Genomic DNA, 56,785 nt, shown 5'->3' on the forward strand with positions numbered 1-56,785 from the left:
CAAGGGTGAAACCGTTCGTCTGCGCTTTGTGAACGGTTCGGGCAATACGTTCTACGACGTTCGCATCCCGGGCGTGAAGCTCAAGGTGGTCCAGGTGGATGGGATCAATTGCGAGCCAGTCAGCGTGGACGAGTTTCGCTTTGGGCCAGGGGAGACGTATGACGTCCTCGTGGTACCGAGCGACGATGCGCACACGATCTTCGCGCAAGCGATGGAACGTACAGGCTATGCCCGCGCAACGCTGGCTGTTCGTGCAGGACTGGAAGCGCCGGTGCCTGCCTTGGACAAGATCCAGTGGCTGTCCATGAAGGACATGATGGGTGGCATGGACCATGCGGCCATGGGTGGCATGGGTGGTACGGCAGGTATGAGTGGTATGGCAGGTATGGATCACTCGGCCATGAGTCACGGAGCGTCTGCCAAGGACTCGCTCGCAACCCCAAGCACGAAGGCTCGCCATGCTCGAACCGAGTACGGACCCAGTACCGACATGCGGGTCGATATGGCTCGAACAAATCTGGACGACCCAGGCATTGGATTGCGTGACACCGGCCGGCGCGCGCTCACCCTTGCCGATATCCATACGATCGGCGGCGCGATGGATGCACGCGGCCCAGGACGCGAGATCGAACTCCATCTGACCGGCAACATGGAGCGGTACTCCTGGTCATTTGACGGCGTGGAGTATGGCAAGTCCACACCTGTGCGTTTCAAGCATGGCGAGCGGGTGCGGGTGATCCTGCACAACGACACCATGATGACCCACCCGATGCACCTCCACGGCCTTTGGAGCGAACTGGAAACGCCCGAAGGAGCTTTCCAGGCACGCCGTCACACCATTCCGGTTCAGCCTGCGCAACGCATCAGCTTCCTCGTCACAGCCGATGCGCTTGGACGCTGGGCTTGGCACTGCCACCTCATGCTGCACATGGATGCGGGCATGTTCCGTGAAGCCATCGTGGCATGAGCGCCGAGCAACCAGGAATGAACATGAAAAAAAATGCAGTCTCGATTCTCGTTGGCCTCATCACTGCGGGTAGCGCGGTGCCTGCTTTAGCCCAACCGCACAGTGGTCACGCCATCGCCAAACCGCCAGTAGTAAACGCAGCTCCGGCCAGCAAGATGCAATGCATGGCTCAAGGCGACATGCAACAGTGCATGGCTCATTGCAAAGCGCAGGGCATGGATTCGAGCAAGATGAAATGCATGGCACCCGGCACGAAGCCGGGCATGGGCCACGGTGACATGAAGGGCATGGACCACAGCAAGATGCCAGGCATGGGTCAGGGTGACATGAAGGGCATGGATCACAGCAAGATGCCAGGCATGGGTCAAGGCGACATGAAGGGCATGGACCACAGCAAGATGCAGGGCATGTGTCAGGGCGACATGAAGGGCATGGACCACAGCAAGATGCAAGGCATGTGTCAGGGCGACATGAAAGGCATGGACCACAGCAAGATGCCGGGCATGGGTCAGGGCGACATGAAGGGCATGGACCACAGCAAGATGCCGGGCATGGGTCAGGGCGACATGAAGGGCATGGACCACAGCAAGATGCCGAGCATGGGCCAAGGCGGCGTGCAAGGCATGGATCATGGCGCAGGCGGCATGAAAATGCAGGGTGGTTCAGCACCGCCAGATGCACGTGATCCTGACGCCTACGCAGACGGTTTTGAAATCGGTCGCGGCCTTTATGCCATAGGCCCAAACCGCAGCCTCCACATGGCTGATGAACACCGCTTTGCATCGGTACTGGTTGATCGACTGGAACTCGTCGACACAAATTCGGGTCGCTCTACCTCCTACGAAGCGCAGGCCTGGTTTGGTAACTCTTACAACAAACTGGTGATCAAGACCGAAGGCGAAGTGGAAAAAGGCCGGGTCCACGAGGCCAGAAATGAACTTCTCTGGAGTCGTGCCGTATCCACGTATTTCGACACTCAGCTTGGTGTTCGAAACGATGCGGGTAGTGGCCGACCTGCACGCAATTGGCTTGCGTTTGGTATTCAAGGTCTGTCTCCCTACTGGTTTGAAGTAGAGGCAACAGGCTACGTTTCAGAAAATGGGCGAGTCGCTGCTCGATTTGCTGCTGAATACGAACTGCTTCTGACACAGCGGTTGATTTTGCAACCTCGGGTCGAAGCAAACATCTATTCAAAAAACGATCCCGATATGGGAATTGGCAGTGGCCTTGCCAATGCCTCTGCGGGCCTGAGGCTTCGTTACGAGTTCAGTCGCCAGTTTGCTCCTTATATCGGGATTGAAAAGTATTCAACTTTTGGACGAACAGCTGATTTGGTACGTGCTTCGGGAGGCCGGGCGAGCGAAACGCGTGTCGTTGCCGGTGTTCGGATGTGGTTCTAATCAAATGGAATTTCTCAAAATGATTCAGAAACGTACGGTTGTACGCGCTGCAAGCGCGTTCCTAATGGTTGTTGCAAGTGCAGCAGCTCTCGCACATCCTAAGTTGTTGTCTTCCAATCCAGCCGATGGCGCGACTGGAGAGGCTCCCCAAAAAATCGAGCTGGAATTCTCTGAGAACTTAGTCAAACAATTCTCAGGCGCTACGGTGACGATGACTGCGATGCCCGGCATGGACGGTTCCATGAAAACACCTGCTTCCGTCTCAGCCGCAGCGGATCCCAAGGTCATGGTTATCACTCCCGCGCAACCTCTGACGACTGGAACTTATCGAGTCGATTGGCGTGCAGTGTCGAGCGATACACACCCAATCACTGGCAACTTTAGCTTCAAAGTCAAGTAAATCATGGATCTGGACTGGGGGAGTGTTTATCATCGATTCGGGCTGTATGCTGATTTGATGGTTCTATTTGGAATGCCATTGTTCAGTCTTTATGCTTTGAAAAATGAAGAGCGTTCAACCTTCCCAGGTCGCATTCTGCCAATAATCATCTTCGGAAGTATTCTATTGGGATTGGTGTTATCGGTTGCAAGCTTGGTTGTCATGGTTAAAAACATGACGGGTGCTACTGATTATCGAACGATCGAGAGTCACGCGTTTGGCATGATTCTCAGCGAGACCTATTTCGGCACCGCCTGGATTTCTCGCATGATGGCGTTGGTTGTATCCCTGACAGGTGTGCTGAGATTCCTTAAAAAACCGGCGCAAGGTTGCATCATTATTTCCGTGGGCGGTGCAATCGCGCTGGGTTCATTGGCATGGGGTGGTCATGGCGCGATGGATGAAGGAGTGCGAGGATTTCTGCACTTCACGGCCGACATTCTTCATCTGCTGGCAGCTGGCGCTTGGGTTGGCGCGTTAGCCTCATTCCTTGCTTTGGCAAAGCAAGGCTCAAGTGAAAAGCATTTCGGTGTTCTTGCTAGAACCTCCGTGGGTTTCGCTACGGTAGGAACCATCATTGTCGCTACACTGGTTGTGACTGGGGTCGTTAATTTATATTTGATTGCAGGCAACAACCTAAGTTTGCTTTTTCTTAGCACTTACGGAATATTACTGCTGCTCAAATTAGCATTGTTTGCAGGCATGCTCATGATGGCTGCTCTCAATCGTCACCGCCTCGCTCCACGCATTGAAGCAGCTGTGCGTTCCGGCAATACGCATGCGGCCTGCGTAGCTCTCAAGCGCAGCCTTAACATAGAATTTTTATTGGCTGTTGTCATACTTTTTCTGGTGGCGGTTTTTGGCTTGCTTTCGCCTGCAATTCAATAAACGATAAATTTTTCTGATTCAACTGGTACATTCCAATTATGCAAACAGAAATCAACCATATACGCCGCAACTTCATCTTAGCAGGCGCTTTCTCTGCTTTTGCGCTACCCGCGCTAGCAGCTACAAATTTGAAAAATCCACTCATTGAGGTGTGGAAAACGCCAACCTGCGGATGCTGCAAAGAATGGGTTTCGCATTTGGAGAGCGCCGGCTTCAAAACAGTCGTGCACGATATTGAAGACACGTCCACGATTCGAGCCAAAAAAGGCATCCCGCTCTCGTTAGCATCGTGTCATACCGGTGAAGTGGCTGGCTATGCCCTGGAAGGGCATGTGCCTGCCTCAGAAATCAAGCGGCTGCTGTCCGAACGTCCCAATGCGGTGGGACTGGCTGTCGCCGGTATGCCCATGGGATCGCCAGGTATGGAGGGCCCTCCAGGTGCCGCTCAACCGCAACCCCGTTTCGATGTCTTGTTAATTTCAAAACAGGGTACGTCAACGGTTTACCGAGCCTACCGCTAGGCTTAGATAGCCAACTTTCAGCCGCAGCAGCAACCACCCTTCTTTGGCGCAGATGTGACCGTTGCCAGACTTGCGACTGACGGGCTGTATCCAGCGTCTTGGATGCTTTGGCTCAAGGCTTGGACGTTGGCCGTGCTTGACTCGATCTCCACCCGATGGGTTGCCAGATCGATGCGAACGGCTGCTTGCGGATCGACTCCCGCTACCGCCTGGGTAATGGTGGCGATGCAATGCTTGCAGGTCATGTCGTTGACTTCGAATGTGATCATGGTTTCTTTCGACAGAAGGGTTTGAAGAGGTCAAGCTTCATGCTTGCCTCAATGGGAAGGTCAATAAAAAGCTGCCTTGTCCCTTATGCCGGAATGTCTGCGCGAACAAAGTTTTGACCTTCCCATTGTGTGAAGCCTCAGCATGCGTTGTGGAAGGGCAGGTTGCCGTGTTCCATCGGCCACCTTCCCTTCATTCATTGGCCTGCAAAGCTGCTCTCGACGTCGACAACAGCCCTCGTCGCCAAGCATCATTTCCAAGGGATAACATTCATGGGTCCGTTGAACATTGGTGAGACAGCCAAGGCCTGCGGCCTGTCGGCCAAGATGATTCGTCACTACGAAAAGGTTGGCCTTTTTCCCGAAGCATCTCGCACCGAGGCTGGCTATCGCCAGTACACGGACAAGGAGGTCAGCACGCTGCGGTTCATACGCCAATCGCGCGATCTGGGCTTCTCGATCGATCAGATTCGCGAGCTGCTGGGCCTGTGGCAAAACCAGCGGCGTCCCAGCCGTCAGGTCAAGGCCTTGGCGCAGGCGCACCTCTTGGAACTCGACGACAAGCTACAGGAGCTTCAGGCCATGAAAGCCGCGCTGGCGCATCTGGTGGACCACTGCCATGGCGACGACCGACCCGACTGTCCCATCGTTGAAAACCTAGCGGACGAGCAGCGTCCGGTTCCTGATACAGCGCCACATCGCTTTCGTGGCAGTGGCCTGCTGCCAGGCCGGCACTGATCGCGGCATTTTCAAAATTCTTACCGTTTGGATAAAACCCCATGGATTCCACGCTCGCACCTTCCCATGGGTCTCCTGACGGAACTCACGGGTCGCATCTCCCAGTCTCAGACAAGGCAGCATCTGCACTCAGCCCGGAAAATCCTTTGAATGACCCGGTGTGCGGCATGAACGTCACCGTTCAATCGCCCCATGTCCTGCAGCACGAGAAACAGCCGGTCTACTTCTGCAGCGCAGGTTGCAAGGCCAAGTTCCAAGCCGATCCTGCCAAGTACATGAAGTCTTCGCAGGCCTTGACTGCGACCGTCGATGGTCAACCTCCTCATCCTGCGCAGGTCGTACCCCCGGATGCCGTAGGTGCCATCTACACCTGTCCCATGCACCCGGAGATCCGCCAGGACCATCCGGGCAACTGTCCCAAATGCGGCATGACGCTGGAGCCGGAGATGCCGAAGCTCGAGGAAGGTGAGGACCCGGAGCTGCGCGACTTCAAGCACCGGTTCTTCTGGACCTTGCCGCTGACGATCGTCGTTACCGTACTGGCGATGGCCGGCCACCGCCTGCAGTGGTTCGAAATGGGCACCCAGAGTTGGATCGAACTGGTCCTCACGGTGCCGATCGTGCTTTGGGCGGGCTGGCCGTTTTTCGTGCGTGCCGTGCAGTCAGTGGCGAACCGCAGTCCCAACATGTGGACGCTGATCGGCCTGGGCACCGCCGCGGCCTTTGTCTACAGCGTCGTGGCGACGGTGGCACCGGGCGTGTTTCCCGCGTCGTTCGTGTCCATGGGCAGGGTCTCGGTCTACTTCGAGGCGGCGGCTGTGATCATCTCGCTCACGTTGCTCGGCCAGATCCTGGAGCTCAAGGCCCGCTCGCAGACCTCAGCTGCCATCAAGTCGCTGCTTGGGTTGGCACCCAAGACGGCCCGCCGGATCAAGGCCGATGGCGCCGAAGAAGATGTGCCGATCACGCACGTCCACGTGGGCGACCGCTTGCGCGTGCGGCCCGGAGAAAAGGTGCCGGTGGACGGGGTGGTGCTTGAAGGAGGCAGCGCGGTCGACGAATCCATGCTGACAGGCGAGCCGCTGCCCGTGACCAAGCGGGTGGGCGACCCGCTGATCGGCGCGACGCTGAACACCAACGGCGCGCTGGTGATGCGATCGGAGAAGGTCGGATCGCAGACTGTGCTGGCAAGCATCGTGCAGATGGTGGTGCAGGCCCAGCGCTCGAAGGCGCCTATGCAGCGCATGGCAGACCATGTGGCCGGCTACTTCGTCGTGACCGTCATTGGCGTGGCTGTCTTGGCGCTGCTGGCCTGGGGATTCTTCGGGCCCGAACCGAGTTGGGTCTACGGACTGATCAATGCGGTGGCCGTGCTCATCATCGCTTGCCCGTGTGCCCTCGGCTTGGCCACGCCCATGTCGATCATGGTGGCGACCGGCAAGGCCGCCACCCAGGGCGTGCTGTTTCGAGACGCAGCCGCCATTGAGAACTTCCGCAAGGTCGATGCACTGATCATCGACAAGACAGGAACGCTGACAGAGGGCCGACCCGTGTTCGAACGGGCTGTGGCTGTGTCGGGTTTTACCGAAGACGAGGTTTTGCGCCTGGCTGCCAGTCTGGACCAGGGCAGCGAACATCCTCTGGCCGACGCCATCGTCCGGGCGGCGCGCGAACGCAAACTGACCTTGACGACGCCCGAGGGGTTCGAGTCCAGCAGCGGCATCGGCGTCAGCGGCAGTGTGGACGGCAGAAAGCTCGCCTTGGGTAACACCGTACTGATGGAGCAGCTGCATGTACCAGTTGATGACTTGAAGTCACAGGCCGAGGCGATGCGTACGCAAGGCGCTAGCGTGATGTTCCTGGCGGTCGATGGTCGGCCTGCAGGCTTGGTGGCGGTTTCAGATCCCATCAAAGCCACAACCATGGATGCGCTGGCCGGCTTGAAAGCTTCGGGCCTGCGCGTGATCATGGCCACCGGCGATGGGCTGACCACGGCCAAGGCCGTCGCCGCGCTCCTGGGCATCGACGAGGTGCATGGTGAAGTCAAGCCCGCCGACAAGCTGGCCTTGGTGACCCGGCTCCAGCAGGAAGGCCGCGTTGTCGCCATGGCGGGCGACGGTATTAACGACGCCCCCGCACTGGCCAAAGCCGATGTGGGCATCGCCATGGGAACGGGGACCGATGTGGCCATGAACAGCGCTCAAGTGACGTTGGTCAAGGGAGACCTGCGTGGCATTGCGCAGGCCCGTCTGATCTCCGACCAAACTGTCGCCAACATGAAGCAGAACTTGATGTTTGCGTTCCTCTACAACGCGCTGGGCATCCCACTGGCGGCGGGGGTGCTGTACCCGTTCACCGGCTGGCTGCTCTCACCCATGATCGCAGCGCTGGCGATGAGCCTGAGTTCAGCCTCCGTCATCACCAATGCTTTGCGGCTGAGGTCCAGCCGAATCAAAGAATCTGCACTGACAACGTAATGAGGGTAGACGTTAGCCTCGCGATTCGTACTCAATTTGCCATAGGATTCTTAGCCTAATCTTAGGGCTATGCCCTTGCAAAACGTGCAAGACGATGATTTCCGTGAGGTGCTGCAGATGAACGGCACACTGGTGTTTGTTGCTGCACACACCCTGTGTCGCTCGATCAGAGCAAAAGTGCGACCTTGCGAAGTCGCTCAGCCATTCCGACCAACCCGTTGCGTTCGAAGATTCGGGCAAATTCTTCAGCGTCGTAGGGCGGCTTCTTTGAACGTCCCCGCATGTCTCTGAGCGCCGCGATCGCTTTGACATGATCCAGATCGAACTGGGCCATCAGAAAATCATCAGGGTGAACCGCGGTCACGCCATGAATCTCCAGCACAGAGGCTGGAAAATCGACCAGGTTGGCCGTAACGATGCAGTCGGCATGGCCGGCGATGGCCGCGGCAAGAACGTGCACATCGTCGGGATCGGGGAGCTTCAGCGCAGGCATTAATGCACGCCAGGCCGGCTCGGGACGGTCTGCTTCCAGATTCCTGATCCACTCGTCCTCGATCAGCGTTGTCCACTTCGCGGCATAGAGGTCAGCCTCGGCAAAACTCATCAGGGCATCAGCTACGCTCACCGGGTAGAGCACGCACGCATCCAGAATGGCCGTGTAGCGAGCGTGCCCCGCCATCAATACTCCAGACCCAATTCGCCTGCGTCGTCGGCCAGCCGCTGCAGCGCATCCTTTCGTTCGCCGCGCATGCGCTCCTTGTAAGCATGCAGTTCGTCGAACGGAATGCGTCGATGGGTGCCCACCATGCGGTGCGGCAGACGGCCGGCCTGGATTTCTCGCGTCACGAACGGGCGAGACACATTCAGGTAGTTCGCCGCCTCAATGGTCGACATCTCACGGTTGGCCAAGACGACGGTCACGGACTGTCGCTCGCTCAATGCGCCCAGTACCTCGCCGATCAGTCGCAAGGCCTGGGTCGGCAACTCCACGGGTGGCAACTCACCGTCGTCGCTGACCAGTTTGATGCTGGCCGCTCGAGACCTGTCCAGCGCTTCACCAATGCAGCGTTGGGCGATGCGTGCCATCTCTGCCTCTTCGGGCGTCATGTCGGCCACTGGAAGACGACGAGCTTTCTTCAATAGGGTCATGACCGTTCTCCTGAATGTGTTTGCCGCCGAGCTTCACGGTCGTGCTCAGTGGGTCCACCTTCGGTGGACCCAGTCATTCTAACGAAACAAGTGAACTATGTGAACCAAGTGAACGGTTTTGCCTAAGTATAAGAAATGTCCATATCAATTTCAGTAGCGTATGCTTCGAGAAATGTGGATTCTGTTTGTCACGACCTTACCTACGCAGCCCAACGCGGTCCGGCTGCGGATCTGGCGGGCGCTCAAGACCCTGGGCTGCGTCGCACTGCGCGACGGCGCCTATGTCTTGCCAGAGCGCGAGATTGAAAAGTTCGAGACGCTGGCCGATGAAGTTCGCCAGCACGGCGGTATGGCCTCAGTGCTGAACCTCATGCCGCGGGATGCATCGCAGGAAGCAGAAATGCTGGCCCAGTTCGATCGCACGGAGGCCTATATGCAGTGGCGCGACAGCGCGGCATCACTGGGCGCTGGACTGCAGGACATGGGTGAAACCGACGCCCGTCGCAAGCTGCGCGGCATCGAGGAGGACTTGCGCAGCTTGCAGCGGATCGACTACTACTCCGGCGCTGCTGCGCTCCAGGCCCAATCGGCCATGACGGCGCTGCGTCGCACGGTGGACATCACGTACGCCAAGGACGAACCCCGCCAAAATTTGCAAGGTGACATCGAGCGTGTCGACCCGGCCCAGTTCCAGGCAAAGCAATGGGCGACACGAACCCGACCCTGGGTCGACCGGCTGGCCAGTGCGTGGCTGATCCGGCGCTTTATCGATCGCCAAGCCGAGTTCGTTTGGCTGCCAGATGTTGCAGGGGGTCTGCAAGCGCCGCATGACGCCATCGGCTTCGACTACGACGGCGCCCGCTTCTCGCACATCGGCGATCGGGTGACCTTCGAAGCACTGATCGAGAGCTTCGCGCTCGAGAACGATCGGCAGCTGCAGCGGATCGCGGCCACCGTGCACTACCTGAACATCGGTGGCATTCCTTCGGCGGAAGCCGCCGGGCTGGAAGCCATCCTGAGCGGGCTGCGAGCAGTGCATGCGGACGATGACGCTCTGCTGGCTGCTGCATCGGCCGTTTTCGATGCCCTCTACGCCACACCGGGAAGTCATCCATGAATCCACCGACGATGCAGACCCTCGAAGACACCCGAACCGCGCCATCCCCGGTGTCCTTCATGGAAGCCCTGCGGTTCTGGCTCAAGCTGGGCTTCATCAGTTTCGGTGGGCCCGCCGGGCAGATCGCCATCATGCACACCGAGCTGGTGGAGCGCCGGCGCTGGATCAGCGAGAAGCGGTTTCTCCATGCGTTGAATTACTGCATGCTGCTGCCCGGTCCCGAAGCACAGCAGCTGGCCACCTACATCGGCTGGCTCATGCATCGCACTTGGGGTGGCATAGCCGCAGGCGTGCTCTTCGTGTTGCCCTCGCTGTTCATACTTATCGGGCTGTCCTGGATCTACCTGCGTTTTGGCGATGTGCCGGTGGTCGCGGGCATCTTCTACGGAATCAAGCCTGCCGTGACGGCGCTGGTCGTCCATGCGGCCCACCGCATCGGTACTCGGGCGCTGCGCAATCGGTGGATGTGGGGAATCGCCGCGGCTGCCTTTGTGGCGATCTTCGCGTTCGACACGCCGTTTCCAGTCATCGTCTTGGCTGCGGCGTTGATCGGGCACTTTGGCGCACGCAAGGCGCCGGGGGTGTTTGCACTTGGTGGTGGTCATGCCAAGGCAGGTGAGGGCTACGGTCCTGCCCTCATCGACGACAACACACCGACGCCAGCGCACGCCCGGTTCTCGCGCGGTCATTTGGTCAAGCTGCTGGCGATTGGACTGGGCCTGTGGGCACTGGTCATGGCGATCCTCGTGGGAACCTCAGGCGTGCAGGGCACATTGGCACAGATGGGCTGGTTCTTTACCAAGGCAGCGCTGATGACCTTCGGTGGCGCCTACGCCGTGCTGCCCTATGTGTACCAGGGCGCGGTCGAGCAGCATCACTGGCTCTCGGGCACGCAGATGATCGACGGTCTCGCGCTGGGCGAGACGACCCCCGGCCCGCTGATCATGGTGGTCGCCTTCGTCGGTTTCGTCGGCGGCTGGCTCAAACAGATTCTTGGCTCAGACGCGGTGTTCCTCAGCGGCGCTCTGGCGGCGACGGTGGTGACGTTTTTCACCTTCCTGCCCTCGTTCATCTTCATCCTGGCCGGTGGCCCGCTGGTCGAGGCCACGCATGGCAAGCTGGGCTTTACCGCTCCGCTCTCGGCCATTACGGCGGCCGTGGTGGGTGTCATCTTGAATCTGGCACTCTTTTTCGCGTATCACGTGCTGTGGCCCGAAGGGTTTGGAGGGCGCTTCGATGCAGTGTCCGCGCTGATCACCATGGCAGCGGCGGTGGCCCTGTTCCGCTTCAAGGTCGGTGTGCTGCCACTACTGGCGGCCTGTGCGGGAGTTGGGCTCGTGACAAGCCTGTTGCTGGCGCGTTGACGGATAAGTCAGATTGTCGGAACGATCGGTTTGCACTTCAGTGCTCGTGCCGATGGTGCGCATCGGGCACGTGTGCATGTGCATGGACCAACGGCTCGTGCGTGTGGCCATGCCGGTCCTCACCGAGTAGGGAGGCTACTCGGCGATGAAAAATGAGCTTCTCGCTAAAAACAATGAGTTCCTAGCCAAGCCATTTACCATCGATGTCGTGGCCGCATTGACCAACTGCTTGGGCACGACTGGCAACCCGCCCGCTGAGCGCATTGGACTGGTCGTCAAGGTGGGTAGACTGACCACATACCTTGCCGTTGCCAATTTCGCTATGCACCATCATTTCAAGCGTAAGCTTGTACCCTGCCGTGGAATGAGGTTGTTTACAGCGACGCACAGAATCTGCTTTCCTTGACTTTCCATCGGGGTAAAGACGTTGTATCGAAAAACGCATGTTATCTTCCGAGTTAGCGCACTATGCTTACGCGATTAAAAGAAGATTCTGTCCCTGAACAACGTTCGAAAAGTATTTATAGTTCATAAATTGACATTTAAACCTAACTTGTGTCTCAGTGGACAGTTATCAATTTATCCGTGCGGGCCGAAAGCGCCTGAAAATGAGCGAGCAGCAGTTTGCTATTGCCGTTGGGGTGAGTCGTGGCGCCGTTCAGCAATGGGAGCGTCCCAATGGCACGGCACCCCGGCGCGCCAACTGGCAGCACGTGGCCGACGTTTTGGGCGTGTCGATGACTGAGTTGCTATCGGGGTTACGAGCGGAGCGAGCGCTGGAAGTACGTTTGGAAGTACCACTGTTGTCGGAAATCGAGGCCGGAAATTACACCGTTGTCGATAACTTCCGCCCCTGTAACAATTTCGACATGATCTCAACGCGCGTTGAGGTGAAGCAGCATACTTATGCGTTGCGTGTTCACGGGGACAGCATGGTGAATGACACTGGCGACTCATTTCCGTGCGGTGCCACTTTGATCGTGGAGCCGGAAATGGAGCCGCAGCCAGGGGATTATGTGATCGCACTAAATACTCAAAATGAAACAACGTTCAAACAATTGATAAAGGATAACGGCGAACTTTATCTTAAACCGCTCAATCGCCGCTTTCCCATTAAACCACTGGGCAATGCCAAAATAATTGGCGTTGTACGGGAGTTTACCAAAAGATTCAGGTGATTTAAATAGTTGTCAATTCGACATTCCTGATGGCACTCGCTGTCATGCAATAGGCAAACTCGAAAGCGCAGATTGTCGTGATTCGGACTTTGGCAGCACATCGCGCTGCCGTGCTTGGTATCAAGGGGTGTATATTGCCTTTTAAGGTTTTTGATATTGAGCATAATCTCAGGGCATTAGCTGGCTAAGGGCACTAAGATGCAGATTGTTGTATGCCGAGAGATCGCGCTTTGCGCCATGCTGCGCAACTGCAGTGCAACTGCAGTGCAACTGCAGCGCAACTGCAGCGCGCGCTGTTTTCCTTCAAGGGTTTGCTTCTACCCAAAATGCGGGCACAAGGCTGTGGACAAATGTGATGAACTCTCGGCAAAGTCGCGCCCAGCTTGACTTGAAGTACTGTGCTCATTAATTAAGCACGTTGGGGTATATTGTGAAGACCAGTTCGGGTTGCTTTGACTATCATCGCTGGCTACAACAATGATCCTCAGAATGTGAATTGTTAATCGCTTGCGAGCTATAGGTCGCAGGTGCCGTGCAAAAAGGTGATCAGCAGCTGTTTTGTCCAACGCGCTAGGCTGACTCCGCCCTAAATCGTTGCTCATGACGCAATCGTACGCCGCGCCGCAACTTTGACATTTGGAAGATATGGAGCTTGCCCGTCTGGCTGCGGAGTGGAGCACGCCTACGCTGCGCGGTGACCGGGAAGCCTTCGGTGTCACCCATGCATTGGAGGTCGAACTGCGCCGCCGGTTGCGGCCTATCCAGATGGCCGAGCTTCAACCTGTGGAAAGAAAGCGTAGCCCTTGGTGGCGGTTCTGGTCGACGAGGTCAGAAAATGTTAGCCAGCCGATCGCGCGAACGTGAGGCTCTGGCCGCAATGCCAAGGCAAGCGCGCGGTGGACGAATTGCATTCATTCTGATGCTTAGCCTAGGCTGCTAGTCCTAGTGCTAGGCAACGGGCCTGCACAGTAGACGTTTCTAACGGAGACGGCGATGTTGCCTCCTCGGTGTCGGTACCTGGCCATGAGGGAAACCCCGCAGGTCGTGTGCACAGCATAAGGCACCTAGTGCCCGCTGCCGTGATGGCAGGCGATCAGGCCCCAGAGTCGGCCGTGAATCACGATCGATAGGCACATGGAAGCATAGACGTGGATGTCACGCAGGTATTCAATATAGATGGGCGAAACGCTTCGTAGCACGGAACAGGTCAAGTCGAGCAAGTAATGAACCAGCGTACTTATCGATCGCAAGCAAGAGGACCAAATACCTAGCGCTTGCGCAGTACTCTGGAATCGATCAACCCATGCAAACACATGGCACGCTATTGGCTACATGGCATCATTTCTTGGTTTTGGATTTGATGAGTTCCTCAACGCATGCGGAGAACTCATCGACCATCCAAGTCGAACGCGTCCGCACAACCCGATCTTCCACCATGCGCGTGTTTTCAACATGCAAGTCCAATGTCAAAACAACATCCTGCTGATTGACGGCCCGGTTAAAACCGACAACTAGCTTTCCTTCATCAACGATCTCTGCCAACGTCTGATCGAACGAGTTGTCTAACGGCCCAAAAAAGAGGGCAAAGCCGGGCGTTTCTGCCAATAGACGAGAAGCAGTGGCAGGAGAACGCCCACGCAGTGACCGAACAAACGCATTGTTCGGTGGTGAGGGGTTGGTCCAAGTAAGACCGTCATAAATTCCAAGCTTAAGAGAATAACCGAGCCCTACCACGGGAAAGGTTCGAAGATAGTAGCTGCCAATAATTTTGACTGGAGCGCCGCGCTTGGTGCTGCGGTCTGGCGTCAAGGCGGAAAACTCAAGGCCACAGGCAAGCAACTGGCCATCGGCAGATTCTCTAAGCGGTAAAACCGCGAAAGTACCCGCGAGATCTTTCTGAATTTTCTCATGCAAATTCTGTGGCTGGGCAAAAGCCATGCTACACAAGGCATTTAAGACAACGAATCCTAATTGGTTCATCATATAAAGCCTTTATTAAAGGGTCATAACAATAGATGCGTTGTCGTGAACATAATCTACATTGCAAATGATCACATGCAGTTCGACGATTTTCCTAATCCATTTAGTCGTTTTTAGCGGCTAGGTTAAAAATGATGAAATGTATATAGGCAGGCCTACAGAAACAGCCGTATGTACAACCAAAATAATCTTCTCTCCGAATTACAAGCGTCCGTAGACTAAATATATACTATGGACAAATCTTAATTACTCAGATGCAAAACGGAAAAGACAGTCTGTCAACAACGAGAGAAGTAGAAAGTGCAGATCGCTCTATCTTAGTCATCCCGATCCTCCCACCGACGTTCGTGGCGACGACCATGACGCCAACGATCGTCATTCTCATAATAAACAGGTGCCGGCGGCGCGTAATAGGTGGGGGCTGGTCGATAGTAAACAGGCGGTGGCGGCGGTCGATAGTAAACGGGCGGCGGAGGGGTGTAGTAGACCTGCGGTGCAGGCTGGTAGTACGCAGGAGGCGCGGGACCATAAAGCGGTGCAGGCGCGTAGTAAGCGGGTGATGGCTCGCTCACAACAACCCCTGGCACACTTAAGCCTATCGGCCAATTTCCGCCTGCGTTTGCCGAGGGAACACACAAAAGTGCATTCGCTACGATGGCGCCTGTGGCGACCAACTTCAAATACACAAATAGTTTAAAATTCATTACATTCTCCACACTGTAAGTGATCACTGCACAGTTAGTTAAACGCGCGAGCTCAGAATCGGTGGACAAAGTAAACATCTGACCGTTTTAAATGCTTGCTAGTCAAGGTTGATGCCTGCTCTGTGACCCATTTGCTCAAAATTTCGTAGCCTCGATACGCTGCACGACGCTATGAATGAATGAATAAATAGCGTCAAATTTTTTGAATTTTTTCCTTAGTGTGGAATGCCCGTCAGTCCGTTCGGTTTGGCAGCTGCACACGCACTCGAAATTAGTTACGATTTTGAAGTCGTAGATGTGCGAAGGTGGCAAAAACACTCACGATCATTCAGTCCTGCGCAAAATCTTAAGATTAGGACAGATTGATAGGTTAATACTTTTGGGTTACCTTGCAAGTATCGTTTGTAGGCGTAGGCATGATTTTGGAGACCGTATGAGATTGCTCGATGTCGAAGGGATCAGAAAGATCCTACCGGCAGGCACACTTGGCACCGATCCGCTTTGGACGAAGACCAGCGATGCGCTGAAGGGCGTTGACATTCGACTGTTCTACGCTCGCGCAGGACTAAACGGGCAACGCGACCTCGCCATCGCATTGATTGACCTGGCGCAGGGCATCGTGGTCATGTCACTGTTCGAAGGCACGTTGCCCAAGGGCACATTTGCAGCGCTTGTACTGCACGAAGCGCCTTCCAAACTGGATTTGGCCGATGAGTTTGTTGAGGGTCTGGTGCGCTTGAGAGCGTCTCGTCGCGGGGCCTGCATCTTCTTGCTGGAGAACCGCATGAGCTCGAAGTCAGTGGCCGAGCTACTGTGGATGGGCTTGGACATGCGGGAGAAGTCTCCGCTTTCGTTCGACGCTATTGGAGCGGCATGTCTTCTTCGGCATATCAAGCTGCCCTACGTATTCTGGGAATGGATAACGCCAACCCGCGCCGGTCCGCTTATTGGCTTGGATGACTCGATCGAGAAGGCGTTTAACTGCGATCTCGCGTCGCTGCAACAGCGCTACTCTCGCTTGGTGTTGGTCGACGCTCAAGAGGGCGCCGCAAGGCTGCGAAGCTTGATACATCAACGGAGAAGCTGAGTTTGCAACGGTCGAGCCATTCAATTTGCTACAGCTTGGGTGAAGAAAATGTTTCGTTTAGATAGTCTAAACTGACAAACTCGGGCACAAGGGCATGATGAATAAGAGCTGAGCATGCAGCAGGCTTGTGCTTAATATTAGCAAGCGGTGCTTGGTCTGCAAGAACTATAAGCTAAATAAAATTAAGTAAGAAGTGTTGCGCAAGCAGACTAATATGTTTGTTCGTATGTAATGCGCGTGATCGAAAAGTTCACGTTTGATTCCGTAAAGCTGGTTGTACTTAAGGAACAAGACTCGCTTTGCTTGGGCAAAGTGCGTCACTTGCGTTGCTGGATACATCACGAGGTAATGTCCTACAACCAGAATGTGGACACGAGCGTTGTTTAGAGGCCGGATCTACGGCTCAAAGGAATGACTAACATGAAGAAACTTACTTTCATCGCCGGCATGCTGGCGATTGCTTCCGCTGCTACGTTAGCTCACGCACAAACACCACCCGTCGCTAACCCGACAAAATCCTCGATGGCGGCAGGCAAAGCCGATGCATAAGCCATGAAGGTGCGAGCTGATGCAGATTACAAGACAGCTAAGGCTGAATGCAAGCCGATGAAGAGGGCCGAGAAAAAGGCATGTGAGAAGGATGCTAGAGCCAAACATGAAAAGGCAGAGGCCGATGCGAAAGGCGTGCACGAAATGGCGGAAGCGAAGACTGGCAAGGAAGGGTCGGAGGTCAGTATGAAGACCGCCAAGGAAAAGGCCGAGATTGACAAGAAGGCAGTAAAATAAAGCGCTGGGTTCAGTGCAGTGGACGAGTAATAGCAGGCAGATGTTAGTAATCGGGACTTACTAACGATGCTCCTTGGCTTCACTTCATGGACGTTTCCAAAGCCGGCATTAAGCCGGCCTTTTACTGCGCGTTATAGATGCAATTTTAGTTCACTGAGTGGATGACGTAGGTGAAACAGCCATGCTGCATCGAAATGCACTGCATTGCCATTAATATTTAAAAGTAAGCCTAATTGTAATTTCGGCGCAATATTTTCAATTTGTTGGTGCGTTACTCCGATTCATCCGCAGGACCTAATTGAAAGTGAAATACTCAGTAAGAAGCTTAAGGCCACCTACGTCTCAATGCTAAAGAATAAAAGCAACTAGATCCCTCCAAAATGACGGGCCAGCGACAGGCGCAACATATTCTGTGCGGTGAAGTTCACTTTGGGGTCCCAAGCTGCACGGACCGACCATACTGGCCAGTCGTACCCCAGGGAAAGCCCGGTCCTGCGGATAAATTGGCCGTCGACAGTACCTTGTTTGGCGAGCAGGTCGACGACGAACTGACGTCCGTCGGAAAGGTTCTGCCACCATACCCGGTGCACGTGCTGCTGGTCTGGATTCTCACGTTTGTCGCGCACAAGTTGCAGCGACAGCGAACTCGCGTCGGTCCAGCGGTAGCCGCCGTAGACGGTGTACGAGTCGTTTGGATCAAAGTTCAAATTAATGTAAGGACGAAGATTGGTTCGACCCAACCCGGCGCCAGCGAACCAGCGTTTGCCAGTCTCGATCGCCAGTGCGCCGCCCACGAAGCCGCCCGAGGCGGTCTGCAGCGAGGGCAGTATTCGCACGTCGCCCCACGTGACGACATCGTCCCATCCACTGCGCAACTCCGAAAACCCTAACGCCGGCGAACGGAACCAACCTAGCCAGACGTTGCTTTGGCCGTAGGTGTATCGCAGGTTGACGTCAAGACCGGGTCCCGCAGGGAGGTCACCGCCGGCGACGCTGTATGAGCCGAGGGTAACTTTGAAGGGTTCTGCACGCGCCGCTTCAACCGCCTGACCCGGCTGAACCTGCGCTTGTGTTGGCAGGTGCCTTCCTCCAAACGCCAGGATGGTAGAGGTGAGAACAATGCGGTGAAGCGAGCGTGTAGACATGCGAGTGATCTTTACCGTTTCAGCGGTGATATCTAGCCGGATCAACAGCGGTAAGTCGCAAGAGGATACACGCGCTCGATTCCGATCCATGGAGACGCGGTGCGCTCCTCAGCGGCATCAAGCATTGCAACTGTGTGTGAAACATGTCTGGCAAGCGGGTGCGTTGAACAACGCAGGAACCTTATCTCGCCACCCCACTCGATTTTGCAAACTATTATCACGTCAACGTGCCCCTGCGTGGTTTTCTAAGCCGTTCTAACATCATCGAAATCACAGCAGACATTCATCACTGACCGAGAATTAATAATAATGGAATTTCATTCTTTCCTTTTCGACGGGATCAGCGCAGGTTTTTCCCCGAATCCGCCTGTACTCTCACTAGCGCGTTGGATCGCCATTGGAGGCGGTGTATAGGTATTCGTTCTATTGATGTGCTGGACGTGGTGGCGTCAACGACCGTATCGTCGCTACGTTATTGGTACAGCAGTTGCGTGTGGAGGAGCCGCAATCCTGGCGCATGCTATTGCCACTTGGTTGAAACTACCGCGGCCATTTATGATTGGGCTGAGTCCTGCGTATATCGAACACGGCAGCCGGGGATCTCTGTCAAGCACTCATGCAGCGGTTATGTTTACGGTCGCAATGTTGTTTCTGTTTCGCCCAAGCCTTCGAAGGATGGGCGCCGTCTTGTTCTTTGTTGCCGTCGCCACAGGCTGGGCGCGAGTTTACGTTGGCGTACATTTTCCGGTGGATATAGTCGCTGGACTGTTGCTAGCTATTGTCTATGCGACCTTGATTTGGTCAGGCGCCCGTCTACTAACGCATATTTATCGCGTAATAAATCTGTAGGAGTGCACAAGTACCAAATTAGTAGATCGCAGCGGCCAGCGCTGGCGAAGGGCAAAGTCGCTGTCAAAGCGAGTTAATCTTCGGACCATTTGGCGCCTAAAAAATCAGTCTAAGGATCTAGCCCACATAAAGCTTTTCTAACGTAGGACAACTACTTTTTTTAACTAAATGGGCATATTTATCACTTTCGTCCGATTTAAAAGACCAAGATGTTAGACCTTCAAGAATCGCCATGAGATTTATTTATACTTTCCCGTCCCTTGGGGAGTAGCCGGTTTCCACATCGTGGAGACGCCTATGTCAACACACTCAGCCTCTCACAGGCTGTGGCATAGGCAGCCGTTTTTGGTTGGCGAGACCATTGGCATGTTTTCCGCGATGTAAGTCGGGCAGTGGAAGCATGTCTTTGCTCTTGCCCGGCTTGTAGAACGATCTGCCCTATGAATCTTGCTTCGACGGCCATACTGGCCCTTGCCATGTCAACCGACGCCTTTGCTGCGGCTATAGGCAAAGGGACTTCACTTCAGAAACCCCGTTGGTCGGAAGCGCTCCGAACCGGAGCCATCTTTGGTGTCATCGAGGGTCTGACACCCCTTGCGGGATGGGCTTTGGGCCTTGCCGCAGCCAGCTACGTGAAAGCCTGGGATCACTGGATTGCTTTCGTCCTGTTGGCTGTTTTGGGCGTTCGCATGATTCTGGCGGCTGCCAGTGATTCGAACGAAGAGGGGACAGCCAAGCCGGAACGACACGGTTTCTGGCTGCTCGCCATCACCGGTTTCGCAACCAGCATCGACGCCATGGTGGTAGGCGTGGGCCTGGCATTTTTAGAAGTCGACATCCTTCAAATCGCCTTGGCGATCGGCATGACTACGTTCGTCATGGTGACTGCAGGTGTCATGGTAGGGCGATTGTTGGGAAACATTGCCGGACGCTGGGCGGAGGCCGTCGGCGGAGTGCTGCTGATCGGCATCGGCGCCACGATTCTTTATGAGCATCTATCGGCAGTCGCATGATAGAGCACCTCGGTTAAGAGCGATGGCTTGTTCAGTGCGCAGTCTCAAGGTGTGTCACAGTCGGCGCGCCATTTAGAAGTTCGACATGGAACCGGACCTTGTCTCCCGCTTTGACTGTGTTGAGCATTTTCTTGTTCGCCACGTCGAAGCCCATCGTCATTGCCGGCATGGAGAGATTGGTGATGTCACCATGCTTGAGCACAATCATATTTTTGGCAGTGTTAATGTTTTGAACGACGGCATCAGTCCATACAACTGATGAATGCTTGCTTGCGGCAGGCATCTTCATGGACGACATCGCGTCCTTGGACATCTGGGTTTGAGCAGAGGCCGCAGATGCGATGAGCAGGCCAAATGCGAAAGAAAGCAGTGTTTTCATGAAGTAACTCCTTGGGAGGATTGAGCAGAACCGGTTGACAGAAGGGTCCGTCCGGCGCGATCACGTCGGTGCATCAGGTACCACGCAGCAGGAACGACCAGCATGCTCAGCAGCGGTGCGGTAACCATGCCGCCGACCATCGGCGCGGCGATACGAGTCATTACCTCCGAGCCCGTGCCGCTTCCCCATAGGATGGGCAAGAGTCCCGCCATGACGACGGCAACAGTCATGGCCTTGGGTCGCACGCGCAACAACGCGCCCTCACGAATCGCCGCCAGCAGGGTCTCGTCATTCATCGGCTCGCCTGCTTCGATACGCCGTGCCAGCGCGTTCTTCAGGTAGACCAACATAACGACCCCGAACTCGGCAGCCACCCCGGCCAGCGCGATGAAGCCCACTGCCGTGGCGACCGAGATCGCATGACCCAGCATCCAGACAAGCCAGAAGCCGCCGATGAGCGAGAACGGCACAGCTGCCATCACCAGAGCCGCATCGCCAAACGATCGGAACAAAAGGTAGAGCAGTACAAAGATGACTGCCAAGGTGCCTGGCACCACCAGTTTCAGCCGCTCGGTCGCGCGCTCCAAGTACTCGAACTGGCCGGACCACGACGCGGCGTAGCCCGCTGGCATCTTCACGGCCCGATCGACTGCCGCCTGCATGTCGGTGACGGCAGACCGCAGGTCGCGCCCACGGACATCGACATAGACCCAACCTGACAGCCGAGCGTTTTCGCTGCGCAGCATTGGTGGTCCGTCCTCGACGGTGATCTTTGCCACATCGCCCAGCAGCAGCTGCGCGCCCTTGTCGGTCACGAAGGGCAGCTGTCGCAACCGTTCCAGCGAATCGCGGATCTCGCGTGGGTAGCGGACGTTGATCGGATAACGCTCCCGACCCTGGATCACCTCGCCCACGTTGTCGCCACCAATGGCCGTGGACACTACCGACTGCACGGCTGCCACCGAGAGCCCGTAGCGCGCGGCGGCCAGCCGATCCACGTCGACGTCGATGTAGCGTCCGCCGGTCAAGCGCTCTGCCAGTGCCGACGACACGCCAGGAACGCCTTTGACCGCCGCTTCGATTTGCGTGGTCAGCGCATCGATCGTGGCCAGGTCGGCTCCCGCCACCTTGATGCCCACCGGGCTCTTGATGCCCGTGGCCAGCATGTCGATGCGGTTGCGGATGGGCGGCACCCATACGTTGGTCAGGCCCGGCACCTTGACGGCCCGGTCCAGCGCTTCGACCAGCTTGTCCGGTGTCATGCCCGCGCGCCACTGCGCTTTCGGCTTGAACTGGATGGTGGTCTCGAACATCTCAAGCGGTGCTGGGTCGGTTGCAGTGTCCGCACGGCCTGCCTTGCCGAACACGCGTGCGACCTCCGGCACGGTCTTGATCAGGCGGTCGGTCTGCTGCAGCAGCTCGGACGCCTTCGATGCCGACAGGCCCGGCAGGGCGGAGGGCATGTAGAGCAGGTCGCCCTCGTCAAGTGGTGGCATGAACTCACCCCCCAATCGCGTCAGCGGCACCGCCGTCAGCGCCAGGAGCACGGCAGCCACGGCCAGCGTGCCCTTGGGAAACCGCAGAACCAGTTCCAGCGCGGGTCGATACACCGCCGTCAGAAAGCGGTTCACGGGGTTCGAGGCTTCATGGGGAATGCGTCCCCGGATCAGGTAGCCCATCAGCACCGGTATCAGCGTCACCGACAGGCCGGCCGCTGCTGCCATCGCGTAGGTCTTGGTGAAAGCCAAGGGTGAGAACAAGCGACCCTCCTGCGCTTCGAGCGAGAACACCGGCACAAAAGACAGCGTGATCACCAGCAGCGAGAAGAACAGCGCGGGCCCGACTTCCACGGAGGCCTCGGTGACCAGCTGCCATCGCTCGGCCACTGTGGGCTGACGATCGTGCGCGGTCTCGAAGGCTTCGATGTGCTTGTGCACGTTCTCGACCATCACGATGGCGCCGTCGACCATGGCACCGATGGCGATCGCGATGCCGCCGAGCGACATGATGTTGGCATTGACACCCTGCCAGTGCATGACGATGAACGCCGACAGCACGCCGATCGGCAGTGCCACCACCGCCACGAGTGCCGAGCGCAGATGAAAAAGGAACACCGCGCAGACCAGCGCCACCACGACGAATTCCTCGATCAGCTTGTCGCGCAGGTTTTCCACAGCGCGGTCGATCAGCAGTGACCGGTCATAGGTGGGCACGATTTCGACACCCGGCGGCAAGCTCGGCTTGAGCGCTTCGAGCTTGGTCTTGACGGCTTCGATCGTCGTGCGAGCGTTCTTGCCCGAACGCATGACGATGACGCCACCCGCCACTTCGCCTTCGCCGTCCAACTCGGCAATGCCGCGGCGCATTTCCGGTCCGATCTGGACCGTCGCCACGTCACGCAGCAGGACTGGCGTCCCGTTCGTCGTGCTCAAGGGGATCAAGCGGAAATCGTCTAGCGAGCGCAGGTAGCCGCGCGAACGCACCATGTACTCGGCCTCGGCAAATTCGACGACCGACCCGCCTGAGGCCTGGTTGGCCGCTTGCAGCGCATCCACAACCATCGACTGCGTGATGCTCAGGGCCCGCATGCGGTCGGGGTCCAGCACCACTTGGTACTGACGCACCATGCCGCCGATGCTGGCGACCTCGGCCACGTCGGGCACGGTCTTCAGCTCGAACTTCAGGAACCAGTCGTTGAGCGCGCGCAACTGCCCGATGTCGCGCGTGCCGGTGCGGTCGATCAGCGCATATTCGTAGACCCAGCCGACCCCGGTGGCATCAGGACCCAGCGAGGCATTGGCGCCTATGGGCAGCCTGCTCTGCACCTGATTGAGGTACTCCACCACGCGCGAGCGCGCCCAGTACGGATCGGTCTTGTCGTCGAACAGCACGTAGACGAACGAATCGCCGAAGAACGAGTAGCCGCGTACGGTCTTGGCACCGGGCACGCTGAGCATGGTGGTGGTCAGTGGGTAGGTGACCAGGTCCTCCACCACCTGAGGCGCCTTGCCGGGAAACGGCGTGCGGATGATGACCTGCGTGTCCGAGAGATCGGGAAGGGCATCAAGCGGTGTCCGGGCAACCGACCAGCCACCAGCGATCACCAGGAAAAGGGTCGCGATCAGCACCAGGAAGCGATTGCCGACCGACCACCGGATCAAGGCGGCGATCATGGCTTGGCGCCCGATTGCACGCGCTGAACTGAGACCAGTTCGTAGCCCGTAGGACCGCCTTCCTTGAACTCGAAGCGAACCGTCTGGCCCGGCTGGATATCCGAAAAAGCATCTGGCGCAGCCTTTGCGAAGCCCATCGTCATGGAAGGCCACTTGAGCGTGGCAACCGGGCCGTGCGAAATCGTGATGCCATCGGGCGCCACGCTCTCGACCTTGCCTTGGGCCGTGTGCAGCACGGTGGCCGATGGCATGGCTGCGGCGGGCGATGGCGATGGCGAGGGCGAAGCTGGTGCTGAGGGCGTAGGTGACATGCTGCCCAACACGGAGCGCAGCCGGGCTTCCGAGTCGATCAGGAACTGACCGCTGGCCACCACCTGGTCCCCATCGGCCAGGCCCGAGACCACCTCGATCTCCTCGCCCATGTCCGCGCCGAGTGACACGTCACGCGGTTCGAACGCGCCATCGACCTTGCGCACGATGACGACAGCGCGCTTGCCGGTGCGGATCACGGCTTCGGAGGGCACCACCAACCGCAGGCTGCTGGCGCCAGTCACCTGCAACCTCAGCAGCATGCCCGGCACCAGCTTGGCATTCTTGTTGTCGACCTCGAAGCGCGCTTTCAAGGTGCGCGTGGCGGTACTGACTTCGGGCAGGATTTCGTCGAGCGCGCCGTCGAATGATTGCGCTGCATCGGCCTGCAGGATGGCCTTGACCTTCTGACCCCGCATCAAGCGCACGGCCTGCGCTTCCGGGATTTCAGCCACCGCCCAGACTTTTCCCAAGCCAGCGATGCGAAACAGCGTCGTGCCGGGCGTGACCGCGAAGCCTTCGCGCACGTTCAACTCGGCCACGATGCCATCGGCGGGCGCCGTCAAAACGTAGAGCGCCTGCGCGGTCCCTGATTCTTCGCTGCGCCGGATCAGATCGGCCGGGATGGACATGGCACGCATGCGATCGCGCGCTGCCGTGACGAGGTCGGAGGAAACGCCAGCGCGCTGGAGCGCCAGCCACTCGTTCTGCGGCCCGAGCCATTCCGGCGCAAAAACCGTGGCCAGGGCTTGGCCCTTGCGCACCCGCTCCATCGGCGCGCGTACCGACAGTCGTTCGACATAGCCAGCCACCCGCGTCTGCACGGCAACATTGAGCCGATCGTCGAACTGGACGCTGCCAAGTGCGTCGAAGGAAGCAGAGATTTCTGCCCGTCTGACGGAGGCCACACGAATGCCCAGGTTCTGCTGGACCGCCGGGCTGACTTGAACACCCGCTGCGCCGGTGGTGCCCGTTGCAGTGTCTGCATACACAGGGACCAGCTGCATGTCCATGAACGGCGACTTGCCGGGCTTGTCGAAGCGCTGGCCAGGGACCATGGGATCATGCCAGTAGAGAATTTTGCGGCCTTCGCTGACGGAGGCGGTGGCGGATGCAGCCATCGTCGCGTCCGTGGATGGACCTGTCCCGCGTCCCAGGTAGAAGGCACCGGTAGCAAGCAACAGGGCGCCCAACAGCGAGAGGCTGGTGACATGGATTCTGTTCATGGCGACACCTCGGCAGCGAGCGGCCGGAAGGCCAGTTGGACTTGGGTTCGGGCCAGCTCACGCTGCAGCGCCAGGAGCTTGCGCTGCGTTTCGACCTCGGCACGCCGCGCTTCGAACAGGACGACAAGGCCGCTTTGGTTGGATCGGTACGCCGCCATGGCTGCGGCTGTTCGTTGACTGGCCGGCGCGACGACAGCACTTCGGTAACCGTCGATTCGTTGCGTCAGCCGTTGTGCTTCACCGCGCAGCGACCGGTATTCGGCAGTGGCAGCGCGGGTCGCCTCGGCGAAGTCATCCTCTGCCTTCTCGACCAGCGCCAGCTTGGCGGCTGTATCCCGGTCCTGGCGTTCACCCGGTGCGATGGCCAGCGGGATGCTGACGCCCACCGACACCATGTCCGAGTAGCCGGTGCGTTGACCGTAGGCGACCTCCCAGGTCCAGTTGGGTGTGCGGTTGGACGCGGTGACGCTTGCCGTCTGCTTTGCTACCTCCACTTCGCTTTGCATGGCCGCGACGGCAGGGTGGGTGGTCACGTAGGCTTCTTCGGCCGGAAGCATGAATGCGCCGGGAGGTACCAACTCTTCAGGTGGAATGCCGACCCAGCGCTGGAAAGCGACGCCGGCGCTGCCTTGCTGCTGCAGGAGGTCGGCCGTCTCGTCTTGCAATGCACCCCGTGCACTGGTCAGCGCCAGAACCTCTTGGCTGCTTCCCGTGGCCGAGGACAAACGTGACCGGGAGGTCTCCAGTTCCTCATGCGCATGATGTTCCATGAGCTTCGCGAGCTTCAAGCCCTCGCCGATGTAGAAAGCATCCAGGTAGGCCAGGGCGGTTTGGCGGCGGGTATCAGCTGCGACAACTTGCACCTGCACCGCCTCGCGGCTGACCAAGGCATCGGCGACAGCCTGCCGCGCATCGCGTTTCTCGGAAGACAGCCATTCCTGGCTGATGCCAACGCGTTTCATTGTCATGAAATCGCGATTGGCATTGAAACGATCAGGACCGGTTGCAGGAAGGTTGTCGACGCCTACACGCAGCATCGGATCGGGAAGCTGGCCGGCAGCTTGCGCTGCCTCAGAGGCGCTGAGGGCGCTCGCACGGGCGGCGCGTGTGGTGTGGGAGCGCTGAGCAGCGAACTGAAGTGCCGCCTCTAGCGACAAGGGAGCCGCCGTTGCCAGACAGGGCGCAAGCAAAGCAGTCCATGCGACCGCGCGAAAACAAAAGAAAGACATGAGAACTCCGCAGACGAACGAGTGAATCGCTGGTCAGCAGATAAGCCGCACCAGCGCCGATCAGTCGACGGAGATTTCAGACGCGAAGTCTGTGGGTCGCGAGAAAAACGGGGTCAGGCGGGGGATGTTGACGCTCGGGCACGGCCTGAGGTGGAAAGGCATGACCATCAGACACTAGCACCAAGGGCATCACCACAACTTGCACGATGGCAGGTAGCGAGGGCGTTGCCAACTTCACTGGCTCATAGGACAGCGAGAGATCGGCGGCATGCTGAAAGCACAACACTGGCTGCGCCGTGTCCATGCCTTCGCAAGGCATCCCAATGGCTACCATCTCTGTCATCGACTCGGCGTCGGATGTGCCGGGACAAACGTAGCCTGCCAGTGCCAGCTGGGAGAACAGCAGCGCCAGGACCACGAAGAACGCGGTAGTGCAGCGATGGAGATGGCGACGGCCGTACATGACAAACATCAGTGTATCGCGCGAACCTAAAGGCCTCGCGGCGATCCAACGCATCAAATCGTCCTTGTGACGGTAGCGGTTGACGACACGTGGCATTTCCCCGGCTGCAGTCTTGGTGTAGGTGTCGACGGTCTGGTCATGATCTTCAGGAACTACGAACTCGTTGACATGGTGGTCGACTAACTCATCTGGCGCGTAGCCGAGCAGAACGATCCAGGCCGGATTGACTCGCCGGAAGAATCCTTGTAAGCCGATGATTAGGAGCAGATCGGGGGATATGTGCCACAAGCGGTCTCGCTCCGTCGTGCGCTCCTCGATGTGCTGCTCCAGGGTGGCATCAGGCTGCGCACCTCGACGAGTGCCTGCTCGAGCACGTGTTGGCTCTTCTTCAGAGCTGCATCGGCCAGTACTCGTTGCAGGGTCTCGTTGGTGAAGATGAACTGTCCCACGACCTCTCCACCGCCGTCGAGCACGCGCGAATAGTAAAACGAAAACCAGATGTCAGCGAGCCCGCAGTCGGTGTCGATCTTCCAGGGCGAATCCTTGAAATGGCGCCTCCAACCTGCGAACGCATCCTCGATCATCGGCTGAGCCTGTTCCCAGGCATCCGCCCACACGCGGTCAAACCGCTCCCCCAATCGCCCACGGCAAGCGCAGTCCAAGCAGCGCGGCGTAGGTGTCGTTAAATAAGAAGTGCAGTTCCTGCCCCCATGCCAGGATCATGCTTTCTGGAGAGTTGAGGACGAGGACAGCGCGGTCTTGAACTCGGCCGACCACGTCTCCGGCCGACCTAGGGGTGACACGACCAATCGCTCTCGAATCACGCGGGCGGCTTCGCCACCGTCGACGAGAAACGGAAAAGGATTGCTCAAGAGTTTTAAAAATATTTTTGCGATATTTGCGATCGCAGTATTCATGACAGGTAGCCATATATCGCTACTTGGTCGGTGCCCAGTTCATCTGGCATCTAGCCCTCAATGGAGGTTATCTGGCTTGCCTCGTAGTTCCACTAAATGGCGCAGCTAAAAAACCGTTGGAGAACGATGTCCGCCTGCGTGTGATCGCCAGGGAGACGCTGTGCAACCTAGGCTACACGGTCCTGCATGCGGCCAATGGTGCGGAGGCCTTGGCGATGATCGATGCGGTCTGGGATGCAGTGCTGCTTTTCACCGGCATTGTCATGCCGGGCATGACCGGGCGGAAGCTGGCAGAAAAAGTGCCGGAACGCTTGCCGTACCTGAAGGTGCCTTAAACCATCGGCTACACGCGTAACGCGCTAGTTCACAACGGCGTGATCGACCTAGGGATGCAGTTTCCGGCCAAACCCTACACGATCAAAACGCTGGCCAGCAAGATAAGTGAAGTAATGGATAGCCGGTAGGGCGAAACGGCCTGACACCTAAGACTATCATCATAACCTTAGGGCATCGCGTGCCTGACGACATCGCAAGGATGCATGTCATCTACAACGAAGCTCCGCAGCGCTGCAGTGGTGTTGCCGGTGTCAAACTGTCCATAGTGCTGGGCACACCGGGCTCTGCGGGCCTGTGCAGCGCGGAGGCCAAATGCGTTGCCGGGCCGTCGCCGCTTCGAAAGTAAGGTGGCTGCTAAGACAGCGTGCATCGCTGGTCGAGGCACATATCCGCGAGCAGGCAAACGCTGACGGCCAGGGTTGAACGCCTGATGGCGGACTCTTGGACAACTGATCCGGCAAGTGCCTCAGTTTCTCAGCCATCGTGGTCCTACCTTATGTTCACCCTAGGCGCTGGCCCAATTTGGACCCAAGCAATAACGCGTAGCGAATCGCTATCAACGTTCCGACAGCCCGCGGCGGCTTTTTTCGATCTCTGCGAAGACAAGGGCGGCCACACTGCGTAGCCCATCAACTTGACGGCAGCCAAGCGCAGAACGGGCTTGATGACTGATATAGCACAGCGTCCCGTCGACCTCGCCATTGGCCAGCACGACCGGTCCACTCAGGTAGGCGCCAATCCCCAAGCCTTGCGTTGCGGCCAATTCCTGCGTTTCAGGCAACGCTGCAGTATTTGGAGTGATCGCAGGTAGCCGTCCGTCGATCACGCGCTGCCAGTAAGTACCCTCGAGCGGCACCGACTCCCCCACGTGCAGCTTTGCTGGCAGGCTCTGATCCACATCGACATGCCGAAAAATGCGTTGCCCATTCAGAAACTCTGCGACGAGTGCGATGTCCATCCCAAGCAATTCGCGAAGGTTGCTCAAAAGCTTGCTAATGACCTAGGTCATGGCGTCAGAGGCAGCATCGGCGGTGGCGACATGGCCGCGGGTTGCGACGGTTGCCTCTGCGCTGAGCCGATCTACATTCGCCACACTTGTAGCCACGGTCGACATCGTGAAATCATTGGACTTTGCGGACATAGGCGCCGCGTCGTCATTCGACTGTTTCAATCGATAGCGCAGTTCAACTTCGTAGTTGTGCGCCATGTCTCTTGCCCATGTGCTTCCTCGTAAAGCCTGCAGTCGAAGCTCATAGGCTTGCGAAATGACAAATTCTTCAGGAAGTTGTTTAAGACCATGCATGCATGAATTGTCAGCCGCTATGCTTATTTTCATTGTGCATTACCACACGGAATGCAATCAACTATCTGGTTCCACGTTAGCGTTGACTATTTCAACCTCTTACGCAGCGCTGCACGCATTACCAAGTAGCCTTCAGCCCAAGCCGCTGCGGCATTCCGGTGCGCCTCGCTGAAGGTCTGTGCCGTATAGCTTAGCAGGTCGTCGTCCGATGCGACTTCATTCAGGAGGATCCAATGAAACTCACCAGGTTCGAGTTCCTTGACAGCTAGTGCCATCGACACAGAAGTACTCATAGAAGTAACGTTTTTTCAAATCTAAAGTGTCCTTTCTATGTTTTGTACCATCAAGGAACATTTGCACAACTCAATACCGAAAAGTTAAAATGAAACGTAAGCGAGGAATATGTTCGAACCCATACCCTTAACGGACTCGACCAATTGACTTTGCTCAGCTAATTCCTTGCTCGATCGGCTCGCGTTTCGGTATAAGCGTTTGAGGTCAACTCGCCATCAGCACTGCCAGCGTGGTGCTCTGACTGTCGCAAATCATCTTGGTGTGGCGGTTCAACCAGCTTGGGACTGCACAGACCTGCTCGTTGAATACGCACTCGGCGCGCTGCGTGCCCGGACTCACCTTTACGCACTTCAATAACGTACACGCTTCGGATGTAAGTTCATGCCAGTGCTGTAGCTAACGCTATCGATGTTCAGCACTCCGAGCCAACGCTTGAAAAAAACCCGGCTAAAAGTCCCTTCTGATCTGCTGCTTGCAGAAATTGCGGCAGTAAAATATCGATCAGACGGTCGGTTTCAGGCGTGCGTACCAACCATGCCATCGATCATGCTTGAAAGATTCGTAACGTTATTTGCCACTTGTCAAATAGACGACAGTTCGTATGTCTGGAGTCCATCTGACTCGTCTGTATAAATAATCGGTTAGGCGGGCTGGCTGTCGAGAACGGGGGACGCTCACCTCACACGATCGATGTCTCGCAAAGCATGCTCGCGCGACAATGTAGCTTGCTAAGGCTTCTGTCTTGGACTTGCGGCATAAAACCAGTCCAAATTTTTATCCGCAGCCCACTGGGTCAGTTCTGCGTGGAAATCAACATCGCTGACTATCAAACGCCGCATCACCGGCTCGATTTCCGACGCTTGAACACTGTAGCGAGGACTGCCATTTTTGAAACACATGGCGTGGCGCTGAGGCTCGCTTGCATCCTCCTAATCTGCTCTTGCCATATTTTGGCAAATCCAAAACGCAAGCTTCGAAGAACCTGATCGACTATGCTTTTGATGCGAAACACTGCATTCAGGATCGGTAGCGCGAGGCATAACGCCATTTTTCGACGATTAGAGCGTGAACGCCAGTACTTCCGTCACGCTGCCGTCAAGGGCGATCGGTAGGGCCAGCACGCCGTGATAGCCCGGTCCAGGCGCCGGGGCGATGGCGGGCAGGGCAGTGACCAAAGCCTGCATGACGACGTTGTCAGGCACCAAGTTGACCGATGCCGCCGTGCCCTCGGCGTCAAAGCCGTAGGCGAGGGTGGGCGCTGAGTTCGGGCCTATGGCGATCCAGCTCTCAACTCGCTGCGCCGCCGGAACGGACGACGCCCATAGGAAGCTGACCACGAAGTTCTCGCGTCCTGGTGCCGGGCATGGGAAGGCCATGCCGCTCTGAATGCCGGCCGACGCGGCGGCGTCGCCGCGCACGAAGCCGGTGGTGTGTGCCAGATCGGCAAAATACACCGAGGCCTCGTGCTGCCAGGCCCGGGCAGGCAAGCCGGTGCCGCGTTCCAGGTAAGTGTCTTTCGACGCCGTCTCGAAGTCGCCGGGCGTGGCGCCGTAGTAGCCGTCGGCCAGCGTCATGTCGGGCGTCACGCGCGGGTCGTTGCGCCACAGCTCGACCGCACCGACCTCGGCTTGCACATCGCCGCAGAACAGCAGCACCACAGCCTTGAACTGTTGGTCGACAAACACCGGGTGCGCCACGGCGCAGCTCAGCCCGGCTGCGCGCGCGGCCTCGGCGCGGCGGAAAGGGCCGGATTGCAAATTCTTTAGCAGGACCGGACGCCCTTCCTCCCAGGCCAGGCCTGGCAGGCCCTCGCCACGTCCGAAGCACATGCCCCGGCTGAGGAAACCGAAGGCAGCGGCGGCGCCGTAAAGACCGCCCGAGAGTTCCAGGATCTGGCCCTCCGCATCAGGAAGCCAGACTTCGGCGGCTTTAATCAGGGTGGTCATGTCATTCCTTCTCGTTATTTCTCTTCTCGTTACGTCCGAAGCGGGAGGCGGGAAGTGCCGCCGCTAGGCCGTGGAGCACGTCGCCCACGACAATCACCGCCGGGCTTCCCAGTCCAGACTGCACGATCACTATGTCGAGCCGCGCCAGGGTCGTCACGACATGGCGCTGCTGCGGCAGGCTTGCGTGCTGGATCACCACCACCGGCGTCTGGCCCGGCAGGCCGTGCAGCAGCTCGGCCTGAATGTGTGCCGCGCTGGCCATGCCCATGTAGATCACCAGGGTGAGCCGAGCGTCACGCGCCGTGACGGCCAGCGAGCGCCAGTCGGCGGGGTCCTGCGGCACGGCCGTGCCAGGCTTGGCAGGGCCGGTGACGAAGACGACGCCTTGCGCATGGTCGCGGTGCGTGAGCGGCACGCCCAGCGAGGTCACCCCGGCCAACCCCGCGGTGATGCCGTTGACGACGGCAGTCTCTATGCCGGCCTCGCGCAGGTGCTCGACCTCCTCGCCGCCGCGCCCAAAGATGAACGGATCGCCGCCTTTCAGGCGCACCACCGTCTCACCCTCGCGCACGGCGGTGATCATGAGGCGCTCGATGAAGCCTTGGGGCGTGCTCTTGCAGCCCCCGCGCTCGCCCACCGAGACGATGCGCGCGTCGGGGCGCGCGTGGGCAGAGACGATGGCGTCGTTGACCAAGTCGTCAACGAACAGCACGGTGGCCGCGCCGATGGCCTTGACAGCCTTGAGGGTCAGCAGCTCGGGGTCGCCGGGGCCAGCGCCCACCAAGGTGCAAGTGCCGAGGGCTGCAGCGGGACGAGAGGTCGGAGCGGTCATCGCAGAAATGTCGTTCTTGGGGAACAGGTGCGTAAGGAGCGAAGCAGTCGGCGGTCAGCCCGACGCTGGTAACAGGGCGGGAGCCGTTTCGGCGGGCGCGGCAGTGCGCACCATGCGCTGGAGTTCGGGAATGCAGGAGCCGCAGTTGGTGCCGCATTTCAGGGTGCCCTGCAGAGTGGCCAGTCGCTCCTTCTCGGAGCCTGTGCACTCGGCCAGCATGCCGGTAATGGCGGTTTCAGTAATGCAGAAGCAACTGCAAACGATCTTGCCGCGCGCTGCCACGCCGGCCGGCGCGGTCGCGCCCGGGCGCAGCAGCAGCCTGCCAAAGGTTTGCGCCGGCAGCTGCTCCTGCAGTAGCGTGCGGATCCAGGCTTCAGCGCGGATATCGCCGCCCAGCAGGAAGCCTTCGAGGTACGCCTCCTTACCGTCGCCGGTGCGCACCAGGTGGGCCGAGCGCCGCTGGCCGTGGCGCGCGTCCATGTAGCGCAGCGTGTCGGCACCGGCCAGGCCGAGCAGCATCTCGATCCGCTGGAGCAAGGCGTCGTCGGGCGCCTGATGCGCGGCGGCTCTGAACAGGATGCCGATGCGTTCGATAGCGACGTCGTCGCTGGCAACCAGCGCACCACCGGAGCCGAAGGGCACGCAGCTCGAAAATTCAAAGCTCATCATCAGCGCGCGCAACGAGCGCTCCACCGACAGCGCCTGTTCGGCCGGCAGCCAGGCCATCGCCAGCAGGCTCCAGGGCAGCTCCGCCTTCAAGATCTTCACCGCCGCATGCTTGAGCTCGGGCTGTTTGGAGTCCGGGCAGTAGGCCGGCGTGGTCAGTGCGTTCACACCCGCGATGGCCTCGCCGGCGCTCGAGCGCCCACTCAAGTACTCGGCGCCCCAGTGCATGGCGATGAAAGCCTGGCTCAGCCCAACCTCCGGGCTCGACTGCACTGGGATCACCACCGAGCCACGCCGCGAGGTCACGTGCACCAGGTCGCCGTCTTTGAGTTGACGGCGCACCAGATCCTGATGATTCATCTGCACGACGGGTTCGGGCGCATGACCGAAGAGGCGCCCAAGCGTGCCGGTGCGGCTCATGCTGTGCCACTGGTCGCGCAGGCGGCCGGTGTTGAGCGAGAACGGAAAGCGCGCCTCGCGCGGCTCGGCCACCGGCCGGTAGGCTGCGACGTGGAAGCGCGCACGGCCGTCAGGCGTCGGGAACACGCCATCCTCGTAAAGCCGTGCTCGCCCGCTCGCGGCGCCCTCAGGCAGCGGCCACTGCTGCGGGCCAAGGGCGTCGAGCATTGCCCACGACAGCCCGGTAATGTCCAGGTCGCGTCCACGCGTCGATTCGCGGTGCTCGCGCCAGATTGCCTCGGCGCCAGCTTCTTCGTCCAGCGCGTAGGGGAAGAGGGTGCCCGGCGCGACCGCTGGTAGCCGCCGTTCCAGCCGCCGGGCGAAGTCCGCCACGGCCGACCAGTCGTGGCGCGCCGCGCCAGGCGCTGGTACAGCCGGCCGCACGCGCGAAATGCGCCGCTCGCTGTTGGTGACCGTGCCCACTTTCTCGCCCCAGGTGGTTGCTGGCAGCAGCAGGTCGGCGTAGGCGCAGGTGGCAGTCGTGGCGAAGACCTCCTGCACGACGACGAACTCGCAGCGCTCCAGCGCCCGGCGCACCGTGGCCTGGTCGGGCATCGACTGGGCCGGGTTGGTGCAGGAGATCCACAGCGCCTTGATTTGTCCATCGGCGGCGGCCTCGAACATCTCCACCGCTGTCTTGCCCGGCGTGGCCGGCACGTCGGCCACGCCCCACAGCGCGGCGACCTCGGCGCGGTGTTCCGCGTTGGCCATGTCGCGGTGGCCGCCCAGCAGGTTGGCCATGCCGCCGACCTCGCGCCCGCCCATCGCGTTGGGCTGGCCGGTGAGCGAGAATGGTCCCGCACCCGGGCGACCGATCTGCGCTGTCGCAAGGTGCAGGTTAACCAGTGCGGCGTTCTTGGCCGTGCCCGAGGAGGACTGGTTCAGTCCCTGGCAATACAGGCTCAGCGTTGCCGTGGATGTCGCGAAGAGCCGTGCGGCTACGAGCAAGTCCTCGGCTGTAATCCCGCAGACCTGCGCTACGCGTTCGGGTGTGCAGTCGCGCACCAGCGCGCGCAGGGCGTCGAAGCCGCTGGTGTGCTCGGCGATGTAGTCGGGCTTCGTCCAGCCCTCCCACAGCATCAGGTGCAGCATCCCGTGCGCCAGCATCACGTCGGTGCCCGGTTGGAGGGCCAGGTGAAGGTCGGCGATCTCGCAGGTGTCAGTGCGGCGCGGGTCTACCACCACAATTTTCATCGCCGGGTTGGCGCGCTTGGCATCCTCGATGCGGCGGAACAAGATGGGGTGCGCCCAGGCCGTATTGCTGCCGGAGATGAACAAGCAGCTCGCGTGGTTGAAGTCGTCGTAGCACGCCGGCGGCGCGTCGGCGCCCAGTGTCTTCTTGTAGCCTGCCACTGCGCTGCTCATGCACAGCCGCGAATTGGTATCCAGGTTGTTGGTGCCGATCAACCCCTTCACCAGCTTGTTGAAGACGTAGTAGTCCTCCGTCAGCAACTGGCCGGAGATATAGAAGCCCACCGCGTCGCGCCCGTGCGCATCAATCACGCGGGCAAACTCGGCCACCGCGCCATCAAGCGCGTCGTCCCAGCCGATGGCTACCGGCGCCGCGCCGCGCACGACCCGCCGCAATGGCTGCAGCAGGCGCGTCTGGTGCGTCACCTCGGCCGCCGCCGTCAGGTGCAGGGTCGCCCCCTTGGTGCACAGCCGCCCGAAGTTCGCAGGATGGTCCGGGTCGCCCCGCACGCCAGTGATCTGCGCCCCGACGGACTCGATGATCACGCCGCATCCCACACCGCAGTAGGGGCAGGTCGAGCGCGTTTCTCTAACGGCAACGGAGAGGTCCAAGGGCGGAGCCAGCGGCTGGAGAAAGGACATCACGACACTTCAGCCCCCGTGCGGCGTCTGCACGCCAAAGCTCTCGTCGCCCAGCGCGCCGGCCGTGGCCGCGCCGGGGCCAGCGCGCGGCGCGGCCAGGTCAAGTGCGTGCGTCGCCAGCTCGAGCGCGTCCAGCTGCACCCTCCCTGCCTCCACTTGGCATGCGAAGCGCGGCACGCAGCCTTCGTCGGGCGCGCGGGCGCAGCCGTCCTCTAGCGCTATGGTCCAGTTGTGCAGCGGGCATGCCACGCTGGCGCCGAAGACGATGCCCTGCGACAACGGCCCACCCTTGTGCGGGCAGCGGTCGAGCAAAGCAAACACATCGTCCGTCGCGGTGCGGAACACCGCCACCGCCAAGCCCGCCGGCCGCATCACGCGGCGCGAACCCTGCACGGGTATATCGTCCAAGCGACAGATCGTGGTCCAGTCGGTCATGGAATCTCTTTCTTCTCGTGGTTGTGGTTGTTCTTGCAGGAAGTCAAGCCGTCACCTTGGCCACTGGCACAAACTGCCGCACGTCGACCGACGCCTGTACCGACTCGAACCACGGGTCCGGCTCGCCATCGAGCGCGAACTGCAGCCGCTCCCACAGCGCCCGGCGCCCCTCAGGATCGTCCAGGATGCGCTTCTTGACATGGTCCACCCCGACGCGGCCGATGTAGTGCACCGTGCGCTCCAGGTACCAGGCCTCGGTGCGATACAGCTCCAGGAAAGCGCCGGTGTACTCCATCACCTCTGCAGCAGTTTTCAGTTTGACCAGGAAGTGCGCTACCTCGGTCTTGATGCCGCCGTTGCCACCGACGTAGATCTCCCAGCCCGAGTCGACGCCAATCACGCCGACATCTTTGATGCCCGCTTCCGCGCAGTTGCGCGGGCAGCCACTGACGGCGATCTTGACCTTGTGCGGCGAGTACATCGCCCACAACGCATGCTCGATGTCTTTGCCCATCTGCGTGGAGTCCTGCGTGCCGAAGCGGCACCACTCGCTGCCCACGCAGGTCTTCACCGTGCGCAGCGACTTGGCGTATGCCAGGCCGCTGGGCATGCCGATGTCCCTCCATACGGCCTGCAGGTCCTCCTTCTTCACGCCCAGGAGGTCGATGCGCTGACCGCCCGTGACCTTCACCGTGGGGATCTTGTACTTGTCAGCCGCGTCGGCGATGCGGCGCAGTTCATCGGGCGTGGTGTGACCGCCCCACATGCGCGGAATGACCGAGTAAGTTCCGTCTTTCTGGATATTGGCGTGGCTGCGCTCGTTGACGAAACGGCTCTGCGGGTCGTCCTTGGCTTCCTTCGGCCAAGTGCTGATCAGATAGTAGTTGACTGCCGGGCGGCAACTCGCGCAGCCATCGGGAGTACGCCAGCCGAGACCGGCATAGACCTGTGCGTGGGTGAGGTACTTCTGATTGCGGATGGCCTCGCGCACGTCCTGGTGGCTGGCGTCGGTGCAGCCGCACATCGCTTTCTTGCCCGGCGCGGCCGAGTAGTCGCCGCCGGCCGTGAACATCAGGATTTGCTCAACCAAGCCGGTGCACGAGCCGCAGGAGGCGCTGGCCTTGGTGTGCTTCTTCACCTCGTCGAGCGTGAATAGGCCCTTTTCGCGAATCGCCTTGCAGATAGTGCCCTTGCTGACGCCATTGCAGCCGCAGACCTCGGCCTCATCGGGCATGGAAGCCGCCTTGCTGTGGCCCTCGTGGCCGGTGTCGCCGATGTTGGATTCGCCGAACATCAGCCTCTCGCGGATGTCGACCACGCTGCGGCCTTCGCGCAGCAGCTTGAAGTACCAGCTGCCGTCTGAAGTGTCGCCGTAGAGGCAGGCGCCGATGAGCTTGTCGTCCTTGAGCACCAGCTTCTTGTAGACGCCGCCAAAGGGATCGCTCATGACAATCTCCTCGGTGCCCTCGCCGCCCTGAAAGTCGCCAGCGCTGAACAAGTCGATGCCCGTGACCTTGAGCTTGGTCGAGGTCAGCGACCCCTGGTAGCGCCCGATGCCCCACTGCGCCAGGTGGTTAGCTGCCACCTTGGCCTGCTCGAAAAGCGGCGCCACCAGACCATAAGCAATCCCGCGATGTGCCGCGCATTCGCCTACCGAATAAACACGCGGGTCGGTCACCGTCTGCATGGTGTCGTTGACGACGATGCCGCGGTTGCAGTGCAGGCGCATCGATTCGGCAAGCGCCGTGTTCGGGCGGATGCCCACAGCCATCACCACCAGGTCGGCCAACACTTCCGCGCCTTCCGTGAAGCGCACGGCCTTGACGCGGCCGGCGCTGTCGGCGACCAGCTCCTGCGTCTGCGCGGCCAGGCGGAACCTCAGCCCGCGCGCCTCCAGCGACTGGCGCAGCAGGCCACTGGCGGCGGCATCGAGCTGGCGATCCATCAGGCTGGTGCTGTTGTGCACCACCGTCACGCTCATGCCGCGCAACATCAGGCCGTTGGCGGCTTCCAGGCCGAGAAGGCCGCCGCCGATGACCACCGCGTGCTTGTGCGTCTTAGCGGTCTCGATCATGTAATCGGTGTCGGCAATGTCGCGATAGCCGATCACGCCCTTCAGGTCTTTGCCCGGTACCGGCAGAATAAACGGGTTGGACCCAGTGCACAGCAGTAGCCGGTCGTAGGTTGTCTCCACGACCTCGCCATTGGCGCCGACCGCGCGCACGCGGCGCTGGATGCGGTCGATTTCGGTGACTTTCTTGCCGGCGTGCAGGGTGATGCCGTTGTCGCTGTACCACTCCCAGCAGTTCAGCACGATCTCGTCGATCGTCTGCTCGCCCGCGAGCACGGGGGACAGCAGAATGCGGTTGTAGTTCGGGTGTGGCTCGGCGCCGAACACCGTGATGTCATACATGTCGGGCGCGAGCTTGAGCAGCTCCTCGATGGTGCGCACGCCCGCCATGCCATTGCCTACTAGCACCAGTTTGAGTCGTTTCATCGAAGATGATCCTTTTGGGGGTTGGAAGCAATTGCGATGCCCGGCGCATGGACAACAATCGCGCCATGAGCTTCGATGTCGAAATCGGCTACAGCAGCCACCGTGGACCGCGTGACCTGAACGAAGATTTCGCCGGCGCCGTGCGGGCACCCACGGGTGAGGAAGCGCGTGGCCTGATCGCCGCCATCGCTGACGGCGTGTCGACCGGAGGTGGCGGCTTGGAGGCGGCGCAGACCACTGTCATGGGTCTGCTAGCGGACTACTTCGCCACACCCGACACTTGGGAGTCGACGGTGGCGCTCGACCGCGTGATCGGTGCCCAGAACAATTGGCTGGCCAGCCACAATGCGCGCCGTCAGGATGCTCGCACCGGGCTGACCACCCTGACTGCGCTGGCGCTGGAGGGCCACCGCTACACACTCGCCCACGTCGGCGACACGCGTTGCTGGCACGTCCGCGCCGGCGGCGCGGAGGTCTCGCGCCTGACGCAGGACCACGCCATCGACCATCGCGACATGAAGTCGCAGCTCACGCGCGCGGTCGGACTGGACGATCAGGTCCGCGTCGACTACGCGCAGGGCGACGTGCGTGTGGGCGACTGCTTCGTGTTGACCACGGACGGCGTCCACGGCGTGCTCAATGACGCGCGCATCGGCGAGTTGGCCCTGGCCGGCGCCGTCGAGACAGCGAGCGAGGCGCTGGTGCAGGCGGCGCTCGCGGCCGGCACGCGCGACAACGCCACCGCACTGGTACTGCGCGTTATCGGACTGGACACCCGCTCGCTGAACGATGAGCAGGTCGACGCCCGCCGGTTGAGCGCGCTGCCACTGCTGAAGATCGGCGACGTCATCGACGGCTACACCGTCACGGCGCGCGTGGCCGACACCGGCGTGCACCTGATCTACCAGGCGCGCGAGACCACCACGCGCACGCTGGTGGCGCTCAAGACCCTGCACCCCTCGCGTGCCAGCGACGCGCAGGAGCGCGCCATGCTGGCGCACGAAGCTTGGCTCGGCCTGCGTGTCAGCGCGCGCGGCGATGAAGGTTTTGTGCGAGTGCATCCGCGCGATCTGCGCGCCAGCGCCCTCTACACCGTGTTCGAATGGCATTCTGGCCGTACGCTGGAACAGCGCCAGGCCGACGGCCCGGCGCCCGTCGCCGAGGTGGTAGAGGCCGCCGTCCAGTGGGCGCGCGCGCTTGGCCGACTGCACCGGCACGGTGTGGTACATCGCGACATCAAGCCCGGCAATCTGCACAGGGATGACGACGGCCGCTGGCGCGTGCTCGACCTGGGTGTGGCGCTGTCGGGCCGCGAGGACCCGGCCACGCGCGCCCTGCACGCCGGCACACCCAGCTACATCAATCCCGAGCAATGGGAGGGCGGCGCCGCCGATGCCGGCAGCGACCTGTTTGCGCTTGGCGTCACGCTCTACCAGTGGCTGGCCGGGCGGCTGCCGTACGGCGAGATCGAGCCCTACCAGACCGGACGCTACCGTCGCGACCCGGCCGCGCTCTCGCGCATCCGTCCGGATGTGCCGCTGTGGCTCGACCATCTGGTGCGCCGCGCCGTCGCCCGCGACCAGCGCGAGCGTTTTGAAACTGCCGAGGAACTGCTGCTCGCATTGGAGCGCGGCGCTTCCCGTTCGGTCGCCGCGCCGGGTGCGATCCCGTTGATTCATCGAGACCGCGTGCTGCTGCTGCGCATTGGCTTGGCGGTCTCGTTGCTGTTCAATGCCGTGTTGCTGACCTGGCTGTTGTTCCTTCCACGCTAAGGTTGCCTTGACCGACGGTCGCAGTGGCGAGCGAGCGCCCCGGGTCATGATCAGGAACGCACTGGGCGACGTGCCGTAGGCGCCTTTTTGAGACCGGTAACGGGCGCGGCCGACGCGGCGCCCGGCGGCACGCGGGCGCGCCCGCCCTTTTCTGCCCAGGTGCGCGTCCAGCGGATCTGCATGACCCGCATCACGGCCAGCATGACCAGTGACAGCGCGCCGAAGAACACGAAGCCCCAGACGTAGCTGCCCAGATATTGTTTGGACAATCCCATGGCGTTGGGGACCAGGCCGCCGCCAAGGGCGCCGATTTCGCCGATCATTGAGCCGGCCACGGCCGTGCTGAGCGGCCAGCGCAACGGCACCAACTGGAACAGGGCGCCGTTGCCCGCGCCCAGCGCGGCGAAGCACACGATTAGCAGCAGCGTGGTGAGAACCAGCGATGTCGAACTGATGCCCACCAACACCAGACCGACAGCCACGACAACCAGCACCACCGTCAGCGTATTGACGCCGCCCCAGCGGTCGGATATCCAGCCGCCCAGGACCCGAACAGCCGCGCCCATGAACGCCGCCAGCATCGTGAGCTGACCCGCCTGCACCTTGCTCACGCCAAACTGGTCGTAATAGTAGGAAGGCAGAAAGGTGATGAAGCCAATGAAGCCGCCAAAGGTCACACCATAGATCAAGCTGAAAACCCAGCCGTCCTTCTCAAACAGGCAGGCCACGTGCTCGCGGAAGCTGGCGTGACTGTCGACGTCCGGCGGCTCCTGCGCGAAGACGATCATCACTACCATTGGAATGAGGATGGCGACGGCGGCGACGCCGTAGACAGCTTGCCAGCCCAGCCACAACGCCAGCGGTGGCGCGACCAGCACCGACACCGCAGTGCCGATGTTTCCCGCACCCACCAAGCCCATCGCCAAGCCTTTGTGCTGCGGCGGGAACGAGCCTGCGCCGAGTGACAGCGCGACGCCAAAGCTGGCGCCGGCAATGCCCAGCAGCACGCCCATGGCCAGCAGGTCGTTGAAGCTTCTAACAAAGAAGAAGCCAAACAGCATCGCCACCGCGATCAGGCCCATCTCCACCAGTGTGGCGTTCTTGCGGCCGATGTACTGCGACAGGATGCCTAGCGGAAAGCGCATCAGCGCCCCCGCGATGATGGGTACTGAAAGCATCAGGCCCTTCTGGGCCGGCGTAAGGTTAAAAGTCTCGCTTATAAACGGCGCCATGGCGCCGTTAAGCACCCATATACAACACGAGAACGCGAAGTAGAAGAAAGCGGCGAAAAGGGTGGGCGAGTGACCCGACCGTAGGAAGGACTTGAAGGTCGTCATGGCAGTTTCGAAGCAAGCATGCCTCGACATGGGCCTTGGCAGACTCGGGTCGTCGGCGGGTTAAAGGAGGATTCCAGCCGCGTCGCGGGCAATGAGGTGCCACGAGGCCGAGGCCACCGGAATCCGCAGAACCGCAGTGAAATCACCAAGACGGTGCGTCTTGACACCGTGCAATGCCCCCCCGCAAGCTCCGTGCCTAATTCAGCCGAACTCGCCCCGCACTTTTGTTAGGTAGCAATACGACCTACCGAATTTAAAGATGCTGTTGTTAATGCGCAATGAAACAGGAGTTTGGAAACGCAATATTTCGGCCACGGATATGCGCTCTTACGATACATGCCGTTTCGCACTAGAGATGTATGACGCTGAAACTGGTGATGCCACACGAGAGTTCGATGGACCCAACTGAGCCACTTCAGTTTTACGAATTCCTTAAATGGGTTGTTCAAGCGAGCGGAGTTGAGAGCCTCAACCTTTAAAGTGGTTGTGCTTCGGCGTCTCATGAAGTCTCTTTGCATTCAAGCACCTTTGCTCGGCCAGTTGCTGCAGCGCTTCAGCCGCCGTCGCGCGAAACTTGATCGAGCAAGCCAGCATAAGATTGAGCGGCAGTCCAAAATCTTCCACCAGCCATCCTGAATGCCGCTCGCGCAACAACCCCGCCTCACATCGTGTGCATGGCATGGCTGCATGCAAACGGTCGGCATACGAGCCTGCCGGTACCCCATACCCGATGATTGGAATGCCTCTGGCGATGGCAAATCCCACTTCAAACACCGTACCTGAATCCGGTTCCTGGCCTCGAAAGGGTGCCAGGTTGGCAATCACGCCGTCGGCCTCCGACAGCTTCGCCACGTTCGAGGTGAAAATATGTCTTGCCAGTTGCATACCTTTCGCATCCGGTGGCAAATCGCCATCGATAGGCGTGAGAGGTATCAGCTGAAGTCGAACTGCCTCGGAACAAAGCGATGCAAACACACTCGCCGCATCGGGCTTGAAAACGTCGAAGCCAGCCAAATAGACCTTCATGTCCGCCATCCTTGCCGATCGATTTGAAACACAATCAAAGAACTTATTGTAGCGTTAATTATTGGCAAAACAACTTAGATTGGTCTGCTTGGATTGCATTGCATTGCAAAGGTCTGTTGTTAAATAGATAAGCTATTCCTCGATCTGCCGACGTAAGGTGTGCTTAGGAAGACGGCGCATAATTAATTTGTGCGTAGCTCGTAACATTATTGCGTCAATCTTGGCCGTGATTTTCAACTGTCGGCTCGCGATCGCCTTTGGAACTTCAAGAAATTCATTGACTCCACCTATGAATCGTTTGAAACAGGCAAACATGCATCTTGATGACTCAAAGCTACCCTGAACTAAAAACTGAGATTGCCCGCTTGGAGGCAGAAGCCGAGAGAGTGCGGCGATTCGAACTTCCTGCCGTCATCGCTGAATTGAATCTGCTGATCGAGCACTACCAGCTTACTGAGGCAATGATTTTTGGTACTTCGCGCAGTGGCACCCAAGGGAAGCCGAAGACCGTAATGGTCCCCAAGTATGTAGATCAAGTAACCGGTGACACCTGGACCGGACGCGGGCCGACACCAGCCTGGCTATCCGAAGCGCTAAGTGCCGGCACCTTGGCCGAGAATCTGCTGGTCAGCTGATGACGTCCAAGTCAGTTGGACCGCCTTGGAACGCGTTGCACAAAAGCGGCGAATGCAGTTCTTGAACGCAACTGTGCCATCAGATTTTTTTTGGCCTAAGTTAATCGGAATAATCTTAAGGCAACGGATGGCGCCGCTCGGCACGTGGTGGCAGCGTGCAAGAAAAAAACCTTGAGGGACATGTGATGTATGCGGTACACGGCGAAGTTTGAGGATCGTTAATTAGACTCAGGGCTTGCAAGTAGCGGGCACGCCCCCTCATTGATGAACAGAACCTATCCTGAACTGAAAACTGAAATTGCCCGATTGGAGGCAGAGGCCAAGAGGGTGCGGCAATTTGAGCTTCCCACTGTCATCGTCGAGCTAAATTCGCTGATCGAGCGCTACCAGCTTACTGAAGCGATGCTCTTCGGCTCCACGCGCAACGGGAGCCCAGGTAGACCGAAAACCGTGATGGTCCCTAAGTATGTCGATCAGAGAACCGGCAACACTTGGACCGGATGTGGCACGAGACCGGTTTGGCTGGCTGAAGCATTAAGGGCCGGCACCTTGGCCGAAAACCTTTTAGTCAGCTGAAGGCGCTTTTAAACGCAGCATCAGTTGTTGGCGCCGATGCCAATCTGAGCCACCGCGCCGAAGTTCGACTGCGCCATCCGGCTGAACGGAAAATCAACAACAGCTGCGGCCGTTGAGGCGATATGCCTGGCTCAACTGATAGTCGGCACATGGCCGCGAAGTGCCTCAAATTGGCATCGCCGCCAACATGCAGGCGATGCACAAGGACGCACGCACTGCAGATGCGTGCCGACAGCACGCCAATCGCGAGATCTGTCTACTTGCGCGCTTTGAGCTGGCTGTACACCGCCTCGGCGACCCGCAGCATTTCGGGCCTGCTTTCGCCTGACGAGATGGCATAGCCGAAGTCTTTGTCCAACCAATAGAAGACGTTTACCGGACCGTCATGGCCGAACTTGAAGGCCGTCTCGCGTCCGACATCTTCGCAGGTGACGTACAGCGTCAGGCGCTCTCCCTTGGCGCCGCCGAACATGAACTGCGCCACCGGCCCCTTGTCGCCCGGCAGCAGCCGCCCGCCGATGAGCCCGTAGCCCAGGGCGCGCAGATCGGGCGGCTTCACTTCGATGCCCATGCGTTTGGTCAGCCAAGCGACGAGCGCCTGCTTCTGGTCGGCGCCGACCTCCACCGGCCGGCGTACGTCCGGGCTGTAGACCACGTGGGCCACGGCCGCACGGTGGGCGAAGCCACTGAGCGTGCCCGCCCGTGCCGCGGCCAGCGTGGCACTGCGCTGCAGTTGCCCGTCGTAGGCGCCACGCCCCCACCAGGCCGACCCGGTGCTGACGACCGCGATCGCCACGCCGGCTGCCAGGGAGCGCCATGGCCATTCCTGCAAGCCCTCCCCCGGCGCCGGCTTCAGGGGCAGGCGCAATGGCAAGGGCTCGGACATGACCGGGTCGAGCAGCTGCTTGAGCGCCAGGTTTTGGGCACGCCAATCGTCAACGCGATCGCGCTCGACCAGATGTGCGTCCAGGAAAGCATCGATTTCGACATGCCGGGCCAGGCCCAGAAGGTGGTCCGCGTAAGCATGCAGATCGGCTTCGGTCACCGGCTTGCTGCCGTTGGTGGAATTGGGTCTGAGTGGGGGTGAGTCCATGTCACTTGATCCTGCGCAGGGGTGCGACGGCCTGGGCCGGCAGCGCGCGGCCTTGCAGTTCCTGCCGCAGCTTTTCGCGGCCGCGCGCCAGGCGGGACATTACCGTGCCGATGGGCACGCCGAGCGCAGTGGCGGCTTCCGCGTAGCTCATTTCTTCAACTGCGATGAGCAGCAGCACATCGCGTTGCTCCACCGGCAGCCGCTGCAGGACGCGGTCCAGGTCGCGGAGTTCGGTGCCGTCGGACTGGCTGGCGCGTTGCGGGATTTCGGGCAGGTCGTCTCCTGCGCTGTCCTCGGGCCGGCTGCCCCTAACGCGTACGCCGTCGATGAAATGGTTGTGCATGATGCCGAACATCCACGCCCGGATGTCGCCGCGTCTCTGCCAGAGCGAAAACCGGCTCCACGCCCGCTCCAGCGTGTCTTGCACCAGGTCGTCGGCGCGCGTGGCGTCCGACACCAGTCCGCGCGCGTAACGGCGCAGGCCAGGAATGCAGGCGACGATCGCGGCTTCGTCCTGTGCGCGCATGGGTTGGAAGTTCGTCCTCGTACAGACCAGGTCGATCAGGGCTTGATGACGTGCCAAACGTTCTTGAAGTTGTCGCCGGTCATGTCGCCGGTCTTCATGTCGGACTTATAGAGGTAGACCGGCTTACCCTTGTAGGCCCACTGCTTGGTGCCGTCGTCGCGCGTGACGATGGTCATGTCGCCTTCGGGCTTCGCGTCCGCTTCTGCCATCACCGGTGGCCACAGTCCGGCGCACGGGCCATTGCAGGCGCTCTTGCCGCTGCCCGCCGTGTCGTTGTCGAAGGTGTAGAGCGTCATGCCACTGGTGTTGACCAGCATGCCGCCAGCCGTCTTCATGGGAGCGGCAGCCTGGGCAAGGCCGGCCGACGCGGCAGCGATGGCGAGAACGAGAGTTGAGACGAGGTGATTGTTCATGAAGGTCCTTTGGGGGCAGAGTGGAGAAGACACTGCATAGACGCACGGCGGTGGCTGTCTATTCCAATGACTTCCAACTAATTTGCGGCTTGGACCGGTTCCGTCTGTGCGTTTGCGCCTTGGGCAACACCGCGCTGATGAAGCACCTGCACGTGCTGGTCGACGATTTGAAGTTACAGGCCGAGGCAATGCGCACGCAAGGCGCCAGCGTCATCGGCTTCGCGGTCAATGGCCAGCCAGAAGGTCTGGTGGCGGTTTCAGATCCCATCAAGGCCACCACCATAAAATCGTAGACCGGCCGGAAGGGTTCGGGCCTGCGCATGATCATGGTCACAGACGATAGCCTGACCACGGCCAAGGCCGTTGCCTGTTGGCGCCGATGCCAAGTTGAGGCACTTCGCGACCATGTGCCGTATCAGGTGAGCCAGGCATATCGCCTCGATGACCGCAGCTGTAGTTGATTTTCCGTTTTGCTGGGTGGCGCAGTTGAACTTTGGCGGGATGGCTCAGACTGGCATCGGCGTGAACACATTGGCCATAGCTTGTTCGACCTGCGACTGATAAAAAGGGTCGGTCGCAGATCTACTGGCAGTGACGGGCGCAATTTCGGTATCGATCGCATGAACTACTTCTTGTACCCCCAATTTTTTTAGTGCCAGACGTCAATTTATCGAAGGGAATTAACAAAGGGGTATGTCTATTTGCATAGGCCGTTGATACTGCGCGTATATCTTTTGTAATAGGACAATTCAAAATATGTGACATAGTAGACTTTGTAAACTTAATGTAACAAAGGAAACGCAATATTTTTTATACAAATTATACATTCGAAAAGCGGGTAATCTTTCTCCTACGAAAAAAGTTTTACTTTCGGCTTTTTGCTTTGGCAGCAAGCTAGTGTCGAAAACTTCCATTTCTTTGGAGTTATAAGATGTATTTGTCGCGCAATGCATCTCAGCAACAAATTCGACTGGCAGAACGATCACGTCAAAATAGACAGGAGATCATAAAAGCCCTTTCACACGGACAGGTATCCAGGCGGGAGCTTTTTAAATGGGGAATATTTAGCGTGAGCGGCGCGCTCGCTGCCAAGAACGGCTTGAATCCATTTGTAGGCGTTGCCCATGCCGCAATCCCAACCGGTGTACCCGCGAGCCCAAAATTTGGTGCTGCTGACTTTAGCGCTCCCATGCCCCGCTGCGATTTGATGGAACGTCAGGACATCACCTCGCTCAGCCCGACGCCTCAGCAACTTGCAAATGTTACCAAGACGAAGGTGGTGGGTCCGGACGGCATCGCAGTCGATGGTCCGATGGAAGGTCGGCCACCTGGCGCCCTGTGGGCACACCAAGGTTGGGACAAGTTTGCTCCCCGTATCGCGGTCGAACAATGGCAACGGGGTGCGCGCAACTGTGACGATTATCGTCCCGGCGTGGACTCATTCTTCAATTGCGGTATTGATCCCAAGACATCGGTCAAACCTTGCTTTCATCCGAAAATGGCTGTTCAAAGTGAACAGTCGCTCTGGACCTTTAGCGGTAATGCACCTCCCAAATTGCTTTTGGGCCGTTACGGCGAGCCGATTCTCTTCAGGCATCACAACGACCTGCCGCCTAAAGTATCCTCGAATTCTGGTTTCGGTCGCAACACAATAACAACGCACGAGCACAATGGCCATCATGGTGCCGAAAACGACGGTTTCGCGGGCGCCTATTTCTTCCCTGGTCAGTTTTACGACTATCACTGGCCGATCGTGCACGCCGGACTTAAGACCATCAATACCACTGCGACCGATCCGCGTTGCGGTGCACCCGACGGCAACGGTGGAATCACCAAGCTTCCGGGCGATTGGCATGAAACCATGAGTACGCATTGGTTTCACGATCACATGTTCAGTTTCACTTCGCAAAATGTCTACAAAGGCATTGCGGCCATGTTCAATCTTTACAGTTCACTCGATCGTGGCAACGAGGCCATCAATGACGGAGTGAACCTGCGATTGCCAAGTGGCACGGCCAAAGATTGGGGAAATTTAGAATACGACGTCAATCTCATGTTGAACGAGAAAGCGTTTAGCGCGGATGGCCAACTGGCCTTCGACATTTTCAATTTCGACGGATTCTTGGGTGACCTGATGATGGTTAATCTTACGTACAAGCCGTATTTCTATGTCGAGCGTAGAAAATACCGCTTTCGGATTCTGAATGCGTCGGTGTCGCGTTTCTTCAAACTGGCCCTGAGCAACGGTGCGCCGATGATCCAGATCGGCAACGACGGCAACCTGTTGCCGCGCGCCGTTCAGTTGTCCGAACTGGACGAGATGGGCATCGCCGAACGCTATGACATCGTCATCGACTTTTCTGATTACAGCGACGGCACCAAAGTTCATCTGGTTAATCTTGCTGAGCATCAGGATGGCAAGCTAGTGGCTAAGAATCTGGCGCTTTCCGAAGCGTTGTCAGGCAAGTCGGCCGATCCTTGCGTCGGCCGGTTTTTGGAGTTTCGCGTACGGGGCACGACACGGGCGGTCGACAAGAGCCGCGATTTCAGCCAACCAGGCGGCATGGTGCTGATTCCCAATCCCGACCTAAGCAAGATTCCGATCGCACGAGAACGTACTTTCGAATTTAATCGCGGCGCCAAACAGACGACACGCGATCCGATCTCGTCGGCCTTGGGACCGTGGGGCGTCAAGCTCGATGGCGGCGACACCCTGGCCGCGGACTTTGGGCGTGTATCGGCCGCGCCGAAAGCGGGAACGCGCGAGGTATGGACGTTGGTTAACGGCGGCGGCGGTTGGGACCACCCCATCCACATTCACTTTGAAGAAGGCCAGGTCCTTGCGCGCGATGGCATGGCGAGCAACGTGCCGCTGTGGGAGCGAGGCCGCAAAGATGTCTATCGCTTGCGTCCCGGCGGCAGCATCACGATCACTCTGCAGTTCCGCGACTGGGGCGGCATGTTCATGGAGCACTGCCACAACACCGTTCACGAAGACAACGCGATGCTGCTGCGCTGGGACGTGAACGCGAGCGGCACCTCGGTGCTGACCCCGCTGCCGACGCCAATCCCCAAGCCGACCGGAGTGGAATTCCTGGCGCCGACCGAGACCCTGCGTAACGCTTAAAAACCTTCGCTCGATTCCAACTGGGAGTTCATTATGATGCCGCTCCAGATCTCCAAGACTGCGAAAAAGCCAGTCGCCCCGATTGCGCTGTTAATCACGTTGCTCGCATTGCCGATGCTGGGCTCAGCCGTCATTCGCGGACCCATCCTGGCAAGTCCGGTCAACTCGGTCCTGAGCTCTGGCGTGGAGAACGTCGGGTTCACCGGGCAGGTGACGATTTCGTCGCGCATCATCGATGACTCTGATTTTCACGGGCCCACGATGCTGGAGCTAACGATCGATTTCGACAGTGTCAAAGGACTGGGCCGAGCGACGGGCAAACGCTTCGTCAGCGAAGCACGAACCATTGTCCGTCGACCATTGCTGGCGTTCGATGAGGTGGAAGCGGTCTTTCCTTATGCACCAAACTCCAATCCCAATCAGGCGCTCTCGGCGAAGGCGGTGATTAGCGTGTCCTTCAACCCGTTTTCGGGATTAGCGCTGTCGACAAAGATCATCGCTTTGCCGGCCGACGTGCTATCCACGTCCTGAAAACGATCGCCCTTGAGTAAAAAATGAAGCTGCTGTCGCTGATCTTCAGCTCGGGCATTGCCCGAATCCTCTCCATGGCTGGGTCGCTCGCGCCATCGATTGTCATAGCGGCAGGGCCGGCGGTTGGCGGGTCATTCCCGGACTTCACGCTGACGACGCAGGAAGGCGTGAAGGTGCGCTTTTACGAGGACCTCGTCAAAGGCAAATCGGTGGCGATTAACGTTATTTACACGAGTTGTAAAGATGAATGTCCACTAGAGACCGCGCGGCTGGCGGAAGTTCAGTCCCTGCTTGGCAACCGGGTCGGGAAAGACGTGTCGTTCATATCTATCAGCATAGACCCTGAAGTCGACCGGCCCCAGGTGCTAAAGCGCTATGCGCAAAAATTCGGCGTTGGGCCAGGCTGGTATTTCCTGACTGGTGACAAGAAAGATATCAATGTGCTGACGCGCAAGCTCGGACTTGCCCGAAACACAGATGCGATTAGCAAAGATGGGCACGCCAGCAGCCTCATGCTGGGCAACGACGCTACCGGCCAATGGATGCGTAACTCTGCGGTCGACAACCCGCGTTTCTTGGCTGCGACGATGAGCAATTTCTTCGGTTGGAAAGACGACCTGAATACCGCGAGCTATGCCAACGCACGACCGTCCGACATGGGACGCGCGCAATTTACGTTCGAGAGTCGCTGCGCATCGTGTCACACCATTGGCAAGGGCGATCGCATCGGCCCTGACTTGGCGCATGTGAACCACCGCCGCGATCTTGCCTGGCTGATGCGCTACCTCAAAGAGCCGGACAAGGTGCTCGCTTCGGGCGACCCGATCGCGGTGGGCTTGTTCAGCAAGTACAACGGCGTCCGCATGCCTAACCTGCGCCTGGGCGACGAGGATGTTGATGTGCTGCTGCGCTACATCGTCGAGCAAAGCGAAGTTTCGTCATCGGGCTCAGCGGGCAGCGCGGGCCACACCCATCACAAGCACTAATACCGCACCAGTACCCGCGAGGATTGCGGCCGCTGCGACCGACCATTTGATTCCTTTCCAAAGTCAAAGCCAGGAGAGTTCCATGTTCCATCGCATTACCGAGTCGAAGCGCCTTCAAGTAGCCTTGACCTGCTTCCTTCGCTTCCGATTTGCTCTGGGCTCACGCTGGCAGGAAGGGGCGCTGATTGGTCTGTTATGCCTGGGTGCGGTGTTTGGTGCCTCGGCAGCGACCAGCAACGTATGGGTGCCGACCGGGCTGACGGTGCCACCCAACGGCGTGATCCTCAAGGGCGCCGGTATTAATCCAGCCACCAACCTACCCTATCGGCACCTCTGGCTCGCCGACCACCTGCGCGGGTTCTGTCGCATCGATGCCGACATCGACGCTCCTGCAACTACGCACGACGTCAATCCTGCAACGTGCCTGCCCAATGCCGTGCCTCAGGGGCCGACCGTATTCGATCCCCTAACAAATACCATTTACTTTGCCGATGGCGGCGCCAAGGGACTGGGCGTGGTGAAGATGCGCTTCAATCCCCAAGGCGATGGCGGCCACGGCTTGGTCGACCTGAGTCTCCAGGAGCAGATCGGTGCCGCCGGCAATGGCTGCGGCCTGCCTGGCAACCGGACGACGTCAATAGCGCTTGGCCCGGACGGGAACCTGTACGTGGGTGTGCAGAAGAGCGGCAACATCACACGCATCGTTAACCCGGGCAGCTCGAACGTGCCGTGTTCAAGTTTCCAGACCATCGGCGCAACACCAGACGGGCGGCGCACCGTCGCGTTGACCTGGGTGGGCCATGACCTTTTCGGCATCGACGGCGGCTCAGCTTTCCAGATCGGCAACGCGGACCAGTGCGTCACACCCAACAACGGCAACCGGGCATGCCGGGGCACAGCAATCCTCGCTGGTGGTGTGCTGGCGGCACCGCAGGCGATCGCTAGCGACCAGCCATACCCTTCGGTCAGCGGCACCACACTCTACATCGGCGACGTGGTCTCGATCACGAAGGTGCAGGTGGCCGGCTTGGTGGTCACTCCCGGCTGGGGCACGGGGGTCACGTTTCCAACGGGGCTGACGGTGGACACCATCAATCCGTCGAATCCGGTGGTGTTCGCCGGCGACGATCCGACCAATGGATCGGGCACCCTGCAGGGCAAGATTGTGCGTGTGAACGATGCGGTGCAGAGCGCTGCACCGGGTGCGCCCAGCCAGGTAATCGCCACAGGCGGCGACGCCGCCGCCACAGTGTCGTGGACGCCCGGCACACCCGGCACGTCACCGACCATCTTCTACACCGTCCACACCGCCGGCGGCAGCGTGCCCGACCAGTCGACGTCCGTGGGCGCGGCAGTGCCAAACAGCCTGACCGTCGCGGGCTTAGTCAACGGCGGCAGCTACACCTTCACGGTCGATGCCACCAATGCCGTAGGCACGGGGAGCGTTTCGGCACCGAGCAACCTCGTGACGCCAATCGCGGCGACAGCGCCGGGTGCGCCCACAGCGGTGTCGGCCCTGGCGGGCGATGCGTCTGCACTGGTGGCCTGGTCACCGCCGAGTTTTAATGGCGGCAGTCCGATCACCTCGTACACGATCTCCTATTCGAACAACGGGATGCCTACCCAAGTGCGGGCTGACGCTACGGCCACGGGCCTCACGGTCGCGGGCTTAGTGAATAGCGCCAGCTATACCTTCACCGTGCATGCCAGCAATGCCAAGGGCGATGGTCCGGAGTCAGCATCATCTAATGCGGTGACGCCTGTCGCGCCGGTCTCCGCAACCAATATCGCCTTGGCGATGGCGGCGCCGCAGCAGGTGTTCAGTGGCGCGTCAGTGACGTACACCCTGACGGTGACCAATACCGGCAACACCACTGTGCCGCAGGTTCTGCTTAACGAGCAACTGCCGGTTTCGGGTTTTTCCGGCTCGACCATGACAGTCGCGCAGGGTGTGTGTGCTCCAGTGCTTAACAGCGTCATCGCCTGCAATTTGGGCGCTATGGCTGCCGGGGCGAGCACCACGGCGATCCTGACGTTGGGCAACGTGTCGGCGGCGGTGACGAATACGGCTAACGTCGTGCCCAAGAACGCGGCCGGCGTGGCTTTGAGCGAGACCAGCGTGTCCGACAACAGCGCGAGTGTGACAACAAGCCTAGCACCGCCGCCACCGGCAGCCGGTACCACCACCGACCTGCAGCTAGGCGGATCGGTAAGCTCCAGCAGTCCGGCGCTCAACAGCAACGTGGTCTTCACGTGGCAAGTCAAGAACAGCGGCAAGCAGACTGCGAACAAAGTCATTTTTACCGACGTGCTGCCACCTTCGCTGCTGTTTCAGCAGATCGTGTCGACCTCCGGCGCGACGTGTGGAGGTGCGGCGCTTGGCACGTCTGGAACAGCGACCTGCACCCTCGCCTCATTGGCTGCGGGACAGAGCTTGACCATTAGCGTGACTGCACGTGTCTCGGCACTCGGAGCAGCGTCGAACACCGGAGCGGTTAGCTTCGAAGGCAGTGACTCGAGGCCCGACAACAATGCAGCTACCCTTTCCATCACTGCACGTTGAATTGCGGGCGTCGTGCTCGCTCGGGCCTTCAGCCGAACCAGCTCGCAGCCGAATCCAATGCATTCGAGCTCTGGAACTTGAAAATGGGCGTTGCCTCCACCACACGGGGCACATCTATTTCGCGGAATGCGAGATCCTCTCGCGCGGCGGCAGTGCGGCCAAGCCTGCAGATAACGAACGGCCAGTTTGTGTTTCGGAACGGCTGCACGGCTTGTCACAGCATCGGTGGGGGCGACAAGATCGGCCCAGACCTGCTGGGTATTACCGAGCGCCAGCAGCGCAGTTGGCTCGAGAAATTTGTGCTCGTGCCCGATGAAATGCTCGCCGCTGGCGACCCAGTCGCAAACGAACTGTTAAAGAAATACAAGGGCGTGCGCATGCCCAACCTCGGTCTTTCTCGAGAAGAGGTGGCTGACATCCTGGCACACGTCGAAACCCGGACGGCTGAAGTCCGTGACCGTCAGGTGCGCGCTGGCATACCCACGAAAGCGCCAGATAAGTCGGAGCTTGAGACAACGACATCGTCGCCGACCCGAGACGCAAGGAAGTAGGAGAACCATGATGAACAACAACGCAGTTCGCCAGCCGTTAGGCCTAGGGATTCGTGGAATTATTCTCTTTAGCTTCGTCGGCCTACAGACAGCATGCGGGGGCGGGGGTGGCTCCAGCGATAGCCAAGCGCCTCAAGCCGTACAAAGTGTCGGCGACACGGGGCGTGCTAAAGCGACTGCAGGACCGACGATGACGGCCACAGACGTGACGCCTCTCCAGACGCTCCGCAACGTCGTGCCGCCCGACCCCTCGGGGACGGAGGACTGGCGGCCCGTTGAGCTGACCGATTACGTCACCAATCGCACTGCCGCCATCCGCCTTGGAAAGGCACTCTTCTGGGACATGAATGTTGGCAGCGACGGAAACACCGCTTGCGCGACCTGCCACTTCAAAGCCGGTGCGGACAACCGCATTACAAATCAGATCAACCCTGGTCAAGCCAACGTCAATCCGGCAATCAGAGCGCTCTTCAACAAGCCATTTGTAGTCAGTGAAGTTCCGGAGGACGTTCCTTCGTACGGCATGAAGTCAGGCAGCAAGGGCGGTCCAAACGACACCCTGGTGCTGGCCGACTTTCCTCTGCACCTACTCGCTGATCCGACGAACCGTGATTCGGCGATCTTATACACCACCGATGATGTCATTGGCTCGCAAGGTGTCTTCGACGCCAGATTCATTGAACCCGGGCAGTCACGGTTTGATGACTGTGCAAAACGGCCTGACGGTATTTTTCATGTCGGAGGCATCAACACCCGACGCGCCACGGATCGGAACTCGCCCAGCGTGATCAACGCGGTATTCAACGTCCGCAACTTTTGGGACGGCCGCGCGAACAACGTTTTCAACGGTTTTTCGCCTTTCGGTAACCGTGATCCCGATGCAGGCATATGGGTCACAAGCTCGGCGGGAGGTCCCGTAGTTAAGGCGCGGCTTGCTCTTCAAGATGCCAGCGCTGCGTCCCAGGCTGTCGGTCCTCCGGGCAGTGATGTGGAAATGTCGTGCGGCGGCAGATCGTTTTCTGACATTGCACGGCGCGTGCTCGACATGCCTGCGCTCAATCGTCAAGCTATCGACCCGACCGACTCAATACTTGCATCATTCAGCAGCCCACGCAAGCCAAAATACCGAGAACTCATACAGGCTGCGTTTCAGCCCCGGCTTTGGAACTCGGCACAACCAGTTTCTCTTGGTGGTGTTGCTTATAGCCAAGCCGAGGCGAATTTCCCGCTCTTTTTCGGTCTGGCGATCCAGTTGTACGAAGCCACATTGGTGTCTGATCAGACGCCTCTGGATGCCTATCTTCAAGGTAATACCGAGGCGCTAAACGCCTCCGAGGTCCGTGGCATGGAGCTCTTCAATGGCAAAGCGCAATGCGTCAGCTGCCACGGCGGACCAGAACTTACCAACGCCGCCACGCGGCTGCGCCTTGCCCCATTAAAGCGGATAGAACGCATGCTAATGGGCGATGGACAAGCCGCTGTCTATGACAATGGCTTCTACAACATCGGCGTGCGACCGACGAGCGAAGATCTGGGCGTTGGACGCGCAGATCCCTGGGGAAACCCATTGTCGTTCACTAGGCAATACCGAACGGTACTAAAGGGTGGCGCCATGTCGGATCCGTTTACCGTTGATGTGTGCTCGTTTGAGGTGCTGGTTTCGACCGCACAAGTCTGCGACTCCACCATCCTGCCCGTGGCCGACTTTCGCGACGCGGTAGACGGCGCCTTCAAAACGCCCGGTCTTCGCAATGTTGAACTGACGGGGCCTTATTTCCACAATGGCAGCCGGGCAACGCTGGAGCAAGTGCTGGAGTTTTACAACCGGGGTGGCGATCGCCGCGGATCAAACATCAGCAATACCAGTCGGTTCGGCCCCAACAACTCGAACCTCGATCCCGACATCAAACCACTTGGTCTCACGCCGGTCGAGGTGAAAGATCTCGCAGCCTTCCTGAAGACACCGCTTACGGATCCGAGAGTGGCTTGGGAACGAGCACCGTTTGATCATCCGTCCCTAACTTTGCCCAACGGCCATATCGGCGATGAGACGAAAGTTGCAGGGCAACAGACGTCCGATGCTCAAACTCTCCATCAGGCTCCAGACGTGCTGCTGAGGGTGCCCGCCGTCGGGGCAGCCGGTCGAGCAGACCGGGAGGGTTCAATAAAGCCGTTCCACCTGCAGTTACGATAAGTAAGAGCAATGACTTGCATTAACTGATGTGAGGGCGAAGCTCAGCTGCTGCACGCCGTCCTAACGGTTGCCAGCATTTAGGCAGCTGGCGATCAGCGAGATGGCAGCAAATTCCTGCTTGCCGCATCAGGCTGTGCTGTAGGAGGTCTGACGAGGGCATCTAGTCATACTGGACCTTTTCGGAGTAAGTTAGCCATGCGAACCAATAAATACCGGGGTCGTCGTTACGATGTTGCGTCAACAGCCGTTGCGGCAGGTGTTTACCGAGGCGTGTTCGACATTGATAGCACTAGCGACGAAACGACTGATGGCGTGATCAACGAAGCGACCTGCGATACGTTTTCCACTGCCGACGCTGCGGAGGATGCCACCGACGCGGGCGCGCGACGATGGATCGACATCGAAGCCGAAAAGAGCTGAAGCGTCTGTCGGATTGTTGCAAGCTTGATGTACAGCTCGACCGCTCGAATCCTGTCTTCGTATGAGTAGTTGAACTACCTCCTGGTAGTCCAAGTTTTCGTCCGCACCCCCTGGTTCAGATTTAAATCGGCGTTGACAGCAGAGTCCAAGAGAGCGCGAAAATTCTCACTTCGGACTGTCATTGCTAGGTTGAATGGGCTGATCGAGCGTTACCAGCCTACGGAAGCAATGTGTCCAGTGACATGCGTAAGGGCATCTTAAATAGGGCGAAGGTAAGGGCGCGGCGGACACACGCCTGATCGGCCTTGTCAAGGCGACGCGAGGGCGCTACGTGGCTTTGCTCGGCGGCTGCCAGCGGTGGGGCAGGAGTTGGTCGATGTCGCGCTGCTTGTGGGTCGGTAGCCGGGTCAGGACGTCCTTGAGGTAGGCGTAGGGGTTGTGACCATTGAGCTTGGCCGACTGGATCAGGCTGCGTGATCGCAGCGGCGCGCTGGCCGGCGCGCAGGCTGCCGGCGAATAACCAGTTCGCCCTCCCAAGGGCCCAGGTCCTGATCTGCTGTTCGTTGCGATTGTTGTCGATCGGCAGCGCCGGGTCGTCGAGGTAGCGCATCAGCGCGGGCCAGCGCCTGAGGCTGTAGTCGATGGCCTTGGCCGTGGCACCGCCGGTCCA

The 56,785-nt window shown here is 59.3% G+C and carries 52 protein-coding genes, 1 pseudogene and 1 riboswitch (2 of these 54 cut by a window edge); of the genes and pseudogenes, 27 read left to right on the forward strand and 26 right to left on the reverse strand.

Annotated features, from left to right (window positions below):
- The 5 genes from ACSFA3_RS21610 to ACSFA3_RS21630 form a co-directional block, all read left to right on the forward strand.
- Positions 1–967 carry the 3' portion of a copper resistance system multicopper oxidase gene (locus ACSFA3_RS21610; protein WP_435507555.1) on the forward strand. It extends 821 nt beyond the left edge of the window, so the window shows 967 of its 1,788 coding nt (coding positions 822–1,788); its start codon lies beyond the left edge, outside the window; the stop codon is at positions 965–967.
- Positions 964–2,367 carry a copper resistance protein B gene (locus ACSFA3_RS21615; RefSeq protein ID WP_435507556.1) on the forward strand — a complete coding sequence of 468 codons (1,404 nt, stop codon included), beginning with the start codon at positions 964–966 and terminating at the stop codon, positions 2,365–2,367. The genes ACSFA3_RS21610 and ACSFA3_RS21615 overlap by 4 nt, the downstream gene beginning before the upstream one ends.
- Positions 2,368–2,431: 64 nt before the next feature.
- A complete protein-coding gene (gene copC, locus ACSFA3_RS21620; protein ID WP_435507618.1) occupies positions 2,432–2,767 on the forward strand; it encodes a copper homeostasis periplasmic binding protein CopC in 336 nt (111 codons plus the stop codon).
- Between the two features lie 3 nt (positions 2,768–2,770).
- Positions 2,771–3,694 (forward strand): copper homeostasis membrane protein CopD, encoded by a 924-nt coding sequence (copD, locus tag ACSFA3_RS21625; protein WP_435507557.1) that lies wholly within the window; start codon positions 2,771–2,773, stop codon positions 3,692–3,694.
- 38 nt (positions 3,695–3,732) lie between these two features.
- Complete coding sequence (locus ACSFA3_RS21630; RefSeq protein WP_435507558.1) at positions 3,733–4,215, forward strand: DUF411 domain-containing protein; 483 nt, start codon at positions 3,733–3,735, stop codon at positions 4,213–4,215.
- A gap of 17 nt (positions 4,216–4,232) precedes the next feature.
- On the opposite strand, the gene ACSFA3_RS21635 is transcribed toward ACSFA3_RS21630, so the two are convergent.
- Entirely contained in the window at positions 4,233–4,484 is a 252-nt protein-coding gene (locus ACSFA3_RS21635) for a heavy-metal-associated domain-containing protein (protein WP_435507559.1), read from the reverse strand.
- Between the two features lie 270 nt (positions 4,485–4,754).
- Between ACSFA3_RS21635 and cueR the strand changes: the two genes are divergently transcribed.
- Positions 4,755–5,219: a Cu(I)-responsive transcriptional regulator gene (gene cueR, locus ACSFA3_RS21640; RefSeq protein ID WP_435507560.1), complete on the forward strand. Its 465-nt coding sequence runs from the start codon at positions 4,755–4,757 to the stop codon at positions 5,217–5,219.
- Between the two features lie 41 nt (positions 5,220–5,260).
- Entirely contained in the window at positions 5,261–7,696 is a 2,436-nt protein-coding gene (locus ACSFA3_RS21645) for a heavy metal translocating P-type ATPase (protein ID WP_435507561.1), read from the forward strand.
- A gap of 166 nt (positions 7,697–7,862) precedes the next feature.
- On the opposite strand, the gene ACSFA3_RS21650 is transcribed toward ACSFA3_RS21645, so the two are convergent.
- Both ACSFA3_RS21650 and ACSFA3_RS21655 read right to left on the reverse strand, forming a co-directional pair.
- Positions 7,863–8,375 carry a VapC50 family PIN domain-containing toxin gene (locus tag ACSFA3_RS21650; RefSeq protein ID WP_435507562.1) on the reverse strand — a complete coding sequence of 171 codons (513 nt, stop codon included), beginning with the start codon at positions 8,373–8,375 and terminating at the stop codon, positions 7,863–7,865.
- On the reverse strand, positions 8,375–8,803 hold the full coding sequence (locus ACSFA3_RS21655; protein WP_435507563.1) for a helix-turn-helix domain-containing protein: 429 nt from the start codon (positions 8,801–8,803) through the stop codon (positions 8,375–8,377). Before ACSFA3_RS21655 ends, ACSFA3_RS21650 begins: the two co-directional genes overlap by 1 nt.
- 202 nt (positions 8,804–9,005) lie before the next feature.
- Between ACSFA3_RS21655 and ACSFA3_RS21660 the strand changes: the two genes are divergently transcribed.
- The 3 genes from ACSFA3_RS21660 to ACSFA3_RS21670 all read left to right on the forward strand — a co-directional run bounded on the left by ACSFA3_RS21660 (position 9,006) and on the right by ACSFA3_RS21670 (position 12,504).
- Positions 9,006–9,962: a chromate resistance protein ChrB domain-containing protein gene (locus ACSFA3_RS21660; RefSeq protein ID WP_435507564.1), complete on the forward strand. Its 957-nt coding sequence runs from the start codon at positions 9,006–9,008 to the stop codon at positions 9,960–9,962.
- On the forward strand, positions 9,959–11,326 hold the full coding sequence (gene chrA, locus ACSFA3_RS21665) for a chromate efflux transporter (RefSeq protein ID WP_435507565.1): 1,368 nt from the start codon (positions 9,959–9,961) through the stop codon (positions 11,324–11,326). Before ACSFA3_RS21660 ends, chrA begins: the two co-directional genes overlap by 4 nt.
- Before the next feature lie 563 nt (positions 11,327–11,889).
- A complete protein-coding gene (locus tag ACSFA3_RS21670; protein ID WP_435507566.1) occupies positions 11,890–12,504 on the forward strand; it encodes a LexA family protein in 615 nt (204 codons plus the stop codon).
- Positions 12,505–13,568: 1,064 nt separating this feature from the next.
- Here ACSFA3_RS21670 and ACSFA3_RS21675 read toward each other — a convergent pair.
- Entirely contained in the window at positions 13,569–13,817 is a 249-nt protein-coding gene (locus tag ACSFA3_RS21675; RefSeq protein ID WP_435507567.1) for a GAF domain-containing protein, read from the reverse strand.
- 25 nt (positions 13,818–13,842) lie between these two features.
- Complete coding sequence (locus ACSFA3_RS21680; protein ID WP_435507568.1) at positions 13,843–14,484, reverse strand: hypothetical protein; 642 nt, start codon at positions 14,482–14,484, stop codon at positions 13,843–13,845.
- Between the two features lie 1,137 nt (positions 14,485–15,621).
- Between ACSFA3_RS21680 and ACSFA3_RS21685 the strand changes: the two genes are divergently transcribed.
- The 3 genes from ACSFA3_RS21685 (at position 15,622) to ACSFA3_RS21695 (ending at position 17,061) form a co-directional block, all read left to right on the forward strand.
- Complete coding sequence (locus tag ACSFA3_RS21685; protein ID WP_435507569.1) at positions 15,622–16,275, forward strand: hypothetical protein; 654 nt, start codon at positions 15,622–15,624, stop codon at positions 16,273–16,275.
- A 420-nt stretch (positions 16,276–16,695) separates the two neighbouring features.
- Positions 16,696–16,824 carry a hypothetical protein gene (locus ACSFA3_RS21690; RefSeq protein WP_435507570.1) on the forward strand — a complete coding sequence of 43 codons (129 nt, stop codon included), beginning with the start codon at positions 16,696–16,698 and terminating at the stop codon, positions 16,822–16,824.
- Between the two features lie 3 nt (positions 16,825–16,827).
- Complete coding sequence (locus tag ACSFA3_RS21695; RefSeq protein WP_435507571.1) at positions 16,828–17,061, forward strand: hypothetical protein; 234 nt, start codon at positions 16,828–16,830, stop codon at positions 17,059–17,061.
- Between the two features lie 365 nt (positions 17,062–17,426).
- Here the strand turns inward: ACSFA3_RS21695 and ACSFA3_RS21700 are convergent, their stop codons facing one another.
- Positions 17,427–18,206: a hypothetical protein gene (locus ACSFA3_RS21700; protein WP_435507572.1), complete on the reverse strand. Its 780-nt coding sequence runs from the start codon at positions 18,204–18,206 to the stop codon at positions 17,427–17,429.
- Positions 18,207–18,635: 429 nt separating this feature from the next.
- Between ACSFA3_RS21700 and ACSFA3_RS21705 the strand changes: the two genes are divergently transcribed.
- Together ACSFA3_RS21705 and mntP are read left to right on the forward strand one after the other, a co-directional pair.
- The gene (locus ACSFA3_RS21705; RefSeq protein ID WP_435507573.1) at positions 18,636–19,055 is read left to right on the forward strand and encodes a phosphatase PAP2 family protein; all 420 of its coding nucleotides are present in this window, start codon (positions 18,636–18,638) and stop codon (positions 19,053–19,055) included.
- A 250-nt stretch (positions 19,056–19,305) separates the two neighbouring features.
- Positions 19,306–19,480: riboswitch (yybP-ykoY riboswitch) on the forward strand.
- 15 nt (positions 19,481–19,495) lie between these two features.
- Positions 19,496–20,068 carry a manganese efflux pump MntP gene (gene mntP, locus ACSFA3_RS21710; protein WP_435507574.1) on the forward strand — a complete coding sequence of 191 codons (573 nt, stop codon included), beginning with the start codon at positions 19,496–19,498 and terminating at the stop codon, positions 20,066–20,068.
- Between the two features lie 31 nt (positions 20,069–20,099).
- Here mntP and ACSFA3_RS21715 read toward each other — a convergent pair whose 3' ends face one another.
- From ACSFA3_RS21715 to ACSFA3_RS21745, 7 genes are all read right to left on the reverse strand, one after another.
- Positions 20,100–20,447, reverse strand: a complete 348-nt coding sequence (locus ACSFA3_RS21715; RefSeq protein ID WP_435507575.1) for a copper-binding protein — start codon at positions 20,445–20,447, stop codon at positions 20,100–20,102.
- On the reverse strand, positions 20,444–23,620 hold the full coding sequence (locus tag ACSFA3_RS21720; protein WP_435507576.1) for an efflux RND transporter permease subunit: 3,177 nt from the start codon (positions 23,618–23,620) through the stop codon (positions 20,444–20,446). Before ACSFA3_RS21720 ends, ACSFA3_RS21715 begins: the two co-directional genes overlap by 4 nt.
- The gene (locus tag ACSFA3_RS21725) at positions 23,617–25,155 is read right to left on the reverse strand and encodes an efflux RND transporter periplasmic adaptor subunit (RefSeq protein WP_435507577.1); all 1,539 of its coding nucleotides are present in this window, start codon (positions 25,153–25,155) and stop codon (positions 23,617–23,619) included. The genes ACSFA3_RS21720 and ACSFA3_RS21725 overlap by 4 nt, the downstream gene beginning before the upstream one ends.
- A complete protein-coding gene (locus tag ACSFA3_RS21730) occupies positions 25,152–26,384 on the reverse strand; it encodes a TolC family protein (protein WP_435507578.1) in 1,233 nt (410 codons plus the stop codon). The genes ACSFA3_RS21725 and ACSFA3_RS21730 overlap by 4 nt, the downstream gene beginning before the upstream one ends.
- Before the next feature lie 76 nt (positions 26,385–26,460).
- Positions 26,461–27,135, reverse strand: coding sequence for a PAS domain S-box protein (locus tag ACSFA3_RS21735; RefSeq protein WP_435507579.1), 675 nt, complete (start codon positions 27,133–27,135; stop codon positions 26,461–26,463).
- The gene (locus ACSFA3_RS21740) at positions 27,105–27,431 is read right to left on the reverse strand and encodes a hypothetical protein (RefSeq protein WP_435507580.1); all 327 of its coding nucleotides are present in this window, start codon (positions 27,429–27,431) and stop codon (positions 27,105–27,107) included. The genes ACSFA3_RS21735 and ACSFA3_RS21740 overlap by 31 nt, the downstream gene beginning before the upstream one ends.
- 135 nt (positions 27,432–27,566) lie before the next feature.
- Positions 27,567–27,764 carry a hypothetical protein gene (locus tag ACSFA3_RS21745; protein ID WP_435507581.1) on the reverse strand — a complete coding sequence of 66 codons (198 nt, stop codon included), beginning with the start codon at positions 27,762–27,764 and terminating at the stop codon, positions 27,567–27,569.
- A 23-nt stretch (positions 27,765–27,787) separates the two neighbouring features.
- Here ACSFA3_RS21745 and ACSFA3_RS21750 point away from each other — a divergent pair, with 23 nt between their 5' ends.
- Positions 27,788–28,099, forward strand: a complete 312-nt coding sequence (locus tag ACSFA3_RS21750; RefSeq protein WP_435507582.1) for a response regulator — start codon at positions 27,788–27,790, stop codon at positions 28,097–28,099.
- Between the two features lie 557 nt (positions 28,100–28,656).
- Here the strand turns inward: ACSFA3_RS21750 and ACSFA3_RS21755 are convergent.
- From ACSFA3_RS21755 to nirB, 7 genes are all read right to left on the reverse strand, one after another.
- A complete protein-coding gene (locus tag ACSFA3_RS21755) occupies positions 28,657–29,085 on the reverse strand; it encodes a GAF domain-containing protein (RefSeq protein WP_435507583.1) in 429 nt (142 codons plus the stop codon).
- Between the two features lie 15 nt (positions 29,086–29,100).
- Positions 29,101–29,403, reverse strand: coding sequence for a hypothetical protein (locus ACSFA3_RS21760; RefSeq protein ID WP_435507584.1), 303 nt, complete (start codon positions 29,401–29,403; stop codon positions 29,101–29,103).
- A 1,352-nt stretch (positions 29,404–30,755) separates the two neighbouring features.
- Entirely contained in the window at positions 30,756–31,643 is an 888-nt protein-coding gene (locus ACSFA3_RS21765) for a hypothetical protein (protein ID WP_435507585.1), read from the reverse strand.
- A 1-nt stretch (position 31,644) separates the two neighbouring features.
- Positions 31,645–32,475 carry a uroporphyrinogen-III C-methyltransferase gene (cobA, locus tag ACSFA3_RS21770; RefSeq protein WP_435507586.1) on the reverse strand — a complete coding sequence of 277 codons (831 nt, stop codon included), beginning with the start codon at positions 32,473–32,475 and terminating at the stop codon, positions 31,645–31,647.
- Between the two features lie 54 nt (positions 32,476–32,529).
- Positions 32,530–35,433: a nitrate reductase gene (locus ACSFA3_RS21775; protein WP_435507587.1), complete on the reverse strand. Its 2,904-nt coding sequence runs from the start codon at positions 35,431–35,433 to the stop codon at positions 32,530–32,532.
- A 9-nt stretch (positions 35,434–35,442) separates the two neighbouring features.
- Positions 35,443–35,868: a nitrite reductase small subunit NirD gene (gene nirD, locus ACSFA3_RS21780; RefSeq protein ID WP_435507588.1), complete on the reverse strand. Its 426-nt coding sequence runs from the start codon at positions 35,866–35,868 to the stop codon at positions 35,443–35,445.
- A 43-nt stretch (positions 35,869–35,911) separates the two neighbouring features.
- On the reverse strand, positions 35,912–38,365 hold the full coding sequence (nirB, locus tag ACSFA3_RS21785; RefSeq protein ID WP_435507589.1) for a nitrite reductase large subunit NirB: 2,454 nt from the start codon (positions 38,363–38,365) through the stop codon (positions 35,912–35,914).
- 65 nt (positions 38,366–38,430) lie between these two features.
- On the opposite strand from nirB, the gene ACSFA3_RS21790 reads away from it, so the two are divergent.
- The gene (locus tag ACSFA3_RS21790) at positions 38,431–40,137 is read left to right on the forward strand and encodes a bifunctional protein-serine/threonine kinase/phosphatase (protein ID WP_435507619.1); all 1,707 of its coding nucleotides are present in this window, start codon (positions 38,431–38,433) and stop codon (positions 40,135–40,137) included.
- 50 nt (positions 40,138–40,187) lie between these two features.
- Here ACSFA3_RS21790 and ACSFA3_RS21795 read toward each other — a convergent pair whose 3' ends face one another.
- The gene (locus ACSFA3_RS21795) at positions 40,188–41,474 is read right to left on the reverse strand and encodes an MFS transporter (RefSeq protein WP_435507590.1); all 1,287 of its coding nucleotides are present in this window, start codon (positions 41,472–41,474) and stop codon (positions 40,188–40,190) included.
- Between the two features lie 468 nt (positions 41,475–41,942).
- Positions 41,943–42,500: a nucleoside 2-deoxyribosyltransferase gene (locus ACSFA3_RS21800; protein ID WP_435507591.1), complete on the reverse strand. Its 558-nt coding sequence runs from the start codon at positions 42,498–42,500 to the stop codon at positions 41,943–41,945.
- A 323-nt stretch (positions 42,501–42,823) separates the two neighbouring features.
- On the opposite strand from ACSFA3_RS21800, the gene ACSFA3_RS21805 reads away from it, so the two are divergent.
- Positions 42,824–43,135: an H-NS histone family protein gene (locus ACSFA3_RS21805; RefSeq protein ID WP_435507592.1), complete on the forward strand. Its 312-nt coding sequence runs from the start codon at positions 42,824–42,826 to the stop codon at positions 43,133–43,135.
- 264 nt (positions 43,136–43,399) lie between these two features.
- Positions 43,400–43,711 carry an H-NS histone family protein gene (locus ACSFA3_RS21810; RefSeq protein WP_435507593.1) on the forward strand — a complete coding sequence of 104 codons (312 nt, stop codon included), beginning with the start codon at positions 43,400–43,402 and terminating at the stop codon, positions 43,709–43,711.
- A gap of 256 nt (positions 43,712–43,967) precedes the next feature.
- Here the strand turns inward: ACSFA3_RS21810 and ACSFA3_RS21815 are convergent, their stop codons facing one another.
- The 3 genes from ACSFA3_RS21815 to ACSFA3_RS21825 are packed head-to-tail and all read right to left on the reverse strand — an operon-like array spanning position 43,968 to position 45,743.
- Positions 43,968–44,804: an anti-sigma factor family protein gene (locus tag ACSFA3_RS21815; RefSeq protein WP_435507594.1), complete on the reverse strand. Its 837-nt coding sequence runs from the start codon at positions 44,802–44,804 to the stop codon at positions 43,968–43,970.
- 1 nt (position 44,805) lies between these two features.
- A complete protein-coding gene (locus ACSFA3_RS21820) occupies positions 44,806–45,330 on the reverse strand; it encodes a sigma-70 family RNA polymerase sigma factor (RefSeq protein ID WP_435507595.1) in 525 nt (174 codons plus the stop codon).
- Positions 45,331–45,365: 35 nt separating this feature from the next.
- Positions 45,366–45,743: a COG4315 family predicted lipoprotein gene (locus ACSFA3_RS21825; protein ID WP_435507596.1), complete on the reverse strand. Its 378-nt coding sequence runs from the start codon at positions 45,741–45,743 to the stop codon at positions 45,366–45,368.
- A 119-nt stretch (positions 45,744–45,862) separates the two neighbouring features.
- On the opposite strand from ACSFA3_RS21825, the gene ACSFA3_RS21830 reads away from it, so the two are divergent.
- The 8 genes from ACSFA3_RS21830 to ACSFA3_RS21865 all read left to right on the forward strand — a co-directional run bounded on the left by ACSFA3_RS21830 (position 45,863) and on the right by ACSFA3_RS21865 (position 56,115).
- On the forward strand, positions 45,863–46,036 hold the full coding sequence (locus ACSFA3_RS21830) for a hypothetical protein (protein WP_435507597.1): 174 nt from the start codon (positions 45,863–45,865) through the stop codon (positions 46,034–46,036).
- Positions 46,037–46,674: 638 nt separating this feature from the next.
- Positions 46,675–48,870: a multicopper oxidase family protein gene (locus ACSFA3_RS21835; protein WP_435507598.1), complete on the forward strand. Its 2,196-nt coding sequence runs from the start codon at positions 46,675–46,677 to the stop codon at positions 48,868–48,870.
- A gap of 36 nt (positions 48,871–48,906) precedes the next feature.
- Positions 48,907–49,401 (forward strand): hypothetical protein, encoded by a 495-nt coding sequence (locus ACSFA3_RS21840; protein ID WP_435507599.1) that lies wholly within the window; start codon positions 48,907–48,909, stop codon positions 49,399–49,401.
- Positions 49,402–49,424: 23 nt separating this feature from the next.
- Positions 49,425–50,387 (forward strand): SCO family protein, encoded by a 963-nt coding sequence (locus ACSFA3_RS21845; RefSeq protein ID WP_435507600.1) that lies wholly within the window; start codon positions 49,425–49,427, stop codon positions 50,385–50,387.
- Positions 50,388–50,469: 82 nt separating this feature from the next.
- Complete coding sequence (locus ACSFA3_RS21850) at positions 50,470–52,950, forward strand: fibronectin type III domain-containing protein (RefSeq protein ID WP_435507601.1); 2,481 nt, start codon at positions 50,470–50,472, stop codon at positions 52,948–52,950.
- A gap of 83 nt (positions 52,951–53,033) precedes the next feature.
- Positions 53,034–53,501, forward strand: a complete 468-nt coding sequence (locus tag ACSFA3_RS21855; RefSeq protein WP_435507602.1) for a c-type cytochrome — start codon at positions 53,034–53,036, stop codon at positions 53,499–53,501.
- Positions 53,502–53,511: 10 nt separating this feature from the next.
- Positions 53,512–55,695, forward strand: coding sequence for a cytochrome-c peroxidase (locus ACSFA3_RS21860; protein WP_435507603.1), 2,184 nt, complete (start codon positions 53,512–53,514; stop codon positions 55,693–55,695).
- A 195-nt stretch (positions 55,696–55,890) separates the two neighbouring features.
- Entirely contained in the window at positions 55,891–56,115 is a 225-nt protein-coding gene (locus ACSFA3_RS21865; RefSeq protein WP_435507604.1) for a hypothetical protein, read from the forward strand.
- Positions 56,116–56,442: 327 nt separating this feature from the next.
- On the opposite strand, the pseudogene tnpC reads toward ACSFA3_RS21865, so the two are convergent.
- Positions 56,443–56,785 (reverse strand): annotated as a pseudogene (tnpC, locus tag ACSFA3_RS21870) (IS66 family transposase); it runs 1,231 nt beyond the window's last position.

Source organism: Variovorax glucosi (assembly GCF_051216695.1).
Lineage (GTDB): Bacteria > Pseudomonadota > Gammaproteobacteria > Burkholderiales > Burkholderiaceae_C > Variovorax.

Excerpts from the sequence above, each read along its gene's own strand:
- copC (WP_435507618.1), top strand. The coding sequence starts at position 2,432 with ATGGTTGTTGCAAGTGCAGCAGCTCTCGCACATCCTAAGTTGTTGTCT.
- ACSFA3_RS21805 (WP_435507592.1), top strand. The coding sequence starts at position 42,824 with ATGACTCAAAGCTACCCTGAACTAAAAACTGAGATTGCCCGCTTGGAG.
- ACSFA3_RS21720 (WP_435507576.1), bottom strand. The coding sequence starts at position 23,620 with ATGATCGCCGCCTTGATCCGGTGGTCGGTCGGCAATCGCTTCCTGGTG.
- ACSFA3_RS21645 (WP_435507561.1), top strand. The coding sequence starts at position 5,261 with ATGGATTCCACGCTCGCACCTTCCCATGGGTCTCCTGACGGAACTCAC.
- ACSFA3_RS21825 (WP_435507596.1), bottom strand. The coding sequence starts at position 45,743 with ATGAACAATCACCTCGTCTCAACTCTCGTTCTCGCCATCGCTGCCGCG.
- nirB (WP_435507589.1), bottom strand. The coding sequence starts at position 38,365 with ATGAAACGACTCAAACTGGTGCTAGTAGGCAATGGCATGGCGGGCGTG.
- ACSFA3_RS21705 (WP_435507573.1), top strand. The coding sequence starts at position 18,636 with ATGTGCTGGACGTGGTGGCGTCAACGACCGTATCGTCGCTACGTTATT.
- chrA (WP_435507565.1), top strand. The coding sequence starts at position 9,959 with ATGAATCCACCGACGATGCAGACCCTCGAAGACACCCGAACCGCGCCA.
- ACSFA3_RS21855 (WP_435507602.1), top strand. The coding sequence starts at position 53,034 with ATGGGCGTTGCCTCCACCACACGGGGCACATCTATTTCGCGGAATGCG.
- ACSFA3_RS21740 (WP_435507580.1), bottom strand. The coding sequence starts at position 27,431 with ATGATCGAGGATGCGTTCGCAGGTTGGAGGCGCCATTTCAAGGATTCG.
- ACSFA3_RS21850 (WP_435507601.1), top strand. The coding sequence starts at position 50,470 with ATGTTCCATCGCATTACCGAGTCGAAGCGCCTTCAAGTAGCCTTGACC.
- ACSFA3_RS21680 (WP_435507568.1), bottom strand. The coding sequence starts at position 14,484 with ATGAACCAATTAGGATTCGTTGTCTTAAATGCCTTGTGTAGCATGGCT.
- ACSFA3_RS21800 (WP_435507591.1), bottom strand. The coding sequence starts at position 42,500 with ATGAAGGTCTATTTGGCTGGCTTCGACGTTTTCAAGCCCGATGCGGCG.
- cueR (WP_435507560.1), top strand. The coding sequence starts at position 4,755 with ATGGGTCCGTTGAACATTGGTGAGACAGCCAAGGCCTGCGGCCTGTCG.
- ACSFA3_RS21810 (WP_435507593.1), top strand. The coding sequence starts at position 43,400 with ATGAACAGAACCTATCCTGAACTGAAAACTGAAATTGCCCGATTGGAG.
- ACSFA3_RS21630 (WP_435507558.1), top strand. The coding sequence starts at position 3,733 with ATGCAAACAGAAATCAACCATATACGCCGCAACTTCATCTTAGCAGGC.
- ACSFA3_RS21845 (WP_435507600.1), top strand. The coding sequence starts at position 49,425 with ATGAAGCTGCTGTCGCTGATCTTCAGCTCGGGCATTGCCCGAATCCTC.
- ACSFA3_RS21635 (WP_435507559.1), bottom strand. The coding sequence starts at position 4,484 with ATGATCACATTCGAAGTCAACGACATGACCTGCAAGCATTGCATCGCC.
- ACSFA3_RS21695 (WP_435507571.1), top strand. The coding sequence starts at position 16,828 with ATGAAGGTGCGAGCTGATGCAGATTACAAGACAGCTAAGGCTGAATGC.
- nirD (WP_435507588.1), bottom strand. The coding sequence starts at position 35,868 with ATGACCGACTGGACCACGATCTGTCGCTTGGACGATATACCCGTGCAG.
- ACSFA3_RS21760 (WP_435507584.1), bottom strand. The coding sequence starts at position 29,403 with ATGCATGGTCTTAAACAACTTCCTGAAGAATTTGTCATTTCGCAAGCC.
- ACSFA3_RS21700 (WP_435507572.1), bottom strand. The coding sequence starts at position 18,206 with ATGTCTACACGCTCGCTTCACCGCATTGTTCTCACCTCTACCATCCTG.
- ACSFA3_RS21865 (WP_435507604.1), top strand. The coding sequence starts at position 55,891 with ATGCGAACCAATAAATACCGGGGTCGTCGTTACGATGTTGCGTCAACA.
- ACSFA3_RS21795 (WP_435507590.1), bottom strand. The coding sequence starts at position 41,474 with ATGACGACCTTCAAGTCCTTCCTACGGTCGGGTCACTCGCCCACCCTT.
- ACSFA3_RS21840 (WP_435507599.1), top strand. The coding sequence starts at position 48,907 with ATGCCGCTCCAGATCTCCAAGACTGCGAAAAAGCCAGTCGCCCCGATT.
- copD (WP_435507557.1), top strand. The coding sequence starts at position 2,771 with ATGGATCTGGACTGGGGGAGTGTTTATCATCGATTCGGGCTGTATGCT.
- ACSFA3_RS21655 (WP_435507563.1), bottom strand. The coding sequence starts at position 8,803 with ATGACGCCCGAAGAGGCAGAGATGGCACGCATCGCCCAACGCTGCATT.
- ACSFA3_RS21660 (WP_435507564.1), top strand. The coding sequence starts at position 9,006 with ATGCTTCGAGAAATGTGGATTCTGTTTGTCACGACCTTACCTACGCAG.
- ACSFA3_RS21730 (WP_435507578.1), bottom strand. The coding sequence starts at position 26,384 with ATGTCTTTCTTTTGTTTTCGCGCGGTCGCATGGACTGCTTTGCTTGCG.
- ACSFA3_RS21815 (WP_435507594.1), bottom strand. The coding sequence starts at position 44,804 with ATGGACTCACCCCCACTCAGACCCAATTCCACCAACGGCAGCAAGCCG.
- ACSFA3_RS21765 (WP_435507585.1), bottom strand. The coding sequence starts at position 31,643 with ATGACCACCCTGATTAAAGCCGCCGAAGTCTGGCTTCCTGATGCGGAG.
- cobA (WP_435507586.1), bottom strand. The coding sequence starts at position 32,475 with ATGACCGCTCCGACCTCTCGTCCCGCTGCAGCCCTCGGCACTTGCACC.
- ACSFA3_RS21650 (WP_435507562.1), bottom strand. The coding sequence starts at position 8,375 with ATGGCGGGGCACGCTCGCTACACGGCCATTCTGGATGCGTGCGTGCTC.
- ACSFA3_RS21860 (WP_435507603.1), top strand. The coding sequence starts at position 53,512 with ATGAACAACAACGCAGTTCGCCAGCCGTTAGGCCTAGGGATTCGTGGA.
- ACSFA3_RS21775 (WP_435507587.1), bottom strand. The coding sequence starts at position 35,433 with ATGTCCTTTCTCCAGCCGCTGGCTCCGCCCTTGGACCTCTCCGTTGCC.
- ACSFA3_RS21715 (WP_435507575.1), bottom strand. The coding sequence starts at position 20,447 with ATGAAAACACTGCTTTCTTTCGCATTTGGCCTGCTCATCGCATCTGCG.
- ACSFA3_RS21835 (WP_435507598.1), top strand. The coding sequence starts at position 46,675 with ATGTATTTGTCGCGCAATGCATCTCAGCAACAAATTCGACTGGCAGAA.
- ACSFA3_RS21745 (WP_435507581.1), bottom strand. The coding sequence starts at position 27,764 with ATGAATACTGCGATCGCAAATATCGCAAAAATATTTTTAAAACTCTTG.
- ACSFA3_RS21725 (WP_435507577.1), bottom strand. The coding sequence starts at position 25,155 with ATGAACAGAATCCATGTCACCAGCCTCTCGCTGTTGGGCGCCCTGTTG.
- ACSFA3_RS21690 (WP_435507570.1), top strand. The coding sequence starts at position 16,696 with ATGAAGAAACTTACTTTCATCGCCGGCATGCTGGCGATTGCTTCCGCT.
- ACSFA3_RS21820 (WP_435507595.1), bottom strand. The coding sequence starts at position 45,330 with ATGCGCGCACAGGACGAAGCCGCGATCGTCGCCTGCATTCCTGGCCTG.
- ACSFA3_RS21615 (WP_435507556.1), top strand. The coding sequence starts at position 964 with ATGAGCGCCGAGCAACCAGGAATGAACATGAAAAAAAATGCAGTCTCG.
- mntP (WP_435507574.1), top strand. The coding sequence starts at position 19,496 with ATGAATCTTGCTTCGACGGCCATACTGGCCCTTGCCATGTCAACCGAC.
- ACSFA3_RS21790 (WP_435507619.1), top strand. The coding sequence starts at position 38,431 with ATGAGCTTCGATGTCGAAATCGGCTACAGCAGCCACCGTGGACCGCGT.
- ACSFA3_RS21685 (WP_435507569.1), top strand. The coding sequence starts at position 15,622 with ATGAGATTGCTCGATGTCGAAGGGATCAGAAAGATCCTACCGGCAGGC.